This is a genomic window from Streptomyces sp. NPDC087845 (assembly GCF_044742755.1).
Taxonomy (GTDB): domain Bacteria; phylum Actinomycetota; class Actinomycetes; order Streptomycetales; family Streptomycetaceae; genus Streptomyces.
The window spans coordinates 324,787-382,457 of sequence record NZ_JBIUVC010000008.1 but is presented as its reverse complement, the minus strand read 5'-3'; the positions used below and the strand labels follow the sequence as shown (position 1 = coordinate 382,457).

The following is a 57,671-nucleotide window of genomic DNA, read 5'->3' as shown; positions in this document are numbered from 1 at the left end:
CTCCGCCTGCCGGCCCGAGCGGTACAGCGCCAGCATCAGCTGGCTTCGAAGCGTTTCGCGCAGCGGATGCTGGAGCACCAACGCGCGCAGTCCGGCCACGAGTTCGGCTGCCTCACCGAGAGAGAGGCGAAGCTCGAAGAGCTGCTCGGCCGCGTTGAGCCGACGCTCCTCCAGCGCGGTCGCGGCCGCTTCGACGACCGGGCCGCCGGTGCCGGACAGCACCGGGCCCCGCCACAGGGCGAGCGCGGAGCGCAACTCCTCCACCGCGTCGGCGGGGCGGCCCTCACCGGCCGCCCGCTTCGCCTCCCGGGTGTGCCGGTCGAACGCGGCCAGGTCCAGCTGCCGTTCACCGACCGCCGCACGGTAGCCGGGGCCGTCGGTGACCAGGACGCGTGCCCCGTCCGGGATGCGCCGCCGCAGGTCGGCAACGGCCTTGCGCACTTGGTGGGAGGCGGTCGCGGGCGGGTCGTCCGCCCATGCGGCCTCCACGAGCCGGCTGACCGGCAGCACCTTGCCGGGTTCCAGCAGCAGGGTCACGAGCACACGTTCCTGGATCATTCCGCCGAGCCCCAGCCGGGTGTCACCGGACCAGCCCTCCAGCCGACCGAGGATGTTGAAGCGCAGAGGTCTCTCGGCATCCGCTGTCACGTGGCCCCCGCAACCCCCGCTCGATCCCGCTGTCCCGGGATCATATGCGGATACCTGTACGTACGGTACCGGCGGTATCCAGCCGGGAATCGAACGGGAATCACCCGTCGGAGGATGCGTCCCGTTCCCTTCCACCCCGCCCGACGGCGGACAGCGCACCCGCCCTTCCCGTACCACAAGGACCCGGCCCCACCCGGGGGTGCGGCATCGGGGAACCCCGATTGCGCCGACTGACTGAGCACCAGGCCACCCCCTTTTTTGCGACAAGGAGACAGTGATGAATGCTCAGACCCCCTCCGACGGACTCGGCAGCCTGCTGCAGAGTGCGCGCCGACGGGCCGGGCTCACGCAGGAACAGCTCGCCGGACTCTCCACCGTCAGCGTCCGGGCCATCCGCGACCTGGAACAGGGGCGGGTGGAGCACCCGCGCAAGGAGACCCTTCCCCTGCTGGCCGACGCCCTGCGGCTCAGCGGCCCGCGCCGTGCCGCACTCGAACTGGCCGTCACGGGAGCCTCCGTGGGCAGTGCGCTGCGCGATGTGTACGACGCCGAGCTGGCCCCGCCGCCCGTGCCGCTGAGTCCGCTGGCCGGACGGCGCGCCGAACTCCGGGCGCTCACCGAACTGCTCGCCACGGATCACGAGCGGTTGCTGAGCGTGGTGGGTCTGCCGGGGGTGGGCAAGACCCGCCTGGCCCAGGAGGCGGCGCTGCGGCTGTACGCCCGCGACCGCATCCCGGTGCTGTGGGTTCCGCGGGACCGGCCGGCCGCGGGCAACCCGGCCGGCACGGCCGCGCACAGTGCGCAGCGGGCACTGGTGCGGGGCGTCCGGGCACTGGTGGCGCAGGAGGGAGGCGCGGACGAACTGGCCGCCGTCATACGCGACAGGGCCACTCTGATCGTTCTGGACGGTCACGACGTCGCACCGGCCGTCGAACCCGCGCTCCTGGGGCTGCTGCACTCCTGCGAGCGGCTGAAGGTGCTGATCACGGCCCGCGCCCCGCACCCCGCCCCGGGCGGCCGGCTGCTGCCGCTCGCCCCGCTTCCCCTGCCGGCCGCCGCTCCCGCCGCCCCCGGCGACTCGCTGACCGCCGGGCGCCCCGCGGTCGAGCTGATGATGGCGTGTGTCGGCCTGATGCGCCCCGACCTCCTCCCCACCGACGCCGTGATCACCACCGTGGCGCGGATCTGCCGGGCCCTGGACGGACTCCCGCAGGCCATGGAGGCGGCGGCCTCCTGGCTGCTGATGTACTCGCCCCAGCAACTGCTGGAGATCGCCCGGCGCAACCCGCTGAGCCTCGTGGGCGGCACCGCCCTGCCGGCCCCCGGCGCGGGACCCGAGCTGAGCATCCTGCTGACCGCGGCGGTCGACGCGCTGCCCGGCCGTCTCCGCACGGCCGTGGCCGAGCTGGGCGACGTACCGGAACCGTGGACGGTCCAGGACGCCGCGCCGCTGCTCGGACGGGGGCCCGCCGACGCCGCCCGCGACGTCCACGCGCTGCTGGTGCGCGGCCTGCTTCGCCAGGTGCCGGCCGGGCCGGGCACCGGGGAGACGCCCCGGTACGCGGTGCTGCGGCTGATCCGCGCCGTGACCGATGCCGCCCGTACCACGGCCTTCGACGCGACCGCGGTACCGGTCGGCTGACCCCGCCCCCGCACGTTCCAACTGCCGCTCGGCTGCCGCCCGGCACGCCGGTGAACCCCGGTCACCGTCCCTACGCTCGTGGCCGAAGGGATGTCCCGAGCGAGCCAGGACTCGTTCTTCGAAGGTCTTCCAATGATGTGGACGAAGCGAACCATGAAGCCTGCAGAAATGGTGTCCCGCAATCGATCCGGGCCGCTGGACGTCGTCGTCACCGGACTCCCGTCCGACGCGCACACCTGGAATCTCGTTTTCATCCAACTGCTGCTCGAAGACCTCGGACACGAGGTCGTCAATCTGGGCCCCTGTATCGCGGAGGACGAAGTCGTGGAGTCCTGCTGCAAGTACCGGCCCGATCTGCTCGTCGTGAGCAGCGTCAACGGACACGGCTTCCACGACGCCAAGCCCCTCATCGGGGCGGTGCGGGCCCGCTGGGAACTGGCCGGGCTGCCGGTCGTCATCGGCGGCAACCTCGGTGTGACGGGTGGTGAGGGAGCGGAGCGGCAGGCGCGTGAGCTGATGGCGGCCGGATTCGACGCGGTCTTCCAGGAAGGCGTAGCCCTGGCCTCCTTCGAGGAATTCGTCGGCGCGTTGCCCCGCGAGCCCCGAGCGGTGGACCGGTGACCGGGCAGGCGGGTGCGGCGGGTGCGGTGACCGTCCACGGACGCCCCGCCTCCTTCGGCCGGTTCGTGGCCGAGGCGCAGGCACGCGGACAACTGGTCGTTCAGCCCCGCATGGGTTTCTCCGACCCGGCCCGGATGCGCCGCGGGCTCCTCGCCACCAAGGGAGCCTGCGACGCGGTGGCCGGAACCCTCACCATCGACAGCTACACCCGGGTCGCCGACGAACCGTCCGTCGTGCGCGCGCTCGCCGCCCGGACCCCCCTGAACGGATACCCGATCACCTCGTACAGCCCCCACACCTCCCGCTGGGTGCTCGACGGGGTGCACGACGCCGGGTTCCCGGTCCAGGTGCGGCACGGTTCGGCCCGGCCGCAGCGGATCATCGCGGCGCTCGGCCGACTGGGCCTGGATGCCACGGAGGGCGGCCCCGTCTCGTACTGCCTGCCGTACGGACGCACCCCGCTGGTGGACTCCGTACGCAACTGGCAGGAGAGCTGCGAGCGGCTCGCGGAGCTGCGGGCCACCGGTGCCGAACCCCACCTGGAGACCTTCGGCGGCTGCATGCTGGGCCAGCTCTGCCCACCCGGGCTCCTGGTGGCGATCAGCGCACTCGAAGCACTCTTCTTCCACCGGGCCGGGCTGCGCAGCATCTCGCTCAGCTACGCCCAGCAGACCAGCCAGGAGCAGGACACCGAGGCGGTGGCCGCGCTGCGGCGGCTGGCCGCCGAACTGCTGCCGGACACCGACTGGCACATCGTCCTCTACACCTACATGGGCCTCTACCCGCGCACCGCCGAGGGCGCCCGCGACCTGCTCGAACGGTCCGCGGAACTCGCGGTGCGCACCGGGGCGGCCCGGCTGATCGTGAAGACGGCCGACGAGGCGCACCGCATCCCCACCGTCGCGGCGAACGTGGCCGCTCTGCGCACCGCGGCAGCCGCCGCGGACCGGGCCCGCCGCACCTCACCGGCAGTTTCTCCCCAACTGCCGGTCGGTGGCGGGACACCGGCCGACAATGAGGTGTACGCGGAGGCCAGGACCCTGGTCGACGCGGTACTCGGCCTCGACGCCGATCTCGGCCAGGGCCTGCTGAAGGCCTTCGAGCGCGGCTTCCTGGACGTCCCGTACTGCCTGCATCCCGACAACGCGGGCCGCACCCGGAGCCACATCGACTCCGCCGGCCGACTGACCTGGGCCGAGACCGGCGCGATGCCCCTCGCCCGGACCGCCGGGCGGGGCCCGCGGCTCACCGCGGCCGGTCTGTACGAGGCACTCTCGTTCGTCCAGCGCCGGCACGACGGAGCATCCCCGTCCCCCGAACGTCCCGGGCCACCGGCACCGATGGTTCCCCGCCGGCCCGACCGGCGGCACTTCCAGGAGGTAGCACCATGACCGTGACATCCGCCGCGACCGCGGGGGCGTCCGCCCCGTCCTTCCCGTCGTCACCCGACCAGCACCTGGGGCGGGAGGCCACCCGGGCCACGCTGCGGGTGCAGAGCCGGATGCTGGCCGCGACCCGGGAGCACCTGGCCGCACGCGGCTTCCAGGAGCTGCTGCCACCGGTGATCGGCCCGGTGACCGACCCCGGTACCCGCGGATCCAAGCAGGTGGACGTGGACTTCTACGGCCACAAGTACAAGCTGATGACGAGTGCGATCCTCTACAAACAGGCGTCGTTGCTGGCCTTCGACAAGATCTTCTACATCGCCCCCAACGTGCGGCTGGAACCACTGGAGACGGCGGTGACCCACCGGCACCTCGCCGAGTTCCACCAGATCGACGTCGAGATCCGCGACGCCCGCCGCGACGACGCCGTCGCCGTCGCCGAGGAACTGGTGTCCGCGGTGGTGTCCGCCGTGGTCCGGGACATGCCCGCGGACCTCGAACTGCTCGGCCGGGACGCCGATGCCTTCCGCGAGGTGGTCGCCGGTTCCTTCGGCCGCATCAGCCACCGGGAGGCCACGGCCGATCTGAACGGGCTCGGCCACCCGCAGGACCCGGCCGCCGAGATCGACTGGGAGGGCGAGGAGATCCTCTCCGCCAAGTCGAGCCGCCCGTTCTTCGTCGTCGACTACCCCAAGGGATCGCGCGGTTTCTACGACCGCGAGGACCCGGCGGCACCGGGCATCCTGAGCAACTTCGACCTGATCGCCCCGGAGGGGTACGGCGAACTGGCCAGCGGCAGCGAGCGCGAGTACGACTACGCGACCCTGGTCACCCGGATGCGGGAGACGGGCGAGAACCCCGCCAAGTACGGCTGGTACCTCGACCTGGCCCGGCGCGGAGTACCGGCCAGCGCCGGCTTCGGTATCGGTCTGGAACGCTTCACCCGGTACGTCACGGGCCGCAGCGCCGTGTGGGAGGCCAGTGCCTACCCGAAGCTTCCGGGCGTGGTGTCCGCATGAGCGGGCTGAGCGCCGCGGGATTTCCCGAGGAACGGGTGCGCGAGCGCGCCCGGCACGGCGCCGCGGCGGTCTTTCCCTCCCTGGACGGCTACGGCAGCGGGCTCCTCGGCGCCGACCCGGTCGCTCCGCACGCGGACGACCTGCTGGAACGGACCCGGATCGTGCCACCGGTCTTCATGCCGGAAAGGCTGAAGAAGCTCATCGAACTCGCCCGTGAGCCGCTGTACACCGACGTCGAACTCGCCACCTCCGTAGGCGGGTTCAACTCCCGGCTGCCGCTGTACGTCTCGGCCTTCGGGTCCACCCGGGTCGCCAGCCACGACCTCGGCGAGGCGGCGGGACGACAGGCCGGCGGGCTCGGCGTGCCCCTGGTGATCGGGGAGAACGTGGTCCCCGTCAACGGCTACCGGGCGGCCGCGGACACCGATGTCTCCCCGCTGCTCGGCCGGATCGCCGCCTACACGGCGGCCGCCGACGACGAGCACGGCGGGGTGGTCGTCCAGCAGTCCACCGAGGACGCCGACGCCGAGGTCTGGAACCTCGTCTACAGCGACCCCGTGTCCGAACCCCTGCTGGCCACCGGGCGACTGGCCTTCGAACTGAAAGTGGGCCAGGGAGCCAAGCCGGGCCTGGGCGGGCTGACCGTACTGAGCAGGGAAACGGCCGCACGGGTCGCCGAGCAGTACGCCGCCGACGACGTGTTCGGCGCGGACAGCGACGCGGTCCTGCGGATCAGCAGCCCAGGGACGTTCACACAGGAGATCCTGCGCCAGCAGATCCGGCTGATGCGGAACAACTTCCCGCGCGCCCGGGTCTGGGTGAAGCTGCACCCCGGCCGCGACGTGGCCGAAGCCGCCGCCACCGCCTGGGCCGCCGGGGCCGACTCGGTCACCGTGGACGGTGCCGAGGGCGGCACGGCCTGGGCCCCGTCCTGCTTCCTCGGCCAGGTCGGGCTGCCGCTCGGCGAGGCGCTGCGACGGATCGGCCCGAGCGGCCACTGCCTGCTGGCCAGCGGACGGATCTGGGAAGGCACCCGTGCGGTCAAGGCGCTCGCCCTGGGCGCCCGCGCGGTCGGCCTCGGCCGCGCGGCCCTGATCGCCGTCGACGAGGACCGGGAGCACGGACTGCGCCGGACGGCGGAAGCCCTCGCTCTGGAACTGCGCCTGCTGATCAGCGCCGTCGGCAAGTACCACGTCGGCGCCCTGGCACCGGAGGACCTTCTGCTGCCGGCCGAGGCCGCCCGAGCCGGGACCGCCTGACCGGGCGTCGCCGTGACGCGCGGTGTCCGGCCCGCCCGCGGCGACGGCACGGCCCCTGGGCTCCGCCGGCCGGTCGTCCCCGGCAGCGGCAGCGCCCCTCCCCGTGGCCCTGCCGGAGCGTGCAGATCCGATCCACGAGAGGTGCCAGATGCCCGAGCCCCGAGCCGATCAGGTGTTCCCCGCCCTCGCCCCGTGCACGGCCGTGAAAGGCCCCTCGTCCGCCCCGGCCGCAGGCCGCCCGCCCCGCAGAGCCCGTCCGGGAAGGGGCGGGCGGGGTGAGCCGGGATGAGGAGGGGGACCTTCGGGCCCGCTCCGGACGAACTGTTCGCCGCGCAGGCCGGCCGGACACCCGATGCGCCGGCGTTGGTGTTCGAGGAACAACGGGTCACCTACGCCGAGTTGGAGACGTGGGCCAATCGTCTGGCCCGCCATCTGGCGCAGGCGGGCGTGCGGCCGGGCGATCTGGTGGCGGTTCATCTGGAGCGGTCGCCGTACCTGGTCGCGGCTCTGCTCGCCGTACTGAAGTCGGGCGCCGGATACACGGTGCTGGATCCGCAGTTCCCCGCCGAGCGGCTGAACGGCGTGCTGGAGCAGGTCGAGCCGGTGGCGCTGCTCACGCAGACCCACCTGGCCGCTCTCCGCACGGATGCCGTGGTGGTCGATCTGACCCGTGCGGTGGTTGCGGTGAGCGCGATGTCCGGCGCGGCGATCGAGGCGGGCGAAGGGCCCCGCCCGGCGGTGTGCGTGGTGCTCGCGCCGGTCTCGGACGAGGGAGCGACGGGGGTGATGATGTCCCCCCGCGCGAGGGCTGCCGCTCTGTCGGCGGCCGGCTGTCCGGACTTCGGACCGCGGACGGTGTTCCTGCAGTGTTCGCCGGTGTCGGGCGACGCGTTCGAACTGGAGGTGTTCGGGCCGTTGCTGCACGGCGGCACGTGTGTGCTCCAGCCGGGACAGCGCCCGGATCCCCATCAGATCGACGAACTGGTCGAGGCCCACGGGGTCACGTCGTTGCAGATGACGGCGAGCCTGTACCGGCACATGGTGAACGAACACCCGGCGGTGTTCGCCAGGGTCAGGGAGACGATGACCGTGGGGGAGCCGGCGTCGCCGGCGCCTTGCGCCCAGTTGCCGACGGGTCATCGGGCGATGCGTCTGGTGCGCGGATACGGTCTCGTGGAGTCGGCCGGGATCACCGCGGTGTCGGCTGTCCGCCCCCGGGACGCGGCCGCCGGACCGGTTCCGATCGGTACCCCGGTCGCCGGCAAGCGTGCGTATGTGCTCGACGGCGCCCTGGAGCCCGTACCGCCAGGTGCACCCGGGGAGTTGTACGTGGCCGGCCAGGGACTGGCGTACGGCTATCTCAACCGGCCCGCGCTGACCGCCGAGCGGTTCGTGGCCGACCCGTACGGCCCGCCGGGCTGCCGCATGTACCGCACGGGCGATCTCGCGCGCTGGAACGACCTGGGGGCGCTGGAGTATCTGGGCCGGGCGGAGTAGCAGGTCGGGCACGGGACGCCGCTCCGGGGCGAGGCCCCCGCGAGCGACCCGCCGCTGTTCACCGCTCATCCGGTAAAGCCGTTCGATGCAATGGCTCCTGACCACCTCGCCGGGCCGCCGGCAGCAGATCCGCCCCTGCCGCACACCTCCGGGCGGAGCACCGGCAGGCCGCCGAGCCGGCCCCCTCCCGCCCCGCCGGGCTTTCATCGCCGAGCGGGATCCCTCCCGTCCCCGCCGGGCCTTCGCCGCCGATCGCCGGGGCCGTCGCAGGGGCGGCGGCCCCGCCCGCTCCCGGGCCCACCGGCCGGACCGGGACCGTCCGGTCCACCGGCCCGAAGCCGCCCGCAGGCGGTCGCCGTGCGGAACTGCCCGCATCCTGCCGCCGGAGCAGCCGGATCCGGCTCTGCGGGATCCCTAGCCTGAGCAGCGTCCGCACGTCCGGTCAGGCCTCCGCGAGCGGTCCGGCCCCCAGAGGAAGTCAAGGGACATGGTGGATCAATCCGACTGGCGCGTCGGCGTCGCTTCCGCTCCCATACATCACGGCGAGATTCTCCAGGGCGTGTTCCCGCACGACGGCGGACTCACCCGGGGCCTTGTCACCCTTCCCTGCACCGTCCACATGACTCATGCCACGTTCGTGCCCGCCCCCGGCACCGACGTCCGTGTGTCCCCCGCCTGGAAGACCAAGGCCCGGCGAGCCGCCCAGCTGGCCGTCGACTCGGTCGCACCCCCGGGCCACAGGGTGGGCGGGTGCCTCGAACTCAGCGGCGACGTGCCGCTGTGCCGCGGCTTCGGCTCGTCGACCAGCGATGTCCTCGCCGCCATCCGGGCGGTGAAGGACGCCTTCGCCGGCCCGCTGGGGCCGCAGGAGGTGGCCCGGCTCGCCGTAAGGGCCGAGACCGCTTCCGACTCCCTGATGTTCGACGAGAGCGCGGTGCTCTTCGCCCAGCGGGAGGGGGAGGTCATCGAGGACTTCGGCTACCGGCTGCCGCCCGTGCGGGTGCTCGGCTTCGGATCCCGGCCCGAGAACGACAGCCGGGGCGTGGACACACTCGCGTTCCCGCCCGCCCGCTACGACCGCGGTGAGGCCCGGCTCTTCGCCGACCTCCAGGTGATGCTCCGCGAGGCCATCCACACCAAGGACGTGGCACTCATGGGTGCGGTGGCCAGCAGGAGCACCGAGATCAACCAGCGGTACCTGCCCATCACCCGGCTCGACGGGATCCGGCGCATCGTGCGTGAGGCCGGCGCCCTGGGCGTGCAGGCGGCCCACAGCGGAGACATCGCCGGGATCCTCTTCGACCGGGACGACCCCGAGGTCGAGAGCTGCCTCGCACACGCGCAGCGGCTTCTGCACAGTATCGGCATCCACGAGCAGTGGATCTTCACGACGGGTGACTGACATGACTACGACCACGATCGCCGGTGCGGCGAAGGTGCACGCCTCGGTGGTGGAAGCCACCGAACTGCCCCGCATCATCCAAGTGACCGACAACCTCTACGCGGCCGCGTTCAGCCTGATGAAGCTGCTGCCCGCCCGCTTCATCATCGACCGGGCCGAGGCCGCCGGTCTGCTGACCCCCGGCACCCGCATCATCGAGACCTCCTCCGGCACCTTCGGTCTGGGACTGGCCATGGTGTGCCGGCTGCGCGGCTACCCGCTGACCATCGTCGGGGACTCCGCCATCGACCAGGACCTGCGCACCCGGCTGGAGATGCTGGGCGCCACCGTGGAGATCGTCGAGTACACCGGCCTTCCCGGCGGCATCCAGGGCGCCCGGCTCGCCCGGATCGAGGAGCTGCGCCGGGCGCACCCGGGCAGTTTCGTCCCCGGCCAGTACGACAACCCCGACAACCCGGCGGCCTACGAGTCCGTCGCCCGGCTCATCGGGGAGACGGTCGGTTCGGTCGACTGCCTGGTCGGCCCGGTCGGCTCCGGCGGTTCCACCGGAGGACTCGCCGCGGCCCTGCGCCCCGCCGACCCGGCGCTGCACCTCGTGGGCGTCGACACCCACGGGTCCGTCATCTTCGGAACCTCCGAGAGCAAGCGGACACTGCGCGGGCTGGGCAGCAGCATCCACCCGGGCAACGTGCACCACACGGCGTACGACGAGGTGCACTGGGTGACAGCGGCCGAGGCCTTCCACGCGACCCACGAACTCTTCCGCGCCCACAGCCTGTTCATGGGCCCCACCAGTGGCGCGTCCTTCCAGGTGGCGTCCTGGTGGGCGGCGCGCAACCCGCGGAGCAAGGTCGTCATGGTGCTTCCCGACGAGGGCTACCGCTACCAGTCGACCGTCTACAACGCCACGTGGCTGGACGAGCAGGGCATCGTGCCGGCGGCCAGTCCGGCGGGCCCGGTCCTGGTCCACCACCCGCTGGAGGCCCCGCCCGCCTGGGCGCGCCTGGTCTGGGCGCGCCGGAACTTCGACGACGTGATGATGCCGGGAGCGGAAGCGTGAACACCCCCACACTTGTACTGGTCGAGTCCAACACCACGGGTACGGGGCGCCAGTTCGCCCAGCGAGCCCGGGCCCACGGCGTGGATCCGGTGCTGTTCGCCGCGGATCCGGGCCGCTACCCGTACGTCGCCACGGACGCGGTCCGCACGGTGGTCGTGGACACCACCGACCCGCAGGCGCTGGAGGGTGCGGTCCGCGCGCTCGCCTCCGAGGTGCCACTGGCCGGTGTGCTGTCGAGCTCGGAGTACTTCGTGGCGGCCGCCGCCGCGCTGGCCGCCCGCACCGGGCTGCCCGGCCCGTCCGCCGAGGCGGTGGCGGCCTGCAGGGACAAACCGACACAGCGCCGGGTCCTCGCCGGCGCGGGGGTTCCCGTCCCCGGGTTCTCGACGGCCGCCGACGTGTCCCAAGCGGTTGCCGCCGCCCAGTGGCTGGGCCTTCCGGTGGTCGTCAAGCCGGTCCGGGGTTCCGGAAGCCTCGGTGTACGGCTGTGCGCCACGCGGCGGGAGGTCGCCGAGCACGCCGAGGTGCTGCTGGCCGCCACGACCGACGAGCGCGGTGCCGCCGTTCCGTCCCGGATCCTCGTCGAGTCGTTCCTGACCGGCCGGGAGTTCTCCGTCGAGGTGTTCGGCGACCGGGCGGTCGCCGTCGTGGCCAAGCGGATCGGGGCGCCCCCGGTGTTCGTCGAGACCGGTCATGACGTCCCGGCCGCGCTCACCGCGGACGAGGAGGAGGCACTGACGGACAGTGCGCTGCGCGCGGTCGCCGCGCTCGGCCTCGGGTGGGGCGCCGCCCACGTGGAGCTCCGGCTCGACGGCCGGTCCGCCCGGGTGATCGAGGTCAACCCGCGGCTGGCCGGCGGCATGATCCCCGAGCTGGTGCGCCGGGTCACCGGGATCGACCTGGTGGGGGACCAGGTGCGAGCGGCCCTGGGACTGCCGCCCGGGCGACCGGCGCGCCCCGAGGCGGACGCGGCGGCGATCCGATTCCTGATCGCCGGGCGTGGCGGGGTGCTGGCCGACGCGCCCGGGCTGGACGCCGCGCGCGCGGTGGCCGCCCGGTCGCCCGGCGTCGCCGATGCGGCGCTCTACCGCCCACCCGGCGCCCCGGTCGCCCCCGCCGAGGACTTCCGGGGCAGGTTCGGCCATGTGATCACCACCGGAGCCACCCCGGACTCCTGCGCACACGAGGCCGAAACCGCCCGTGACGCCCTGCTGTCCGCCGTGGTCCTCGCCCCCGGGACCGCCCTCCCCGCCGTCCGGGCGGTGGCCGTATGAGCGGCGTGGACACGGGACGGCTGCGGACGGGCCTCCACGACGAGGCGCACCCCATCGTCTACGACCAGTACCTCTCCGGGCCCCCCGCCGATGGTCTGGTCTCCGAGCTGCGGCTGATCAGCGAAGTCGACCGGGCGCACCTGGTGATGCTCGCCGAACGAGGCATCGTCCCCGCCGGCACGGCCGCGGCCCTGCTGAAGACCATCGCGGACCTGCGCGCGGAAGACTTCGACGCGGTACGCGAGCGACCCATGCCCCGCGGGGTGTATCTGGCGTACGAGGGGTGGCTGACCGAGCGGCTCGGCGAGGAGACCGGCGGGGTGCTGCACACCGGCCGCTCCCGCAACGACCTCAACGCCACCACCGTGCGCCTGAGGGCGCGCGCCCCCTACCGCCGGCTGCTGGTCGAGACGGCCGGGCTGGCGCGTGCGCTGCTGGACCGTGCGGAGGCGTACCAGGACGTCGTCATGCCCGCGTACACCCATGGCCAGCCCGCCGTGCCCCTCGGCTACGGCCACTACCTGGCCGCGGTGGCGGGGGCGGTGCTGCGCGGTCTCGGCGGCCTGCTGGAGGCCGGACGTGAGCTGGACGTCAACCCGCTCGGCGCCGGCGCGGTCGGCGGGACGTCCGTGCCGATCGACCCTTCGCGCACGGCCCGGCTCCTCGGCTTCACCACCGTCGCACCCAACTCGGTCGACGCGGTCGCCTCCCGCGACTTCGTGCTGCGGTTGCTCTCGGCCGCATCGGTGCTGGGCATCGCACTCGCCCGTACCGCCAAGGACTTCAGCACCTGGACATCGGAGGAGTACGGGCTGCTGCACGTGGCCGACGACCTCGTCGGATCCAGCTCGATGATGCCGCAGAAACGCAACCCGTTCCTGCTGGAACACATCCAGGGCCGGGCCACGGCAAGCCTGGGCAGCTTCGTCGGAGCCGCCTCGGCGATGGCCACGGCCGGTTACACCAACGCGATCGCCGTCGGCACGGAGGCGGTCCGCCAACTGTGGCCGGGGCTGCGTGCCACCACGGACGCGGTCACCCTCCTCAGGCTCGTGGTCGCGGGCACCGAGCCCGAGCGGAACCGGATGACCGAGCGGTGCGTCGACGGTTTCACGTCGGCGACCTATCTCGCCGAACGCCTCGTCGCGGACGGCATGCCGTTCCGTGCCGCCCACCATCTGGTCGGCGAGACCGTCCTCGCCGCGCTGGACGGAGGCGATCCGCTCGCCCACGCGGCTCGCAGCAACCCCGGCGTCGCCCGCGCCGCCGCCGGTTACGCCGACGACTGGCTGGCGCCCGGGGCCGTGGCCGCGGCCTGCGCCCACGGCGGAGGCCCCGGAACCACGGGCGCCGGGATTGATCTGCTGCGTTCGGAACTCGACACGCTGGAAGCCGCTATGACGGAACATCAGATGCGTTGGGACGGGGCGGCCGAACTGCTGGCCGCCGCGACCGAGAAGCTGGCGGAGGGAGGGGTAGCAGCAGACTGACCCCGGCGCCCTGGGGAGCCATGGGGTGCACAGCGCCCACCGGGTACGCCGGTTCGGCCCGACCCCATGGCCCCGCTGGGCGGCCGTGCGGCCCCGGTGCACCCCGCGGCCCATCAGCGGTGCTGCCTCCCGCCCGCCCCGGCCGGATCGCGTCCTGCCGCACCCGACGCCCCGTCCGGCCCCTTTCGCCGTCAGCCGCCGAGCGCATGCACCTCGCTCAGGACGGCGCGCATCTGCGGTCCCGACTTCTGGGCGTAGTCGCTGCCCGTGTAGCCCCACCAGTCCCAGCAGCCCTGGGGATTGCCGCGCAGGAGGCTGATGTCGGTCTGCGGATAGAGGATCACCAGGTTGTTGGTGTCGGCGTACTCGTTGAGATGGGACTCACGGGCGAACCGGTCGCCCACGAACTTGTTGTCGCTCATGCAGCCGTGCAGGGCGACGACCAGTGTGCAGGCGGCCCCCGCCGCGCAGGAGTCCGGCGTGTAGAGGAAGCTGCTGCTGCCCATGCTGTACCACTGGGCCAGACCGCCGGGCACGTACCGGTTCTGGTCGTGCCGGCTGACCGTGCCCGACTGCGTGGCGGCCGGTGCGTTCACCTGGCCCAGCCAGTGGCCGAGCATCTCGCCCTGCGGGTCGTTGCCGCAGTTGATCAGGAACGGGTAGAAGGTGGTGCCACAGCTCAGCGGGGCGTTCGGAGTGGGCCAGCCGTGCCCTGCCGGATCGGTGTCGTGGTACGCGATCCGGGCCCCGAAGTCCCGGTAGAGCTGGACGCCTTCGTCGCTCACCGATGCCCGGACGAGCGGGTCCTTGGTGCCGTGGTACGTATAGACGGGCTTGCCCGCCAGGTTCGACACGGGGTCGATCCGTCCCTCGGCCGACCAGCGGCGGGCGATCTGCTCGATGCCCTCCGGATCGGTGGAGATCAGCCCCGTACCACAGGCGATCAGGCCGACGACGATGCCGCCCTTGCCGCAGTAGTACGGACCCGCGGCGACGATGCCCGCGCCCTTGAAGGTGCCGGAATAGGCCACCTGGAGCTGCGAGGCCATGAATCCGCCGGAAGAGATTCCGGTGACGTACGTATCGGTGATGTTGAGCCGGGGAAGGCCCGGTTCGCCCGCGTGGGCGGGGGCGGTGAGCCCCAGGGTCGCGGCCAGGGCGGCGGCCAGGGTGACGGCGGCGGCCCGCAGGGAACGGAGTTTCATCGTGCGCTCTCCTTGGCTGGTGTCCGTTCGGGGAACGGGGTCGGAAGTGGGGGGTACGGAGACGGACGGGGCCATGGTTGGCCGCGCACCACCCTGTGGGAAATGGAGGTGTGCCACGTCGTCGACGGGTGAGGAGTGGAGATTCTCTCCGTCGCCCGGTGTGCGCGGCGGCAGCGGTGCGGTAACACTGGCCGGGTGACGACGACGCCAGCGACCACCGGTGCTCTGCTCCGCCTGTTGCGCGAGGAGGCGGACGAGGCGGACTTCCGCGCCGTTGCCGCCGAACCGCAACTCGTCGACGAGGCCCTGGAGATACGTTCCAGGCTCGCGGCCCACCGCCGCCGGGAGGCAGCGCTCGCCGCGCTCTACGAGACCGCCGGCGACCTCGCATCACTGCGCGACCTCGAAGACGTCCTGCAGGCGATCGTCAACCGTGCCCGCACTCTCATCGGCACCGATGTCGCGTACCTGCTGCTCTCCGACCCGGAGGAAGGAGACACGTACGTACGCGTCACCGACGGCATCACGACGGACGGGTTCAAGACCGGCCGGCTCGCCGCCGGCACCGGACTCGGCGGGCTGGTCGCCGCGACCGCCGTGCCGTACCACACCGCCGACTACCCCAACGACGCCCGCTTCGCGCACACTTCGTACGTGGACGGCGTCATCGGGGCGGAGGGGCTGGTGGCCATCCAGGGCGTGCCGCTGAAGTTCGGCGACCAGGTGTACGGGGTACTGTTCGCCGCCAACCGCCGGGTGCGGCCCTTCTCGCCGGACGAGGTCGACCTGCTCATCTCGCTCGCCAACCACGCCGCCCTCGCCATCGAGAACGCCACGCTCTTCGAAGAGGTCCGCAAGACCGCCGCCGTCCACGAGCGGCTCACCGACGTCGCACTCGACGGCGGCGGCCCCACGGGGCTGGCCACGGAACTCGCCGACGTACTGCGCGGCAGCGTCCTCGTCCTAGACGCCCAGGACCGGCCGCTCGCCTCGGCCGGCGACGCGCCGCCCGAACCCGCGGACTTCGTACGGGAGATGGCGCAGGCCCGAGCCCGCCGCGGCTCCGCGTCACGCGGAACCGTCTGTGTCACCCCGATCGCCGCCGCCGACGAACACCTCGGCACGTTGCTGCTGGTACGCGGCGGACTCGACGCCTCCGACATCCACGCCCTGGAACGGGCCGCCCAGGCCGCCGCCCTCATGCTGCTCGGTGAACGCACGGTCGCGGAGGCCGAGCACCGGCTGCGCGGCGAGATCCTCGAAGACCTGCTGGGCGCCCCGCACCGCGACCCCGAAGGGCTGCGCCGACGAGCCGCGCTGGTCGGCCTCGACCTGGAGCGCGACCATGTGGTGCTGGTGGCCCGGGGCGGGAACAACGCCAGGCGGCGCCGCGTCACGGAACTGGCGGGCGGCCACGCCACCCGGCTCGGTGGCATCGCGGGCGAGTACGGAGGCAACACCGTCGTCGTCCTGCCCGCCGCCGAAGACCCGGGCGGCGCTGCCCGTACCCTCGCCGAACTGCTGACCGCCGGGATCGGACACCCCGTCACGGTCGGCGCGGAGCCCGCGGCACCCGGCGCGGCGGCCGTCGTCGAAGCACACCGCGACGCCGCCCGCTGTCTGGACGTACTGGTCGCGCTGGACCGTGCCGGTGAGGGCGCCTGCCGCGACGACCTCGGCATCCACGGCATCCTGCTGGGCCCCGCGGGCCGCGATGAACTGGACCGTTTCGTCCGTCGCACGATCGGCCCGCTGGTGGAGCACGACGAGACGCGCGGCAGCGACCTGGTGCGCACCGCGCTCACCTACTTCGCCTGCGACGGCAACCTGAGCCGTACCGCCACCGCCCTGTACGTCCACGTCAACACGCTCTACCAGCGCATCGACCGGATCTCGGCGCTTCTGGGCCCCCGGTGGCGCCGCGGCGACCACGCACTGCAGGTCCACCTGGCCCTCACCATGCGGCGAACGGCCGGGTGAGGCTCTCACGAGCTCGTGCGAAGGGGCCCACCACCCGAACCGGCTTCACCGCCTGCACGTCCATGTCGCCCCGCGCTTCGAAGGCCCCGCCCCGCACGCACGGCAAGCAGGGCTTCGACAGCGGGCGGGGCGGGCGCTCGGGGGCGGGGGAGCGGTGGGCGAGTCGCTCAGGACTGCGTGTCCGCCTGCGTCATGGAACGGACGGCATCGGCGATGGTGCTCCGGTAGAGGCCCAGCTTCGGCTTGAGCACCTTCGCGCCGGAGCCGAGCGGGAAGTTGAGCGTGGCAGCGTTGGGCATGTGGTCGCCGTCGGCCAGCACGTTCATCTCGTCGATTCCCGGCACGGTCCCGGTGGTCGCGCCGCTCGGGTCGAGGTCGATCACGGCGTAGGCGGTGTGTCCGGCGTGGACCGGGTACGCGGGTGCACCGCCCAGCCCGCCGGGGACCAGCGGCAGGACGTCGTGGCTGTGGTCCGGGGCATGGGAGTTGCCCAGGCTGACCCGCGGGTAGTAGCTCAGGCGGCAGGCGCTCGCGCCGGTGTTGCGCACCTTGATCACGCGCTGAGTGGGTGCCCCCGGCCGGCCGGTCACGTGCACCGAGAGCTTCTCGATGGCGCACGGGTGCTTGTAGGCGTAGCTGTCGGTGTCGTTGTTGCCACCCGCCTCGGCGGTGCGCGTCTTCACGGTGGCCGCCTGCACGGCGTCGCCGGTCGTCACCGACGCCGTGGACCGCGAAGACCCGACGGAAGCAGCCACCGGTGCGGAGCCGTTCGCCGGGCCGGCCTCCTTCGTGCCGGTACCCTCCGCGCCGCACGCCGTGAGTGCGAGAGCGAGTACGGCGGTGGCGGCGGCGCCGAGGACGGTGGTGCGGTTGCGGTTGTGGAACGTACGCATGGAGATTCCCCCAGGAACGAGGTGGGACAGAGACTCAGGTCCTGTGGCGGCACCCGCCCTCGACCTGCTGACCGCCATCATTCTCCGAGCCGGCGCTCACGTCCTGCTGCCGCGCCGCCGACGTCCCGGTGACGTCCGCCAGTGTCCCGGGACGGCTTCCCCGCGCACCCCCGGCGTCCGCGGTCCCCCGGTCACGCGCCGGCGCGTCGCTTTCCGGTCCTGCGCCCCGGGCAGGAATCCGGTCAGGCCCGTCCTGGGGGGTGACGTCGTCCCCGCGAGCGGCGCCAGACCCGGCCGGCTGCGCGGGAAGGGGGCGTCCTGCGCACGCTCGCACCGTTGAACTCCGCTGCCGTCCCGGTTACTTGGCTCCCGCCGGTATGCGACGCCCCAGGAGGGCCGCCACCAGCAGAAGCGTGCTCAGCGCGGCGACGAGCAGCCCCATGCGGTGCAGGGCGCCGTCACCGGGCGGGCCGGCGGTGAGGAGGGCCAGCAACGAGATGGCGTAGTTCGCGCCCAGGGACTGGCACGTGCGGTACAGGCCGGACGCCGCGCCCGCCTGATCCGCCGGAGCCGCGGTGTACATGGAGGACTGGTTGCCCATGTTGTTGAAGCCGTCGGGCAGGCCGAGTACGGCACAGATGAGGATCAGGAACCACAGGGGTGAGGAGCTGGTCGGAAGGACGAGCAGCAGGCCGCCGGCCAGCATCGCGGCGGTGCCGATCAGCAGGGGGACCCTTGGACCCCAGCGCTTCTCCAGGTACGTCGCCACGACGGTGGTCACGATTCCCAGCGCGGTGATGGGAAGCAGGACGAGACCGACCAGCGTCGTGCTCAGGCCCCTGACCTCCTCCAGCCATTGCGGGAGCCCGTAGAAGACGCAGTAGAACGCGGTGTACGTGACAACGGTGCGGACGTACGTGGTGGTCAGGGCACGGTTCGCCAGCAGCCGTCCTCCGGCTACATGGAGGAGTTCATCGTCGGCGACATGCTGCATGACGACATGGCCGACATCGCGGCCAGCCCGGTGCTCGACTTCGCCGCCATCCACCGCGGCCTCCCCGTCACCGTCACCCAGTGACCGTGCCGCCGGCGACGGCGCGTCCCGCCGGGGGCCGGCCCGCCGGGAAGGCGGCCGACCGGGTGACGCGCCCGACCCCGCGGCGGCCGGGCTGTCAACCGCGTGTGGTCTCATTCATCAACACGGGGACGACGCGGGCTGATTTCTGCCGGAGCTCCTGCGAAACGGCCGGGCCGACCGCCACGAGGAGCCTCGTCGGGACGCCGCCCGCCCGCTCCTTTGAACGGGACAGCGGCGCACCGGCGCGCCGCGAGGACCGGGCCAGGATGTACGGGCCGACGGTTCCTGGCGTCAACACGGCGCTACCCGGATTCTCGCGTCCGACGTAAAAAGGTGGAAAGCGGGTAAACCATCGGGGCGCGTACGGCATCCTCCCTGGCGTGATGAGCCTGACGGGGACACCTTTCTTCCTGGCCACGATCGCGCTGGCCGTAGTCACCCTGCTGATTCCCCTATTGCTGTGGGGCCGGGTACGCGGCCCCGCCGTGCTGCGCGGCGCGGCCCGCCTGGTGATGGTCGTCCTCGCGCAGGCGGCGGCCGTGCTGAGCGTCTTCGTGATGGTCAACAACACCAACGGTCTGTACGACAGCTGGGCCGACCTGCTCGGCACCGGACACCACATCGTCGCCGCGCCGGACCTCGGACGCGACGGACTCGGAGATCGCAAGCGCCTGGCGAGCGAGCCGAAGGTCGTCCAGAAGTTCAGCCCGGTGCACGATCCCCGGATCGGCCCGGGCGTCCGCGTCACCCAGCTGCGAGGCCGGGTGTCCGGGGTGCGCGGCGAGGTGTACGTATGGCTGCCGCCGCAGTACGGCCAACCGGCCTTCCGGCACCGGAAGTTCCCCGTGGTCGAGCTCCTCGGCGGCTTCCCCGGATCGGCGCAGGCGTGGTTCAGCAGCCTGCGGGTGCAGTCGCAGCTGGAGGGCGGAATGCGCAGGGGGAAGATCGCCCCGTTCATCCTGGTGGAGCCGCGGACCAACCTGCTGGCGGGCCAGGACACCGGGTGCGCGAACGTGCCGGGTGTCGTGGACGCCGAATCGTGGTTGAGCGTGGACGTCCGGCAGATGGTGACCGACACCTTCCGTGCGCAGAGCCGTGCGAGGGGCTGGGCGGTGGCCGGGTACTCGGCCGGTGCACACTGCGCCGTGAAGATGGCGCTCGCCCACCCCGACCGGTACCGGGCCGCCGTGGGCCTCTCCGGCTACAACGACCCGGCCGCCGAGCGGGTCTCCCTCACGGGCCGGAACCCGGAGCTGCGGCGGGTCAACAACCCGCTGTGGATCCTGCGCCACGCCACCACCCCGCCGCGCGTCGCGCTCTACCTCTCGGGCGGGCGCAACGACGGCTACCGCGACGGCCTGGCGCTGCGGCGGGCGGCGGTATCCCCGACCCGGGTGGCGGTGGCCGAGGTGAGCGGGCCGCACACCACCGGGCTGTGGAAACGCCAGGTGCCGTATGTCTTCCGCTGGCTGACGACAGAAATGTCTCCCCACGCGGGCCGGGCCGCTCCCGCGGAGGGCGTCTGACCGAGGGGGCCCGACCGGATCGGGGTGCCCTGGTACGGCGCGGGGACCGGCTGCGGTGAGCCCGTTGGCGAGCCCGGGCACGACCGGTGCCGCACCAGCCCGGCCGCCCGGTTCGACGACGGCCCCGCGAGTGCGCCGGGGTGCGCCCGAAGAGCTGGGCGCCGGGGACGGTGGGCCGGCCCCGGGACGCGCCCGGCCCGCCGTCCCCGGTGCTGGATCAGGTCGCCGGCAGGGGCACGGTGTCGTAGAGGGGCCAGTGGCCGGACCTCCCGGAAGCCCGGCAGTACCGTGCCCACGTATCCGCACCGCGCGACTGCCGACAGGGGCGTGAGCGTCGGCGGGGCGGTCGGCGCGGGATGCAGGTGCCGCCCGTGCTCCGTAAGCTGGGTTACGGAGCACGGCGGACCGAGCTTCACACCCGTCGGCTGCGCACAGTGGATCCGTGCGGCAATCGCGGCGGCCACCGCTGTGGAAGCCCGCATTGCTGCTCGGCATCACGCGTCACGCCGGGCGCCGGACCAGACGTTCAGTGACGCATCGCCGCCGATGCCCTTGAAGCGCGGAGCCATTCATGACCACACCGAGGGACCTTCTGATTGCCGCCATGGACATGTCGAATAGGCGTCCTGTGGAGCAAGGCAATCTGTCGCTGGCGCTCGCGGGAGCCGAGGTGATCGATCTCCTGGGTGCCGAGGCCATCAGGCTGGATGGCGATCGGATCGTCCCGGGCCACCCGCCGGCCATGGCTGATCGCCTGTTGGACGAGGCCGTGGCGTCGCTCGTCCGAGAAGCACCGTACGAGACGCTCGACGACTGGCTCTGGCGCAGAGGCCGCGGCCTGGCCGCTGCCTATCTGGACGCTCTTGAGGCGGAAGGGCAGCTCACTCGGCAACGGCACTCCCGTTGGATACCGTCCCTGACCAGCCAGATGGTGTTGGCGGATTCACCCGATCGCCGCGAGGCGGCTGACCGCTGGGCGTCCGATGAGCCCGTCCTCGCCGCCCTTGCGGCGGCCGTCGGGATACGCGACAGGCCGACCGGCGACTTCCCGGGCGTGGCCGACGACGCGGTGGAGACGGTGCTCGCCGCCGTTGACGACGCGCTGAGGGACCTGGAGTTCCAGCGGCAACGGCGAGCCATCGACGAGGCGGCCTTCGACAACATCTGGCGAGGCGGATGACGCAGGCCGGGCAGTGCCGCCGACCGGGCGGCGACGGGCGCCCGGAAGGAGTGAACGGGCGCCCGGAAGGATGGACGCCGCACACCGGCTCTCGGCAACGGCCAGGAAGCCTTGTCGAATACGTACAGATCCGGCAGGGGCGGGCGGAAAGCCCGTCGGAGGCTGCCGACCCGAGGGCCTCGGCGGGTCGGTCGGTACTGCGAGGTCCCGGCGTCCTGCGGCTGCGACACGTATCGGCGCGGGCAGCCGTGACACGTACCGGCTTCGAGAGCGAAGAGGCCGATCCGACCCCGAACGGCCGAACCGGGGCCGACCCGGCCAGTAGCCCCCCACAACGACCCCGAGTACGCCTCCGAGACAGGTCATGACGAACGCTGATTCCAGAACAGACGCCGCATCCTCCGGTGCCACGCCCGCGGTCAGGCTGACGCTCCTGACACTGACCGCGATGGTCGTCGGCTCGATGGTGGGCGCCGGGGTGTTCTCCCTGCCGCGTCGCTTCGCGCAGGAGACCGGGGTCGCCGGGGCGCTCATCGCATGGGCGGTCGCCGGCGTCGGCATGCTGATGCTCGCCTTCGTCTTCCAGACGCTCGCGGTGCGGCGCCCCGACCTGGACGCCGGTGTGTACGCGTACGCCAAGGCGGGGTTCGGCGAATACCTCGGCTTCTTCTCGGCCTTCGGCTACTGGGCCAGTGCCTGCGTCGGCAATGTCACCTACTGGGTTCTGATCATGTCGACGATCGGGGCGATCGCGCCCGCCCTCGGTGACGGGGACACAGCCCTCGCCGTGGTCCTGTCGTCCGTCGGCCTGTGGGCGTTCTTCCTGCTGGTCCGGCGAGGCGTGAAGGAGGCGGCGGCGATCAACAGGATCGTGACCGTGGCCAAGATCGTCCCGATTCTCGTCTTCGTGCTCCTCGCCCTGTTCTTCTTCAAGCCGTCCGTGTTCGCGGACAACTTCGGCGGCGCCGACTACGCGGGCTCGCTGTTCAACCAGGTGCGCGGCACGATGCTCGCCACGGTGTTCGTCTTTCTCGGCGTCGAGGGCGCGAGCGTGTACTCGCGGCACGCCAGGCGCCGAGAGGACGTCGGACGGGCCACCGTCCTGGGCTTCCTCAGTGTGTTCGCGATCTTCGCCTCGGTGACAATCGTGTCGTACGGGCTCATGCCGATGAGTGAGATCGCGGAACTTCGCCAGCCCTCGATGGCGGGCGTCCTGGAGGCGGCGGTCGGCACCTGGGGCGAGGTCTTCGTCAGCGCCGGCCTCATCGTCTCCGTCCTCGGCGCCTATCTCGCCTGGACCCTGATGGCCGCCGAGGTGCTGTTCGTCGCGGCCAAGGACGACGACATGCCCCGCTTCCTCGGGCGCACCAGCGGTGACGACGTGCCGGTCCCGGCCCTGCTGATGACCACGGCGCTCAGCCAGGTCGTCCTGATCGTCACAGCCTTCTCCGACGACGCGTTCAACTTCGCCCTCGACCTGACGAGCGCTCTGAGCCTCATCCCCTTCCTTCTGGCCGCCGCCTTCGCCGTGAAGATCGCTCTCGGGTCGCAGCGGGAGAAGGCGGTGGGACGCGGTACACGCCGGGAACTGGCCATCGCCGTCCTCGCCACCCTTTACACGGCATTCCTCCTTTACGCCGCCGGCCTGAAGTTCGTCCTGGTCTCCTTCGTCCTCTACGCGCCCGCCACCTTCCTCTTCGTCAAGGCCAGGCGCGAGCAGAACCGGCGTCTGTTCTCCCCGGCCGAGGGAGCCATCTGCGCCGTATCGGTTGTCGGCGCCGTCGTGGGCATCGTCGCCCTGGCCGCCGGCTGGATCGAGCTCTGAACCGGCCGACCGGTCCTCCTCCGCGTGCCGCATCCTCCGGAAAGGTTCACCATGACGAGCCACACCATCGCCACGCCGAAGCCGGCCTTCGGCGTTCATTCCGAGGTCGGACGGCTTCACAAGGTCCTGGTCTGCTCACCCGGGCTCGCGCACCGGCGTCTCACCCCGACCAACTCCGACGACCTGCTCTTCGACGACGTGATGTGGGTGGAGAACGCACAGCGCGACCATGCCGACTTCGTCGGCAAACTGACCCGGCGCGGCGTCGAGGTCGTCGAACTGCACAACCTGCTCGCCGAGACCATGGCGATCCCCGAAGCGAGAACGTGGCTGCTGGACCGGAAGATCACCGCCAACGAGGTCGGTCTGGGCCTCATCGACGACACGCGTGCCTTCCTGGAGTCGACCGCACCCCGCGACCTCGCCGAGTACCTCATCGGGGGCCTGTCCACGGCCGATCTGCCCGACGAGTTCCGCTCCGGGTATGTCGTCCTCGCCCGTGAGGCGACCGGGGCGCGCGAGTATCTGATGCCGCCGCTGCCGAACACGCTCTACACCCGGGACACCACCTGCTGGCTGTACGGCGGCGTGACCATGAACCCGCTGTACTGGCCCGCCAGGCACGGCGAGACCCTGCTGATGAAGGCGATCTACCTGTTCCACCCCGACTTCAGGGAAAGCACGGTGTGGTGGGGCGACCCCGAACAGGACTGGGGCCAGGCCACGTTCGAGGGCGGCGACATCATGCCCGTGGGCAACGGTGTCGTTCTCATGGGCATGAGCGAGCGCACCTCCCGCCAGGCGATCACCCAGGTGGCCGCCTCTCTCTTCGAGCACGGCGCGGCCCGGCACGTCATCGTCGCCGGCATGCCCAAGCTGCGCGCGGCCATGCACCTCGACACCGTCTTCACCTTCGCCGACCGCGACATCGTCACCCTGTACCCGCGCATCATGGACGCGGTCCACACCTTCTCCCTGCGTCCGGGCGACAAGGCCCCCGGCATCGAGATCACCGACGAGGGCACCACACCGTTCGTCGAGGTCGTGGCCGGGGGCCTCGGTCTGCCGCGGCTCCATGTGATCGAGACCGGTGGCGACGTCTACGCCTCCGAGCGCCAGCAGTGGGACAGCGGAAACAACGCCGTGGCCCTGGAGCCCGGCGTCGTCTTCACCTACGACCGCAACACCCAGACCAACACGCTTCTGCGCAAGGCAGGCATCGAGGTGATCACCATCGTCGGCGCGGAACTCGGCCGCGGACGCGGCGGAGGCCACTGCATGACCTGCCCGCTCGTCCGTGACGCGGTCGACTTCTGACGCCCGGGGCGACCACCCGCGGGATGTGCGTCTGCTGTCCCCGGCGCCGGGTCGCCGGCCGGCTTCCTTACGCGATCGCGCACTTCGGCACGGACGGTGCGGAGCAGCCGCCCGCCCGGACCGCTGGTGCCGCCCCGTGCGGACCCGCCCGGCAAACGGTGTTCGGCGGCGGGGCCGTACCCATGGTGTCAGCGTGGTGCGGACGCGTACACGTCTCTCACATTGCCCCTCGGCTTCGGGCGGCTCCGGCCGCACGGGCCCGCCGCGAACGCGTGGAGCAGATTCTCCGTGGCACGGGTGACGAAGGCGCCTGTACGGGCGTCCATGCCGTGGTTGCGTCCGTTCTCCCGGGTCCCCGCCATCAGGGCCTCGACCCACCGCATCGTCCCGGAGGCGAAGACGCCGGCTCCGCTCGGCACGGCGTAGTAGGCGGAATCGGCATGGCTGGGCCTGCCCTCGCACACGAGAGGGGAATGGGCGATGATCTCGATCGGCGCCGGGGAGGGCATGCCCGGAGTGACCCGGTCGTACTCCACCCCGACCAGATGGTCGAAGGAGTCTCCCTGCTTCACTCCCGTCCCCTCGAAGAGCCAGTGGTCGCCGCGGTGGACGACATACGGGGCGTCCACGGGATAGCCCTCGTAGAGGACACCGGTCAGGGAGGACTCGGGGGAGGCGCCGGGCGGCCGGCGGAAGTCGTTGGTCGGCATGTCCGGGTGGTCGGCAAGGTACGGGTCGTTCTGGTAATCGGTCTTGTAGCAGACGACAGTGCGGTCGGCACCGGTGGCGTCCGGCTCCAGCCTGACCCTGCGGAAGCAGGCGTTGGCGCCGAGAAAGGCCACGTTCGTGCCCGCGTCGCGCGCCCGGGTGATGTACGCCCGCTGCTGTGGCGTCCAGTACTCGTCATGTCCCAGTGAGAGTGCTCCGGCAGCGTTGTGGAGAATGCCGGGATCACGATGGATGTCCACGCCCGTGGTGTAGGCGAGCGGGATACCCAGCCTCTCCGCCAGGACCACCGCCGCGCGTTCGTAGACCATGAACTTCTCGGCACCGTTGCTGTCATAGGGACGGTTGAAGCTGACAGCGAGCGACCGCGTGCCGTACGCGCCGTTCTCACCCTGGTAGAGGCTGTAGCCGCCCCACTTGTTGTACGCCTGCCAGGTCGCCACGGCGTGCATCAGCACGACCTTGCCCGCCGCGCTCGGCGAGCGGACGATCAGTGGCACATAGCGCTGGTGGCCGTCCTCGGAGTCCAGCCGGAGCAGATACGCGCCCTCCGGCCAGCCGCCGGTGCGGACAAGGAGGCTGCGTCGCCAGTCCGCCCGTACGGTACGGGTGACCTGGAGCAGCCGGGGACGGGCCTGGACCGACCCGGCCACTCGGTGTGAACGCCAGACCGCTCGCGCCTGCGCTCCGCCGTACCAGCCGACGCGGTAGGCCGAGACCCGGAACCCCGGGGCGGCGGTGGAGACGTACAGGCCGAACTCCTCGCCCGGCAAAACGCTCACCTTGTCGGTATAGCCCTCGATGGCCTCCGGTGGTCCCACCGAACGGATGCGCCAGTCGGGGTCCCCCGCCCGGGCACTCTCCCCACTTTCGGCGCGGCGGTCGGTGCCAGGCGTGGCGGATCCGGTGCCGGACCGCCCGGTCGCTGCGGAGTGGCAACCGGTCACTGCGGCGCCGCCGGCCAGCGCACCGCCTGTTGCGGCGGCGAGGAAGAGCCTGCGGTCCAGCCGGCCGGGAGTCCCGGTGTCCTGCCTGTCACCATGCTTCATGTCGCCCGCCGAACCCGTCCCGCAGTGCTGTCACCGGCCATCTTCACCCGCCATCTGCTCGGCGACGACCGGGGTGGGGCCGAACCGGGGACGGGCCGCGTCGGGCACGGCCGTCCGGGGCTGATCTCCTCGCGCCCGCCACCCTGCCGTCGCCCCCGCGCAGGCTCCCGGCAGATCCCGCACCGCCCCGTCAGGCAGGCGCCGATGGCGGACATCCGGATGCGGTTCAGTACGGCAATGGCCACCCGAGGGGCGTCCTCCACCCGTCAAAAGAGGCGCGAGCCCCGCTGCGGCGCGAAGGGCGATCCCCGGGGCCCAACCGCCGACGCGATGCCACGGCAGGGGCATCGGGGCGGCGGTGGGGAAGGGCGAAGGCAGCGACCCGGACCGGCGCGGCGACGCCCCGTGAGCGTGCGGTCCGCTGCGTCATGGGCGTTGCCTCCGGGGCGCCGAGGGGGCCGGTCATGGCCCTGTGGTGCGAGTGACGCCGAACGGGGGTGCCGGGGTTGATCGTTGGAGCGAGCTCACGGGCCGGCTCCCGCAACTTCCACGCGGACGCCCTTCAGGGCCACAGGCACCGGCCGAACGCTCCGCTCGTCGTCATCGGCCCGGCCGTGAACCGGCCGTTCGCCGCTCCTCGGCACAGATGCCGAGGAGCGGCGGGGCGCATGCGGACATGGATTCAGGTATGCGGTGCGGGGGCGCGGACTTGGAGAGCACCGGGCGACCGGCCTCCGCGGCGTCAGGCCAGGGACGGGGCGAGCGCGGGATCGATGGCGTGCTGGAGAGGCTGGTCCGCCACATAGCGGCGGAGCTCGTCGAGCACAAGCTGTCCGAGGCGGTGGCGTTCGGCCCCGAGAGCTCCGCCGAGATGGGGCGTCAGAACGACGTTGGGAAGGGTGAAGAGCGGTGAATCATGGACCGGAGGCTCCGGGTGTGTCACATCGAGCACGGCGGTGAGGTCGGGTCTGGCGCGCAGGACCGCCGCCGCGGCGTCCTCGTCGACGAGCGCCCCACGCGCGGTGTTGATCAGTGTGGCGCCCGGCCCCAGGGAGTTCAGCAGCCTTGCTCCGATCACGCCGCGGGTCTCGGGCAGGAGCGGGGCATGGAGACTGACGACATGACAGGTGGCGAAGAGCTCCTCGATACCGACGAGCCGGACGCCCGTCCGCCGGGCGGTGTCCGCGGAGGCGACGGGGTCCGTGGCGAGGATCTCGATGTCGAAGCGGCTGAGGTGGGCCGCGACGAGGCGGCCGATGTGCCCGAGCCCCATCAAGCCCACGCGTGACCGGTAGGCGCCCGGGACCTTGGGGTTCCGGGGGTAGCGACGGCTGCTCGCCACGTCCCGGGCGATGCGGTGCACCTGCTTCAACCCGAGGAGGACCTGGGCGAGGGTGAACTCTGCCACCGGGACGGCGTTGGCGGCCGCCGCGGAGACGATCGGAATACCGCGTGCCCAGAAAGCGGGTGTGGTCAGGTGCCGCACGGAGCCCGCCGCGACGAGGACGGCCTGCAAGCGAGGGGCGTGCGAAAGGAAGGCGGCATCGAGGACGGGTGCTCCCCAGCCCGTGAGCAGGACGTCGATCCGCCGCAGAACCTCGGGGTCCTCGTCGAGCTGCTGCCGTGTCAGGGGCGGACCCTGCCAGTGCACGAGCCGGTCGATTTCGGCGAGAACCTCGCGAGGATAGACGTCTGACCTGCGTTCTTCCTCCATGACCAGCAGTGCTGTCGGTCTGGTTGCCGGCTCGTTCATGTACGTCGCACTCCTCAGCTCTTTCGCTCACGGGCCGTCGGTGGACCGACCCGCGGCCCCTGATCGGGCGTGTGGGGAAATGTCTGACTGGATGTCAGACATTGACGTGGCTTGTTCAGTACCTTGGTCGGCGCACTTGAAGCACGATACATCGGAGGACTGTAGAAGCCCTTGGGTTGAGTGCAGTTGCCTTGTCCTTGCCGCCCCGGCGGCCGTCAGGATCGTGCACGATCACCGCGAAGTGGGGTGATTGGTGCCTCAGGCGACTGATCTACGCTTCCAGCAGGCGATATCTCGGGTGGGGTGCTTCCCTTGTGGGGGCGCCGTACCGCAGGGAAGGTATGCGTAGGCGCGTCTGCCGTGACTGCTGCAAGGCATCGCAAGATTTTTGTATTCATCGGACTATTGACCGCGGATTCGGCCCCCGTTAGCGTCCCCAGCAAGCGCTTTCCAGGCCAGCTGTGATGCGGCGAAACAGGAGTTGTCATGCAGAGATCGCGATGGATCGGTGCGGGTTTCCTCGCGTCAGCACTGGTCCTCACCAGCTGTACATCCGGGCCTGCGGGAGTGGACGCCAAGCAGAACTCCAAGGCACCGCTGGAACTGTGGACCAGGACGACACCGGGCGGACCGGGAGAGCAGGGCACACTCAAGCTCGCTGCCGCCTTCGAGAAGGCCACGGGTTACAAGGTCGAGGTCACGGCCATCTTCGACGACTTCGAGACCAAACTGCAGCAGCGGGCCGCGCAGAAGAACCTCCCCGACATCGTCATGAACGATGTGACACAGCTCGGTGCCATGCACAGCCAAGGTCTGCTCCGGGAGATCGACCTCGACAAGATCAAGAGCAGCAAGCAGGCCATCGGCCAGGGGCTGGACTCCGGCAAGAGCGTGGACGGCAAGCAGTTCGGCCTGCCGTACTCGGCGCAGGCGTCCGCGCTGCTCATCCGCAAGGACTGGCGGGAGAAGCTGAAGCTGCAAGTCCCGCAGAACTGGGACGACTTCGCCGCGATGGCCGAAGCCTTCACCACCAAGGACCCCGACGGCGACGGCAAGAAGAACACCTTCGGCCTCGCCGCCCCCCTCTCCACCAAGCGCGGATACGCCTCCTGGTACTTCTCCAACTTCCTCTGGGCCGCGGGCGGGGACTTCATCACCGAGACCGGGAAGGGTACGTACAAGCCCGCGATGACCACGAAGGAATCGGTCGAGGCCGTGCAGTGGTTCCGTGACCTCGGCTGCAAGGACAAGGCCATCCAGCCCGGCGCCGTGACCATGGAGACCCCGCCCACGAACGAGACGTTCGAGGCGGGCCGGACCGGCATGTACGTCGTGGGCCCGTACCTGCTGCCCCGCTTCGACGAGACTCTCGGCAAGGACAAGTACGAGGTCGTGCCGATGCCCAAGGGTCCGAAGGACGCCACCGTGCTTGCCGAGGGTCTCTCCATCTACCTGATGGCGGGCTCCGAGAACCGGGTGGGCCAGGACGCCTTCGCCGACTTCGCCATCTCCGCCGAGGGCCAGAAGACCGGGATGCAGGGCGACACCGGCTTCACCGTGCAACTGCCCGTCAACAAGACGGTGGACATCTCCGAGGTCCGCCCCGACCCCCGCTGGGCGACATACGCCAAGGCGTACCAGACCTCCGGACGTTACGCGCCGTCCATCCCGAACTGGACCCCGGTACGGCAGACCACCGCGGATACCGTCAACGCGCTGATGGCCGACTGCGGCCTGAACGTCGAGACCAAGCTGGGCGAGCTCGACAAGCAGCTCGCCGACATCCTCAAGGAACAGGGAATCGCCGCGTCATGAGTCTCGACCAGGCGAATCCGGCCGCCCCCGCGGCGGCCGGCCCCGGCGCCCGGACAACGGGCCGCCCGCCCGGCGCGACCGCCGCCGACCGCCGCGGCCGCAACCGCCGGGCGGGCCGATGGTGGACGCCTTGGCTGTTTCTGGCCCCGGCGCTGCTCCTCTTCCTGTACTTCAAGTTCATCCCCATGGCCAATGCGCTGACCATGTCCTTCCAGGACGTCCAGCCGTATCTCGGGAACAAGTGGGTCGGCACCGAGAACTACTCCACGGTTCTCCAATCCGACGGCTTCCGCGAGGCCGCGTGGCACACCGTCGTCCTCGCCGCCGGGCAGACAGCCGGCTCGATGGCTCTCGGCCTCGTACTCGCGCTGCTGATGGAAGGACAGGGCCGCCGACTGGGATTCGTGCGTTCCGCGGCGTTCCTGCCGGTCGTGGTGCCCATCGCGGTCGTCGCCGAACTCTGGCGGATCATGTACCACCCGACCGAGGACGGCATGCTCAACTCCATCCTCGGCCTGGTGGGGCTCGGCCCCTCCGGATTCATCAACGACCCCGACACGTCGATGGCCTCCATCATGCTCACCGGCATCTGGCGGGGCGCCCCCTACGACATGATGATCTTCCTCGCCGGGCTCACGAGTGTGGACCGCGGTCTGTACGAGGCCGCGAAGGTCGACGGTGCCTCCAGGCTGCAGCGGGTGTGGCATGTGACGGTGCCCGGACTGCGGTCCGTGTTCTCGATCCTGTTCATCCTCGCCGCGATCCGCGGACTGCGCGTGTTCACCGAGGTGTTCCTGCTCACCAACGGTGGGCCCGACGGCTCCACCGAGGTCGTGATGACCCTGATCTACAAGCTCGGGCTGGAGCAGAACCGACTCGGCGTCGGCGCGGCGGGAGCCGTCCTGCTGTTTGTCGCGACGCTGATCCTGACCATCGTCGTCCACCTGTTGCGACGGAGGGAGAGCAAATGAATGCCCCGAACGAGACCGCGCTGGGCCTGACCGAGAGCAGGAGCCCGGGCGGGCGGATCCTGAAGGCCGTCACCTACCTGCTGGTCCTGACCGTCTTCGCCGGGCCCCTGCTGGCCCTGCTGGTCAGCGCCTTCGGCCATGTCAAGGACCCGACACAGCTGAGCATCATCCCCTCGGGCGCCACTCTGGACAACTTCAGGATCGCCTTCGACCGGGGCGTGCTCGCGTACCTGCTGAACTCGTTCTTCGTGGTCGGCTTCGGACTGCTCCTCCAGGTGGCCGTCTCCGTCCTGGCCGGATACGCGCTGGCCAGGAAGGTCTTCCCCGGGATGACGCTGGTGCTCGTCGCCATCCTGGCCACGCTGATGCTGCCCGAGGAGATCCTGGCCCTCCCGCTGTCCCTGATCCTCGCCGACCTGCCGGTCGTCCACTTCAACCTCATCGGCACCCTGGCCGGAATGATCGTCCCGTTGGGCGCCTGGGGATTCTCCATCCTGGTGATGACCGAGTTCATGAAGGACGTACCCCGGGAACTCGAAGAGGCCGCTCGTATCGACGGCGCCGGCGACCTGCGCATCTTCGCCCAGATCATCCTGCCGATGTGCAAGCCCGCGCTCGGGGTCATCGGAGTCTTCGGCTTCACCATGATCTGGGACCAGTACCTGCTGCCTCTCCTCGTCTCCACCGACTCCTCCTCCTACACGCTCCCGCTGGCGCTCCGCACCCTGCGGATCGACCCCGCCGTCACCCCCGGAGTGGTGATGGCCGCCTCCCTGCTGGCCCTGCTGCCCTCCGTGATCGTCTTCCTGTTCTTCCAGCGTTCCTTCGTCCACGGTCTGTCCTCCGGCGCGCTGAAGGGCTGACCCGGCAAGCCGTCCGCCCCGCGCCGCGCGGCGAAGCCGCCACCGGTGCCCGGGAGTTCACCGGGTGCGGCGTCGCCGCACCGCGGACCCCGGCCCGGCGGCGGGGCCGCACCGCGACACGCCCGCCCACCCCCACGAGCCGTGCCCGGCCCGAGGGTCGATGCGTCCCGCCGACACCGCCGGCCCGGCACGTGTCGCGCGCCGCGGCCGGCCGCAGGAGGACGTTCCTCGACCGGTCCGCACCCGCCGACGCCCGCCATGCCTCGAACCACCCCGCACGACCAGCCCTCCGGTCGCGCCGATCGGAGCGCCGAACAACGCACCGAATGCGCCACCGGATGCCGACGACAAGGAGCGATTCCCCATGACTTCGAGCGCTGACACACCCGCGGCGTACCCGTCCGCGGCCGCCAAGTCCCAGGCCGCCGCGGCGGCCCCGGAGACGACCTGGTTCACCACCGACCGGTTCGGCATGTTCGTCCACTGGGGGCTGTACTCCCTCGCCGCACGGCACGAGTGGGTCAAGAACCGGGAGAAGCTGACCGACGAGCAGTACCAGGTCTACTTCGACCACTTCGACCCCGACCGCTACGACCCGGTCCAGTGGGCCAGGACGGCCAGGGCGGCGGGCATGCGGTACGTCGTCCTGACCACCAAGCACCACGACGGCTTCTGCCTGTGGGACAGCGCCCTCACCGACTACAAGGTCACCAACACCCCGTACGGCCGCGACCTCGTCGGGCCCTTCGTCGAGGCGTGCCGCGCCGAAGGGCTCAAGGTCGGCCTCTACTACTCCCTCATCGACTGGCACCACCCGTCCTTCCCCGTGGACGGCACCCATCCCCAGCGCGACGACGAGGAGTTCAAGGCCGCGGCCGCCGACCGCGACATCCGCGACTACCAGCGCTATCTGCACGGCCAGGTCCGCGAACTGCTCACCTCCTTCGGACGCGTCGACTACCTGTTCTTCGACTTCTCGTACGCGGGCCGCAGCTGGTGGGGCGGCAAGGGCCCGGACGACTGGGATTCCCCCAAGCTGCTGGAGACGGTCCGCGAACTCCAGCCGCACGTCCTCGTCAACGACCGGACCGGCCTTCCCGGCGACTTCATCACCCCCGAGCAGTACCAGCCCTCCGGTCCCATGACCAAGGACGGGCTGCCCGTGCTGTGGGAGGCGTGCCAGACGCTCAACGGGAGCTGGGGCTACGACCGCGACAACCTGGACCACAAGAGCGCCGACCTGCTGATCCGCATGCTCGTCGACGGGGTGTCCAAGGGCGGCAACCTGCTGCTCAACGTCGGCCCGACCGGCCGCGGCGACCTCGAACCGCGCGCCGTCGCCGTCCTCGGGGAGATCGGCCGGTGGATGGACCTGCACGAGCGGTCGGTCCGCGGCTGCGGCCCGTCGCCGTACACCGCGCCCGCCGAATGCCGGTACACCCAGCGCGGCGACCGGCTCTACGTCCACCTGCTCGCCTGGCCGCTGCGCCATCTGCATCTGCCGGGACTCGCCGGCCGGGTGCGCTACGCCCAGTTGCTGAACGACGCCTCGGAGATCGTCCAGGTCCACATCGATCCGGACCGGCCCGCGCAGAACACCGAAATGGGCGGGCAGCCCGCCGGAACGCTCACGCTCGAAATCCCCGTCCAGCGCCCCGACACCCCCGTGCCCGTCATCGAGCTCTTCCTGGACACTCCGGCCGACCGGGCCGACGGCTGAGACGGGCCAGGCCCCCTCGATCCACCACCACACTCACGGAGGCATCATGCAACGCCGCACGTTCCTCATGGGCACCGCGGCAGGGGCGGCGCTGGCCGTCGCCCCCACCGGCGGTCTGCTGACCGCGAGCGCGAAGACGGCCCCGGCCGCCGTCGGTTCGCTGGACGAGCTCCAGGCCGCGATCGACCGGGCCCGACCGGGTGACCGCATCGTCGTGGCCGACGGCAGATACACCGTCCCCTCGGACCGGCCCCTTACCATCCGGAACAAGCAGGGCACCGAGCGCGCGCCCATCACCGTCGTCGCCCGGTCCCGTGGCGGCGTCGTCCTCGACGGCGAGCTGAGCTTCGTCCTCGACGCGTCCAGCCACATCACCCTCAGCGGTTTCTCCTTCCGCCAGAGCAGCACCCTGGACATCCCCCCGAACTGCTCGCACATCAGGCTGACCCGCAACGACTTCCAGCTCGCCGACATCGAGGGCGTGCACTGGGTGATGGTGCGTGCGGACGACAGCGAGGTCGATCACAACCACTTCCACGGCAAGAGCACGCTCGGCATCTACCTCGGCATCGAGGGTGCGGGCACGGAGGAGATGGCCCAGCGCGTCCACGTGCACCGCAACTATTTCTCCGACCACAGTTTCGCCGGGTCCAACGGCGGCGAGCCGATCCGGCTCGGCGTCAGCCCCCGGGCGCTGTCCAGCGCCCATGCGGTCGTGGAGTACAACCTGTTCGAGCGCGCCAACGGCGACCCGGAGGCCATTTCCGTCAAGAGCTCGGACAACACCATCCGGTACAACACCATCCGCGACAGCTTCGGCGGGATCGTCCTGCGGCACGGCAACCGCAACCGCGTGGAGGGCAACCACCTCATCGCCGGCACGGAGGGCGTGCGGATCTACGGCAACGACCATGTGATCGTCAACAACCACCTCGCCGGTCTGTCCGGGCGGGCCATGGTGATCGGCAGCGGTTCGGAACGCGACCACCTGCCCGGCGAGACACCCGAAGCGCGCCGCGGCAACGACGCGCCCGACCGGGTCCTCATCGCGTACAACACCCTGGTGAACAACAACGGCACACTCTCCGGCGAGAGCCAGCGGCCCCACGAGCCGCGCGATGTGACCGTCGCGGACAACCTGTTCGTCGGTGACTCGGGCGAGCTGGTCGCGATGGCGAACACCGTACGGTTCACCTGGTCCGGCAACATCCTGTGGGGCGCCGCCGCCGACGGCAACATCCCGGCCGGCGGCTACACCCGTATCGACCCGAAGCTGGTGATCGGCCCGGACGGCGTCGCCCGGCTGGCGGCGGACAGTCCGGCGATCGACGCGGGCACGCTCAGGCGGCCGCCCGTCACCCACGACATCGACGGCCAGCCGCGCGGGCGGGCCCGGGACGTGGGCGCGGACGAGTACGCGAACAGGCCACCCCGGCGCCGGCCGCTGAACCCTGCCGACGTCGGCCCCTACGCTCGCTGAGCACGCCCACGAGAGGGACAGCCGGACGGGTTCACCCCCCGGCTGTCCCCACCACGGGCCACCGGTACGTCCAGCCGCGGGGGCTGCACGGATCCGGCCCGGTACGTCCTTGTCGCAACAGGAGGCCATCATGCAACGACGCACGTTCCTCAGGAGCACCGCGGTGGCAGCGCTTGCCGCCGTGCCCCTCACCACCACGCTGTCGGGCAGCGCCTCGGCGGCCGACACACCGGTCGGTTCCCTGGCCGAACTCCAAAGCGCGATCAACGCTGCCGCACCCGGTGACCGGATCGTTCTGGCCGACGGTACCTATACCGTTCCCTCGGGAGGCGCGATCAACGTCTCCGGCAAGAACGGCACCGGCGCGGCACCGATCACCATCGTCTCGAAGACCCGCGGCGGTGCCGTGCTGCGCGGCGAACGCAGCTTTGTCTTCAACAATTCGAGCAACATCACCGTCAGCGGCTTCGCCTTCCGGCAGAGCGCCACGATGGAGATCCCGGCGAACTGCTCGACGATCCGGCTGACCCGCAACGACTTCCAGTTCGCGGACATCGACGGCCTCTACTGGGTCGTCGTGCGGGCGAACGACTCGAAGATCGACCGGAACCATTTCCACGACAAGACCACCGCCGGCATCTTCATCGTCGTCGACGGCCCCGGCTCGACCGACATGGCCCAGAACCTCCACATCTTCAGGAACCACTTCTCCGACCACAGCTTCACCGGTGCCAACGGCGGTGAGCCGATCCGGCTCGGCGTCAGCGGCCGGGCGCTGTCCAGCGCCCACGCGGTCGTGGAGTACAACCTCTTCGAGCGCTGCGACGGCGATCCCGAGGCCATCTCGGTGAAGTCCTCCGACAACACGATCCGTTACAACACCATCCGCAACAGCCGCGGTGGGATCGTGCTGCGCCACGGCAACCACTCCACGGTGGAGGGCAATTACCTGATCGGCGGCACCGACGGGGTGCGCATGTACGGCAACGACCACCTGATCGTCAACAACTACCTCAACGGACTGTCGGGCCGGGCCATGGTGGTCGGCAGCGGCACCACCCGCGACCACAACTCCGGTGAGACGCCGGACGAAAGGCGGGGCAACGACGCGTGCGACCGCGCGGTGATCGTGCACAACACCCTGCTCGGCAACTCCAGCACGCTCTCGGGCGAGACCCGGGAGTACGAGCCACGGGACGCCGTCATCGCCGACAACCTGTTCGTCGGTGACTCCGGCAGCCTCGTCGCGATGGGGACGACCACCGGCTTCACCTGGCAGAGCAACATGGTGTGGGGTGCGGCGTCCAACGGCAACATCCCTTCCGGCGGTTGCACCCGGGCCGACCCCCGGCTCAGCCAGGGATCCGACGGGGTGTCGCGACTGTCGGCGGGAAGCCCGGCGATCGGCGCGGCCACGCTGGGCAGCCCGGCCGTGGACGACGACATCGACGGCGACTCGCGCGGCAGCACGCGCGACATCGGCGCTGACGAGTACTCGACGCTGCCCGCCCTCCGCCACCCGCTCACGACCGCGGACGTGGGGCCGAACGCAGCGTGAGCGGCCACCGGTGAGACGGTCCGCCCGACCGCTCCGGGCGGACTGCCCGGCCGTCCCTCCGCGCGGACTGTCCGTCCTCCAGGAGGGGCGCCGGGGCCTCCTGCCGGGCCCCCGCCGGCCGGAGGCCCGCCCGCGGCCGGCCGGCTGTCGCCGAACGGGCCCGAGAAGGGCCGCATACGGGCCGCCGCGAGGCGGCCGAAGGAAAGGGATGTCGTGACCGTGAGGAGAAGGGACGCCATGCGGCGTACCGCGTTCCGAACCGCTCGCCGACCGGGCCGGGTGGCACCGTGACGAGGCTGGGTCTGTGCTCCGTCACCTTCCGGCGGCTGCCCGCCGCCGAGGTCGCACGCCGCGCCGCGGACGCGGGCCTGGAAGTGATCGAGTGGGGAGCGGACGTGCACGCGCCTCCCGAGGAGCCCGGCACGGTCCGAGCGGCCCGTGAGGCTTCCGACAGGTACGGGCTCGCCTGCTGCTCGTACGGCTCGTACTTCCGTGCCACCCCGGACGATTCGGCCGAATTCCCGGCGGTCGCCCGTGCCGCGGTCCTCCTCGGTGCGCCGCGGGTGCGGGTCTGGGCGGGCGGCACCGGATCGCGGGATGCCACGCCGCACGAGCGGCGCGGGACCGCGACCCGCCTGCGGGAGGCGGCCCGGATCGCCGCGGACCACGGGTTGGAGCTCGCACTGGAGTTCCATTCGAAGACTCTCACCGACTCCGTCGCCTCGACCCTCCGGCTGCTGGACGAAGTGGGCGCCGACAACCTCCGCACCTACTGGCAGCCGCCGCTCGACACCCCCGACGAGGAGGCGCTGGCAGGGCTTGCCGAGCTCGGCGACCGGGTTGCCGCGGTGCACGTCTTCTCATGGTGGCCGGGCAACCGCCGACTGCCGCTGGCAGACCGTGAGGACCTGTGGGCCGGGGTCTTCGACCTGCTGAACCGGCGCCGCGCCCGGCTCGACGCGCTCGTGGAGTTCGTGCCCGGCGACGATCCGGCGGTGCTGGCGCGCGAGGCCGCGACGCTGCGCCGCGCGGCGGCTCACCGGCCGGGCCCCCCGGCGTAGCCGACCGCTCGGAGCGGGTCCGACGGGAGCACCGCGTGACGGCCACCGCGCGGAGGCTGCCACGATCAACCAGGTGCGCGCTCGCCCGAACCCGCGAGGTACCGACGTCTTTCAGCGGGGGCGGACGGCATGCGCGCCCCCGGTTCCCACCCGACCCAGAACGGTAGACATGCACATCAAAGAAGAAGACACACTCCTGTTCATCGGTGACTCCATCACCGACGCGGGCCGCGACCGCACGGATCCCGCGTCGCTCGGCAGCGGATACGTCCACGAGATCGCGCGGACGCTGCGCGGCCGGACGGGCACCGGAGCCGGTCCTGCCGTCATCAACAAGGGTCTCAACGGCAATCGCGTGTACGACCTCGAATCCCGCTGGACCACCGATGTCATCGACCACCGGCCCACCGTGGTCACGGTCAAGATCGGCATCAACGACACCTGGCGGCGCTACGATTGCGGACTCATCAGCCCGGTCGACGAGTTCGAGGCATGCCTCGACCGCCTCCTCGCGGATACCGCGCGGACCCTGGCCGCACGGCTGGTCGTCATCACCCCCTTCCTCCTCCCGGTCACCCCCGGCCAGGAGGACTGGTACGAGGACCTGTCGCCCCGTACCGACGCCGTCCTTCGCGCCGCGCTGGCCAACGGAGCCCAGGTGGTCCGCGCGGACCTCACCCTGCTCCGTGCCGCAGAGGAGAAGGGGGCGGCCGAACTGGCCCCGGACGGGGTCCATCCGAGTCCCTACGGGCACAGACTGATCGCCGACGCCTGGCTCGCCGCGATCGACTCCGGCACCTCGGGCCTGCGACCGTAGGCCGGTTGGAGAGGCGGCCGGTCCGCGCGGCGGGCGCCCCGGACCGTCGCGGTCCGCGACCGGGCCGCAACGTGTGCGGGGGAGCGGGCCACCGCCTCCTCACCGTCTCCGGGCAAAGGCTGTTGGCCGGCGCTCGCCGCGCCGGGACGGTGCGCGTGTCCAGCGGCGGGGAAGGCCGCCCGTCCGCTTCCGCGGACAACGCACTGCGCGAACGCGGCGCCGCCGCACGGGAGTTGCCCGGCCGCATCGTCAGCGGTCGGGCCGTCGGAGCGCGGGCCGACGACCCCCGTTGTGTCCGAATTGCAGCGTGTGTCCACTGAACCGGGGCGATGCGCCCGGGGCGGGCCGCGGTGGAGTGTGCGTCCTGGCTCCTCGCGTGCCGGGGGCATCGCACCGTCCCCGGCCGGCATGATGCGTTAAACCCTGAAGGGCCGCACTGCCTCCGCGGCCAGCCTCGGCCTCGGCCCTGCGCAGGCTCCGTGCTTGGTGCGTGAACCGTCAGGAACCCGCTCAGGCGGTGAGTTTGACCAACGCGACGCCGCTGTACGCCGGCACCCCGCCACGGGTGACGACCGCGCGGACCGTCACCCATCCGGCAGCACCGCCGTCGTTCGGTGCGAGCCACACGCTGCCGTCGCCGGCCGGCGCATCGAGATCCGCGGCGAACCGGTGGTGGGCGCCGCGGGGGGAGCGGCGCAGGTTGTGGGTTCGCACGGCCCGTCCGTAGGGTGACCCGATGGGCTTTTTCGACAAACTGACCGGCACCAAACGCGCCAGCAGCGGTGTCGCACCGCGTTCCGCCGAGGAAGTCCGGGCGGCTCTGCTCGGGATCAACGGCCCGGACGTGCCGTACGTTGTGCGCAACGGCACTTCTTCCGAGGGCGCCGACCTGGTGGCGGAGTGGCGGGTCCGGGAGCCTGCCTGGCGCACCTTCTTCGTCCGTACCCAGCTGAGCCGGACCCTCAAGACCCGGATGCGCCTGGTCCCGGCGAATCACGAGGTCCGTGCCCTCGACGAGCAGTGGGAGGTCACGTGGGTCGGTGACACGCCCAGGCTGGCACGGTCGCGCGAGTACGCCCGCGGGCAGGTGACCACCGTCTCCCGGCAGTGGAAGGTCGAACGCGGGGCCGACGGCCGCCTGCACAGGACGGAGGTGTTCCGCTGCGACCCCGCGGAGATGAAGACACCCCTGCAGGACGCGGTCCTCGGCGCGGGATGGACCTGGCGCGCAGTGGTGTTCAAGCTGTGACCGGCCTGCGAGTCCTGACGCGGGCGAAGGACTCCTCAGCGGCCGGGCGCTGCCCGATGGGCTTCGGGGCCGGATGAGGATCGCGGCGGGACGGAGTGCGGCCCGGCTGGGGGCACCGGCGTGCCCGGTGCCCCCAACCGGCCGCTGCCGCAGCCGCAGTTCCGGATCCGCGCGCACGAGGGGGACCGGCGTTTCGCCCTCGCCTCCGCAGCACAACACGGCACAGCGCAGCGGACGGTGGACGGGCCGTCGCCGGGGCGGGGGACGGCTTCCGGGGCGGAGCCGCCCCGTCGACGTGCCTCAGGGCTGTCCCGTAATCCCTGGCGGGCGTGCGACGACGGCTACGGCGCCTCGCCGCGTTGTCGGAACGCCCGAATACATCCAGTATTCGGGTGTCCCTCCGCCTTGCGATGCACCGCATCTGACGCCGCACGCCGATCCACCAGGGATTACGGGACAGCCCTTCGGTGGCGGGCAGATCGGTCCGACCAGGTGTGGGTCAACGGCTCACGCAGACCTCATTCCCCTACGCGCGGGTCCACCGGTGTGAAGACGCCGAGCCTGGCCTCGATTGCCTGGGCCGCGGCCAGGCACAGATCCTCCCGGAACGCGCGTCCGACGATCTGCACTCCGGACGGCAGCCCGTCGACCACTCCGGTCGGTACGGCCACGCCGGGCACGCCCACGAAGCTGGTCACGGTGCACAGACGCATCGCCGAGCCGACCCGGTCCCGCCCGGCTCTGTCCCGCGACTCCAGCCCCGGCTCGACGGGTGGCTCGGTGAAGACCGGGCCGAGCAGCAGCGGGTACTCGTCGAGGAATTCGGCCCAGGAGCGGCGGATGTTCATCCAGGTGCCCATCAGTTTCATGAACTCGTCGGCGCTCGCGGGCGGGGTCTGCTCCATCGACATCGCGATAAAGCGGTCCCCGCCCTCTCCGAGCAGCTTCCGCACCACCGGCCAGGTCGTGGCGAACTCGGTCACGGTGATCCGGCCGTACGCATCGAGTGCCTCGTCCAGCCTCGGCACGTCCTCTGCCTCCCGCACGTCGTACCCCGCGTCACGCAGGGCCCCGGCCGCGGTTTCGACAGCCGCGCGAATCGTGGGGTGAACGCCGTGCCCGCCCGGGTCCGGCACGACCGCGACCTTCACCGGGCCGGGAAGCGGTTCACCGTACGCGGGCACCGGTACGGCCCGCGGGTCACGTGGATCGACCCCTGCCAACACCTCGTACGCCAACCGCAGGTCGCCCACACTCCGTGCCAGCGGACCGTCGGTCACCAGCATCTGCGACGCGGGCCCGGGGTCGTCCGGGCCGAGGACGCGGTGATCCGCGGGGAAGCGTCCGCTGGTCGGCTTCAGCCCGGCCACGCCGCAGAACTGGGCCGGGACGCGCACCGATCCACCGGAGTCGTTGCCGAGTCCGAGCGCTGCCATGCCCGTGGCGACGGCCACCCCGTCGCCCCCGCTGGTGCCGCCCGGGGTCCGGCTGCGGTCCCACGGGTTGACGGTGTCCCCGAACAGCTCGCTCCGCGTGTGCATCCCCGCAAGGATCAGGGTCGGTAGGTTGCTGTGCCCGATCGGGATCGCCCCGGCCGCGCGCAGCCGTGCCACCGGGGGCGCGTCGGCCGGGGCCACCAGATCGCGGAAGCGCGGCGTACCGAACGTGGTCGGCACGCCTTCGACGGCGGTGCTCTCCTTTACCGTGAACGGAACGCCCGCCAGCGGCCCCAACGCCTCACCGGCGGCCCGCCGGCGGTCCGTCCGTGCCGCGGCGGCGCGTGCGCGCTCCGCCAGGAGTTGCGTGATCGCGTTCACTTGCGGATTGACCTCGGCAATGCGCTCCAGGTGGCTGTCGACCAGTTCGGCCGCCGAGACCTCGGCATTGCGCACCGCCTCCGCCTGCGCGGCGGCAGACATCTTCCACAGGGCATCCTGCATGCGCTCGTATCCCTTTCCATCCGTGTTCCACGTACCGATGCACTTGCATCGGTACTGTAACCCGGGATCCGATACGCGCGCATCGAATAAAGTGCTCTACGAAAGAACACCGCGAAACCAGGGAGGCGACCGGGTATGCCCAGGCAGGTCGATCACACGGACCGGCGTTGCCGGATTGCGGAGGCCGTCTGCCGCCTCGCCGACGAACGCGGACTGGAGGGCGTGACCCTCCGCGACGTCGCCGCCTGTGCACAGGTGTCGATGGGCGCTGTGCAGCGGTGCTTCCGGACCAAGGAGGAGATGCTCGTTTTCGCTCTCGGGCACATCGGTGAGCGAATTGGCGAGCGGGTACGGGCTCGCCTCGTCAGGAGTCCGGCACAGTCGGCCGGCACCGCCCTGGGCCACGCCGTCACCGAGCTCTCGCTGCTCCGGGAAGAGCACCGTGCCGAGGCAAGGGTCTGGCTCGCGTTCATCGCGCAGGCGGCTGTCAGTGAGCCGCTCGCCGGGATGCTGAGGGCGAACTACGCCTCCCTGCAGGAGGCGTTCACCCGTCTCATCACGGAAGCCGGTGACGGCTCCGACCGCGCGGCTTCCCTCGATCCGCAGCGTGAGGCCCGCACTCTGCTCGCCCTCGCGGACGGCCTCACCGCGCACGTCCTCATCGGGCATCTCACCCGGCAGGAGGCGCAGGACGTCCTCCATGCGCACCTGGCCGGCCTCTGGGGGCAACCGGTTCCGCTTCCTCGCGCCGACTGAGCGCCCCGGGCCGTCCGGGCGCACTCCGGCGTACCGTCCGTCGTCCGGATCGGCTTCGGCCACGCCACGAAACAGCTCGCCCATGGCATCGAGGTGTGACTGGCCGGCCGGTGGGCGTGCCGGGGGATCTCCTCCGTGCCGGACAGCGTCACCTTCCGGGCCCGCGGCGCCGGCATTCGGACGCGTGACGAGAACGGCAGGACCGTTACCCCGGCCACGCTCGACTGCTGCCGGGCGTCGCAGAGGGGCGTCGCACAGCGGCGTGCCCGCGTCGCGTCGGTCACCAGGGTGTTCGGGAACGATTTTCGGACGCCGGTCGATACCCGGCTCGGCCCCGATGCGGCGGCCACGGAACGGGGGTGTCCGTTCCGTTCGACGGAGCAGGAGCAACTGTCCGTGCCAGTGGGCCGATTGCCGTCGCACGGCCGTCCAGCCACCCGGCCCGGTCCGCGGATTAAATGACATGCGAACGGCCTCCGGCGCTGTCAGGCTGCGCCGGTGAACCGTGAACAGATCTCCGGCCTTGCCCATGTGGACCACCCGATCAGGTCCCCACTGGACGACGCATCGGTACGGCAACTACTGGAACGCGGCCTGCCGCGTGGCGACGAACGGGTACTGGACCTGGGGTGCGGTGGTGGGGAATGGCTTCTGCGTGCCCTCGCCGCGTACCCGAACCTGCTCGCCGAGGGCGTCGACCTCTCCGAGGACGCCCTGGGGCAGGCCCGGGAGGCGGCGAGCCGCCGCGGCGTCCAGGACCGGCTTGTGCTGCACCATCAGGAGGCCGCGGAATTCCGTTCCCCACACCTGTTCGACGTGGTGATCAGCGTCGGGGCCACCCATGCCTTCGGCGGACTGCTGCCCACCCTCGCGGCGGCGCGCGAGCACCTGGCCCCGGGCGGACGCGTTCTGATCGGCGAAGGCTTCTGGGAGCGTCCGCCGTCGCCGGAGGCCGTCGAGATGCTCGGGGACTTCACCGACCTGGCCGCCACCGTGGACCGCGTCGTCGCCGACGGATGGACTCCGGTCCACGGGCATGTCAGCACGCGACGCGAGCTGGACGACTACGAGTGGGCCTGCTGGGGGTCGCTCGCCTCCTGGGCTCTGGACCACCCCGAGGACCCGGACAGCGCCCACGTGCTCGATACGGCCACCATCCGCCGCACGGAATGGCTGCGCGTCTACCGGGACACCTGGGGCTTCGTCGGTCTGGTCCTGCGCCGGACCTCCGACTGACCCCGGACGAGCCCCGTACGGGACCCGGGGCCGCCCGGACGGCGGACCGCGGAAAAAGTCCGGACGGCCGACCGCGGAGGGAGTGACGAGCCCCGGACCCGCTCGGACGGAGTGGGGGCACGTCCGGGCCGGAGTACTTTCGGCCTCATGGCGTGCATTCCCGACGAGTTGGCCGAACATCGCGTAGACCAATTAGGTGACTGAGGCATCTAGTGGAGGGAGATCGGTAGAACCCCCTCCATTCTGTTTGCGAGGCCCGGCATGGCAGACACCGAGACCGTCTCCTTTCCGCAGGACCGTACCTGCCCCTACCACCCTCCGACGGAGTACCGGCCCCAGAACGACGGCCAACCCCCGCTGTCTCCCGTGTCTCCCGCCAGACTCTTCGACGGCCGCCGGGTCTGGCTGGTGACCGGGCACGCCGAGGCGCGTGCGCTGCTGGTCGACCGGCGGTTGTCGTCCGCTCGGGAGAACCCCGAGTTCCCGGTGATCGCCGAGCGGCTGGCGTTGAGCGCCAGGCGGCGGGTCGGACTGATCGGCACCGACGATCCCGAGCACAACGCGCAGCGGCGGATGCTGATCCCCAGTTTCTCCGTGAAGCGGATCGCCGCACTGCGGCCGAGGATCCAGCAGACCGTGGACCGGCTGCTGGACACCATGATCGAACAGGGGCCGCCCACCGATCTGGTGAGCGCCTTCGCGCTCCCGGTTCCCTCCATGGTGATCTGTGCGCTCCTCGGCGTTCCGTACGCCGACCACGACTTCTTCGAGTCCCAGTCGCGCAAGTTGCTGCGCGGCCCCCGGGCCGCCGATGTCGAAGAAGCGCGCAACGCGCTCGACGAGTACTTCCGGGTGCTGATCGAGCGCAAACGGTCCGACCCGGGCGAGGGGCTGCTCGACGAGCTCATCGCCCAGCAGCTCGAATCCGGGGCCGTGGACCGTGACGAACTGGTCCAGCTGTCCGAGATCCTCCTCATCGCCGGCCACGAGACGACCGCGAACATGATCTCGCTCGGGACGTTCGCCCTCCTTCAACACCCGGACCAGCTGGACCGGTTGCGCGGCTCCGAGGAGCTGATGCCCACCGCGGTCGAGGAGTTGCTGCGCTACCTGTCGATCGTCGACAGCCTGGCACGGCTGGCGACGGAGGACATCGAGGTGGGCGGGGTGACCATCCGAGCGGGTGAGGGCGTCGTGCTGTCCACCTCGGTGATCAACCGGGACGAGGCCGCGTACCCGACGCCGGACGAGCTGGACCTCGGCCGGCGGTCGCGCCACCACGTGGCCTTCGGCTTCGGCATCCATCAGTGCCTCGGCCAGAACCTCGCGCGGGCCGAGATCGAGATCGCGCTGCGCACCCTCTTCGACCGGCTGCCGGGGCTGCGGCTGGCGGCACCGGCCGAAGAGATCCCGTTCAAGCCCGGCGACACGCTCCAGGGCATGCTCGAACTGCCCGTGGCGTGGTGACCGGAACCCTCCAGGAAAGGATGCCGCGTTGATGCGGATCAGTATCGACAGGGATGTGTGCATCGGGGCCGGCCAGTGCGTGCTGACCGCCCCCGAGGTCTTCACCCAGGACGACGACGGCTTCAGCGAACTGCTGCCGGGCCACGAGGAGGGCGCCACTGACACGATGGTCAAGGAGGCCGTCCGGGTCTGCCCGGTGCAGGCGATCACGCTGGCATAGCGGCTCTCGGGTCGCACCACCCCTGCAGTTCGGCGTCGACTGTGCGCCGGGCCGGAACGTCCGGCCCGGCGCACAGGCCCGGCCCGGCAGGAACTTCCCGCCCGGAGACAATGGCACCCCGCCCGGTGACAACGGCGCCCCGGCCCGGCGGACGAGGCGTCCTCCGGGGTGGACACGGCGGCGGCTCCGTCTCACACCTTTCCGTACGGGCCCGAAGGAACAAGCCTCTCCGTCCTCGACCCGGTATACGTGGGAACGGCGCGGGGCGGTCGCACGGGCCGGTGCGGTGCGAGAGGCACCCTGTGAACGCCGGTGCGGGCTACTCGAACCGTGCGGTGTCGCCCGCCCCGCGGCGCACGATCTCCGGATCGCCGCCGGAGAAGTCGATGACCGTGGTCGGCTCGGTGCCGCAGTCGCCCGAGTCGACCACGGCATCCACCACATGGTCGAGCCGTTCCTTGATCTCCCAGCCCTGGGTCAGCGGCTCGTCCTCGTCGGGCAGGAGCAAGGTGCTGGAGAGCAGCGGCTCACCGAGGTCGGCGAGCAGAGCCTGAGCGACGACATGGTCGGGGATCCGCACGCCGACCGTTTTCTTCTTCGGGTGCAGCAGCTGACGCGGCACCTCCTTCGTCGCCGGGAGGATGAAGGTGTAGCTGCCGGGCGTCGCTGCCTTGATCGCGCGGAACACATCGTTGTCGATGTGCACGAACTGACCCAGCTGCGCGAAGTTCTGGCACACAAGGGTGAAGTGGTGACGGTCGTCCAGGTTCCGGATCGACCGGATCCGGTTGATGCCGTCACGGCTGCCCAGCTGGCACCCCAGCGCGTAACAGGAGTCGGTCGGGTACGCGACGAGCGCGCCGGACCGGATGCTGTCGGCCACGGTGTGGATGGTGCGCTGCTGAGGGTTTTCGGGGTGCACGTCGAAATACTTCGCCATCCGCCGAGTCTAAGGGCTGTCCCGTAGTCCCTGGTGGATCGGCGTGCGGCGTCGGATGCGGTGCATCGCAAGGCGGAGGGACGCCCGAATGCTGGATGCATTCGGGCGTTCCGGCAACGCGGCGAGGTGCCGTAGCCGTCGTCGCACGCCCGCCAGGGACTACGGGACAGCCCTTAGGCGATCAACGACATCGCACCCGGAGCGGCGGGGACCGGTCCGGCCGCGGCTCACTCCTTGACCGCGCCCGCGTTGGCGTCGCTCACGAAGTAGCGCTGGAAGCAGAAGAACAGCGCGGCCACCGGAATGGTGGACAGCAGAGCCGCCGCGAGCTTCAGCGGATACTGCGTTCCGCCGCCCAGTCCGCCCGAGACGAAGCGGGCCAGGCCCGTGGTGAGGGTCTCGTACCGGCCGGACTGCGTGCTGACGAGGAAGTGCGTGAACTCGTTCCACGACCCCTGGAACGAGAGGACCGTCAGCGTGATCAACGCCGGTCTGGCCATCGGCAGGACGACGGACCAGAAGATCCGGAACACTCCCGCCCCGTCGACCCGCGCGGCCTCCTCGACCTCGCGGGGCACCGACTCGAAGAACTGCTTCATGATGAAGATGCCCGCCGCGTCCACCAGCAACGGGAGGATCATGCCGGTGTACGTGTCGAAGAGCCCGAAGGTGTTCAGCACCAGGAACTTCGGGATGAGCAGGGCCACACCGGGCACCGCCATCACCGCGAGCACAAAGCCGAACAGCACCGAGCGGCCCCGGAAGCGCAGCCGCGCCAGCGCGTATCCGGCCATGGAGTCGAACAGCACCCGGCCCGCCGTCACCAGCACCGCCACCAGCGCCGAATTGCCCAGCCAGCGGAGGAAGGGCACCCCGTCGGCGGCCTGGCTCAGGCCGAGCAGCCGCTGGTATGCGGCCGTGGTCGGCGCGGTGGGCAGCAGGGCCAGCGGATGCGCGGCGGCGTCCGGATCCGTCTTGAAGCCCGTCACTAACTGGAGGACGAACGGGAGCAGATAGAGCAGCCCCAGCCCCAGCAACGCGGCATACCCCAGCAGCCGCCACGGCAGGCGGAAACGGCTCAGGACGGGACGTCCCCGGTCGTGCGGGGCGCGACGGCCCGTGGAACGCCGAGCCCGTTCGCGTACGGCCGTGCCAGTGGCGGTCATCGGTTCCTCCCGGTGCGTACGTCACGCTCCCGCAGCGCCCAGCGCTGGAACGAGGTCAGGACGAGGATCAGGGCGAGCAGGATGAAGGCGATCGCCGCGCCCTGCCCGAAGTCCGCGTTGTCGAAGCCCGCGGAGTACGACAGGAAGGCGGGCGTGAGCGTCGTGTTGCCCGGAGCGCCCTGGCCCATCACATACACCTGGTCGAAGACCTGCCAGGTGGAGATCAGCCCGAGCGTCAGTACCAGGAACAGCACGGGACGCAGCGCGGGCAGCGTCACATGCCACAGCATCTGGCGGCGGTCGACCCCTTCCATGGCTGCCGACTCCTCCAGCTCCCGCGGGATGTTCTGAAGCGCCGCGAGGAAGATCAGCATGAAACTGCCGGAGGTGGTCCACACGGCGAGGAGGATGAGCGTGCACATCGCGACCGAGGGACCCGAGAGCCACTCGAACCACGACAGCCCCAGCGTGGAGTGTTCGGCCAGCAACCCGGTGGGCCGATCGGGATCGACGATTCCCAGCCCGCCCAGGACCAGGGAGAGCACCCCGCGGGGATCGGCGAACCAGTTCGGTCCCTTGACCCCGATCCAGGACAGCAGGGAGTTGACGGCTCCGCTGCCCTGGAAGAGGAAGAGGAAGACCGTGGAGACGGCGATGGAGCTGGTGACCGACGGGAAGAAGAACGTCGTACGGAGCGCGCCGCGCCCCCGCAGGAGTCTCTGGTTGACGATCAGGGCCAGACCCAGTGCCAGCCCGGTCTGGAGGGGAACGGTCAGCAGGACGTAGTAGGCGTTGTTGCGCAGGGACGTCGCGAAGAGCGTGCGGTCGAGGCCGTCCTGCGTCAGGAGCGCCCGGTAGTTGTCCAGGCCGACGAAATCGGCCTGGCCGGAGAACGGATTGGACTGCCCGTCCCAGTGCAGCAGGCTCACCCACAGCGCCATCAGGATGGGAAGCACCATGAACAGGCCGAGGACGAGCACCATGGGGCTGACGAACAGCCAGCCCCAGGCGCCCTCCCCGCGAAGGCCCGCGCGCCGGGCGCGGGCCTTCGCGGGCGTGCCGGTTTCGCCGGGTGCGCTGTCAGGTGCGCCGGGCGAGCCGGTCGATCGGGTTCCGCTCGCGCGGATCGTGCGGATGGGCATGGGGGCTCAGTTGCCCTTCGCGATCGCCTGTTCGCCGTTGCGCTGAAGGTCGGCGAGGATCTTCTTCGGGTCGGCGGTGCGCAGTGACTGCAGATCGGTGTTGAACTGGCTCAGGACCTTGTCGAAGCCGGCGATCGTCACCGGGCCCTGCGCATAGGTGCTGCCGTCCACCCAGGCCTTGGCGGCCGGCACCTTCTCGGCGTACGTCTTGAGCGCGCTCGTCCGCGACGGCATGACACCGAAAGCGTCGGCGAAGGCGAGCTGCTGCTTGGCAGACGTCAAGTACTTCACGAGGTCGACGCCCGCCTCGCGGTGCGCGCTGTCGGCGGCGACGCCCCAGCAGTTGCTGAAGGCGAGGGTGCCCTTCCCGGCCGGTCCTTCGGGCAGTGGTGCGACGGCGTACTTCACATCGGGGTAGTCGAGCTTCATGCCGCCCTCGAGCCAGTTGCCCTCGATGGTCATGGCGGCCTTGCCCTTGCCGAGCGCCTCACCGCCCCAGCTGGTGTCCACCTGCTTGGCGAACTTCATCGAGCCGGACTTGAGCAGGGACTGGACGAAGCCGAGCCCCTTGGCGTTCTCCGGGGTGCCGGCGGTCATCTTCTTCTGGTCCGGGTCGGTGAGCCAGCCGCCCGCCTGCTTCATGAAGACGCCGAGCCGCTGGTACTCGTCGCTGGTGACCAGACCGGTGACGCCGTTGCGGGTGAGCTTGTCCGCGACGGTCCTCAGCTCCTCCCAGCTCTTGGGGTAGTCCTTCTCCGTCAGCCCGGCCTTCTTCCACAGGTCGGTGTTGATGGCGAGAGCGAGGGTCGAGGTGTCCTTCGGCAGGCAGACCAGCTTCCCGTCGTACGAGAACGAGGTGCGCAGCTGCGCGGAGAAGTCGCCGGCGTCGGATATCCGGTCCCCGTACGGGTAGAGCGAGCCGCCCTTCGCGTAGTTCGCGAACTGGTCGGAGTTGACGTAGAAGACGTCCGGCGGCTTGTGCCCGGCGAAGGACTGGGCAAGCTGCTGGTTCATGTCCTTGGCGATCTCGACCGAGACCGAGTTGCCCGACTTCTTCGCGTACGCGGCGGCGGCGGCCTTGACCGCCCGGGTCTCGGCGTCCCCCGAGGTGGCGATCAGTACCGTCAGTTTCTGCTTGGCGGCCTTGTCCTGCTCCGGCTCCTTGTCGCTGCCGAAGCTGGACGAGCAGCCGGTGGCGGCCAGGAGCGCCGCGCAGGTGGCGAGGGCTGCGACGGCCGTACGGGTTGCCATGAATTCCTCCAGGGGGATAGGACTTGCGGCTCGGTTGCCCGGAAGGGGCGTGGGGTGAATCGCCGGCCCGCGGACGGGCCGGCGGCCCGTGAACGGGCGTGGGGGTGGTTCGGGGGCCCTACGCGGATGTGCTGTCGCGCACGACGAGGGACGGTTCGAGCAGGACGCGCTCGGGTGGGGCGCCGGGTCCCGACATACGGGCCAGCAGAAGCCGGACGCACTCGCGGCCGACGGCCTCCAGCGGCTGGGCGACGGTGGACAGTCCGGGGGACAGGAGCGCCGCCGTGGGGGAGTCGTCGAAGCCGACGACCGCGATGTCCGCGCCCGGCACGGCTCGTCGCTCCCGCAGGGCCTGGTAGCAGCCGAGCGCGAGCATGTCGCTCGCGGCGATCACGGCCGTGGCACCTCCGTCGAGCAACGGACCGGCAGCGGCCTGCGCCGAGGCGATGTCGTCGACGCTCCGCGCCCGCCTGCCGCGCACCGGAAGGCCGTGCCGCCCCATGGCGCGCTGCCATCCCGTTGCGCGGTCGTCGCCGACCCCGGAGCCGCGCGGCCAGCCGAGGAACGCGATCCTGCGATGCCCCAGACCCACCAGATGCTCGACCGCGGCGTCCGTGCCCGAGGCGCCGTCGACATCCACCCAGTCGCCGATCTGCCGGCCGGACCACATCCGGCCGAAGCCCACGAACGGCACACCGCGCTTCTCCAGCCAGGCCTGGCGCTGGTCGCCGCGTTCGGTGCCGCTCAGCACGAAACCGTCCACGTTGTGCAGGTCGAGGAGCTCCTCGTACCCGTCGAGGCCGGCGCTGCCCGGAGGTGAGGCGAAGAGCAGGATCCGGTAGCCGGCCTCGTCGGCGGTCTGGGACAGGGCGTGCAGAAACCGGTCCATGACCGGTGCCGAGGTGCCGGGGGCGGTGGGCCGGATGCCGTACCCGATGAGCTTGCTGGAGCGGGTGCGCAGGGTCTGCGCCGCTCGGTGCGGGCGGTAGCCCAGCTCGTCGATGGTGCGCAGGACCCGGTCCAGGGTCTCCGGACGCAGCAGTTCGGGCGAATTGAGTGCGTTCGACACCGTCTGCGGAGAGACTCCGGCCCGCCGTGCGACCGTGGCCAGGGTTACCGAAGCGGCCTTGGGCGCGGGGCTGTTGGGGGAGCGGGGCATGAGCGTCTCCGGAACCGGTTGTGCGAACGGGTGAGTTCATTGGAGCGTTCCAAAAGCGTTGTCAACGCCCTGAGGTCGTCGTTAGGGTTCTTGGAACGCTCCAATGCCTGAGAGGTTCTGCTCTTTTGGACACCACTGTCAAGACCCACGACATAACAAACTCCGAGACGGGGGCCGGTCCGTCGGTCGAAGGCCTCCAGCCGTTCCTGCACGACGCATGTGTGACGCTGTACGCCCCGAGCTTCGCCATCTCGCACGCGGACGGCCAGATCGACGGCGACGCCGACGGCTTCTACCACGGCGACAGCAGGGCACTGTCCCGGCTGACCGTCGCGGCGGACGGAATCGTGCTCGCCCCGGTGCGCGGAGCCCTTGAGGGAGCGGACCGAGCGGCCTTCCGCAGTGTGCTGCGCGGGCTGGGCGAGGAGACGCCCGACCCGGCCGTCACCCTGCACCGGCGTCGCCGCGTCACACCCGGACACCTGGAGGAGACCCTCGAAGTCGGCAACGCCGGGCGCCGGCACGTCCGGGTCCGGCTGATCGTCACCGCCGGGACGGACCTCGCCCCGATCGAGCGCGTCAAGTCCGGACACGCGCGGAGCCCGGTCACCGCCACCGCCGCCGGGGGCGGACTCGACTGGTCACGGGACGGCATCGCCGTGCGCCTCACGAGCTCCCCGCAGCCCGCCGCGGTCGACCCGGCCACCGGACGGCTGGAGTACGAGGTCGAACTCGGCCCCGGCTCGTCATGGACCGCCGTACTGCACTGCGAGGCGGCACACCAGGACGGCGACCAGTTCCCCGCGCCCCCGGCCGGCAGCCTGCCCTGGAGCACGCCGCGACTGCGCAGCGCCGACCGGCGCTTCGACCACTGGCTGAGCCAGTCGGCCGCGGACCTCGACCGGCTGCGGCTGACCGACCCGGAGAACCCCGCCGACCAGTTCCTTGCCGCCGGGGCCCCCTGGTTCCTCACCCTCTTCGGCCGCGACTCCCTGTGGGCGGCCCGGATGCTGCTGCCGCTGGGCACCGGTCTCGCCGCCGGTACGCTGCGCACCCTGGCCCGCAGGCAGGGCACGAAGTCCGACCAGGACACCGAGGAGCAGCCGGGCAAGATCCTGCACGAAGTGCGCCGCGCCACCCAGAACTTCAACGAGAACTTCTCCCTGCCGCCCTGCTACTACGGCACGGTCGACGCCACGCCCCTCTGGATCACCCTGCTGCACGACTCCTGGCGCTGGGGCCTCGCACCCGACCAGGTCGAACAGCTCCTGCCGCACGCGGAGTCCGCCCTCGCCTGGATGCGCGACCACGGCGACGCGGGCGGGGACGGCTTTCTGAAGTACATCGACCACACCGGCCGGGGCCTGGCCAACCAGGGCTGGAAGGACTCGGGCGACTCCATCCGCTATCGCGACGGACGCCTCGCCACATCCCCGATCGCACTCTGCGAGGTCCAGGCGTACGCCTACGAGGCGGCGCGGGGCGGCGCGGCCCTGCTGCGCGCCTTCGGCCGGCCCGGCGCCGACCGGTGGGAGGAGTGGGCCGAACGGCTGCGTGACCGTTTCCGCAGCCACTTCTGGGTGGAGGACGAGCGGGGACCGTACCCGGCCGTGGCGCTCGACGGGGAGAAGAGGCCGGTGGACTCGGTCACTTCGGGCTTCGGACACCTGCTGGGAACGGGCCTGCTCAACCAGGAGGAGAGCGCCCTGCTGGCCGCCAGGCTCAGCGCGCCCGACCTCGACTCGGGCCATGGTCTGCGGACCCTGAGCAGCGACTCCGTGGCCTACAACCCGTACGGCTACCACATCGGCTCCATCTGGCCGCACGACACGGCCATCGCCGTGCACGGCCTGGTCAGGGCCGGTTTCCCGGAGGCGGCCGCGTCCCTGTCCGAGGGGCTGCTGACCGCGTCGGCGGCCTTCGACGCGCGGCTTCCCGAACTGTTCGCCGGTCACGGAGCGGCGACCGACGCCCGGCCCGCGCCCTATCCCGCGTCCTGCCGCCCCCAGGCATGGGCAGCGGCCTCGTCCGTCATGGTCCTCCAGTCGGTGCTGGGTCTCTCCGCCGATGTCCCCGGTGGAACGCTCACGGTCGCGCCCGGGTTCGCGGAGGCCTACCGCCCGCTGAAGGTCGAGGGGCTCGACATCGCGGGCGGACGACTGGACATCTCCGTCGACGCCGACGGAACGGCGCATGTGGAGGCGCCGAAGGGCCTGGTGGTGAGGAGGCAGCACATGACGCCCCGCTGACGCGGTCCGACGCGCCCGGTCCGAGGCACGACCCCGCGGTGCGGGGCGAGGTCCTGCCTCGGACCGGACGGCCCGCGGATCCGGTGCCGCGCTGCCACCTCGGCGCGCGCCGCCCTCGCGCACTGCTCACGCCTGCGAGCACGCCGACTCGCGTGCCCGGCGCAGGGCCTGACGGACCGACCAGACGACTGATACGAGCGGTACGGCCACCACCGCGCCCAGCACCCCCGCCGCGATGGCGCCGCCGATCACCGCGAGTGCGACCACGACCGGGTGCAGGCGGACCGCCCAGCTCATCACGATCGGGTGCAGGAGGTGTCCCTCGATCTGGCCGATCACCACGATCAGCGCGATGACGACGACCGCCACGACCGGGCCCTTCGAGGCCAGAGCCACCACGGCGGCGACCGAGAGGGCGATCGGCGAGCCGACCAGCGGAATGAAGGCGGCGAAGAATTCCAGCAGCGCCAGGGGAAGCGCCAGCGGCACTCCGAGGACGAACAGGGCCAGTCCCACGAGTACGGCGTTGGTCGCCGCCACCAGGATGATGCCGTGGGTGTACCCGGTGAACGTCCGCCACGCCGCCCGGCCTGCGATCACCACACCGGCCCGGGCCGTCTCCGGAAGCTGGTCGCAGAACCAGTCCCACTGCCGACCGCCCGAGTGGATGAAGAAGACCGAGCAGAACAACGCGAGAGCGAAGACCGTCACCAACTCCACCAGCCGGCCCAGACCACTGACGGCTGTGCTGATGAGAGCGGAGCGATGGCCGGACAGGAACTGTCCGACACGGGACTGGAGGTCGTCGAGCGTTCCCCGGTTCAGCCGGAACGGCGGCCCCTCCAACCAGTGCTCGATCCTGCCGAGTCCGTCGCTGAACTCCCGCTCCAGTCCGGCGCGCTCCCCGGCGACCGCCTCGCCGACGAGGCTCAGCACGCCGAGGACGAGGACGATGCTGCCGAGCAGTGCCATGGCGACGGCGAGCGGTCGCGGCATCCGGCGAGCCAGGAGGTCGGCGACCGGGCGCAGCACCGCGGTGACGACCAGGCCGAGGAAAACGGCTGCCGCCACCTCGTGGAACCGCCCCAGCACCGAGAAGACCGCGTACACGACGGCTCCCACGACGAGGATTCGCCAGGCGTAGGCGGCGGCCGTCCTGAGCGCGGCGTTCACGCGCGGCTCGACCCGAGGGCCGGGCGTCGCGTACCGCGCACCCGTGTTCCGGGCTGCGGGGCGGGGCACGCCGCGCAGCGCCCGGCGTGACGCGGCGCGGATCCGGTGCCGTCGTCCTCCGGACGGTACGCCGGGGTCCGTGTTGTCGGGCTGTGGATGCGATGGCCTGGGCATTCCCTGCTGGTACCAGGAGGGGCCGCGTCGTTCCGGGGCGGCACGGCGACATGCGCGGGATGTCACCCCACGGGCGGAGTCACGGGTCACTCGACGCTCCGGGACGTGCCCCCGCGGATGCGGCGCGGGACGTGCCGGAAATCCGGTGGGGGGCACGCCCGCCGGCGCCGTTTCGCCCGGCGCGGTCCGCACCGCCCTCCGGCAAGCCCCAACGGATTCGGCCGCAGGGTCGCGGACGACGCCGGAGCCGAGCACACGGGATTCCTCCGGCAGATCCCGGGGGCTTGGGCACCACACCGGACGGAAAACCGAGCCGCGGGAAGCGGTGCTCCCGATCACGCTCCCGCCCACGGCAACGGCCGGGAACACCACCGGCGCGGACCACGTCGTCGACGGCGGCACGGTCAAGACGCTCCGACGAGGAACCCTTCGACATGAACCCCCGAGAACGGATCGTCCTCGAACGCCGCGTGCGTGCAGGTGGGGCCCATGTCCTCCTGCCCGCGTGCCCTCGGGCTGCCCGACCATGCCGTCCGGTCCGGACGCGCCGTCCGAAATCCGCCGGACGAACCTGGCCGGACGCCGCAGACTCGTCCATGGATCGATAACCCCCGGAAGGAATGCCCGATGATCCTCTGCACGTCCACGGACGCCCCGCCGGGTGGACTGCCGCACGTCGGCGAGAAGTGCGCGAACCCCCTGACGATCATCCGGCCCTTCCACCGGGTGAGTGGCGCGGACGGTTCCCCGGCCGGCCGCGCCGGAGGGATGGGGCGCACGCGGCGGCCGCTGCTCCACGAAGGCGCCTCCCAAGACGGCATCCGGGGCGTCGGCCGGGCAGCCGCCCGGCCTCCCACCGACCGCGTACTGAGGAACCAGACCCGTGACCGACACCACGCCACACCCGACCGGAACCCCGACCGGAACCCCGACCGGCCGGGTCGACACCACCGACTGGACCGCACTCGCCGACGAAGTCGACGCGCACGGCAGCGCGCTGACGGGACAGCTGCTCACTCCCGACCAGTGCCGCGCGATCGCCGTTCTGTACGACGAGACCGAACGCTTCCGCGCCACCGTCGACATGGCCCGCCACCGCTTCGGCTCCGGCCAGTACCGCTATTTCACCCATGATCTGCCCGAAACGGTCCGGGAGTTGAGGGCAGCGTTCTACCCGCACCTGCTGCCGATCGCCCGCGACTGGGCCGCCCGGCTGGGGCGGCCCGCTCCGTGGCCGGACGGGCTGGAGGAGTGGCTCGGCATGTGCCACGAGGCCGGGCAGTCCAAGTCCGCCCAGATCCTGCTGCGTTACGGTACCGGAGACTGGAACGCCCTGCACCGGGACGTCTTCGGCGACATGCTCTTCCCGCTCCAGGTCGTCATCGGACTCGATACGCCGGGTACCGACTACACAGGTGGTGAGTTCCTCATGACCGAGCAGCGCCCCCGCGCCCAGTCCCGGGGAACGGCCACCACCCTCCTCCGGGGACACGGGCTGGTCTTCACCACCCGTGACCGCCCCGTGGCCTCCAGGCGCGGCTGGTCGACCGCGCCCATGCGGCACGGTGTCAGCACCGTCCGTTCCGGTCGGCGCCGCACCCTCGGCCTCGTCTTCCACGACGCCGCATGAACGGCAGCAGCGGGGCCGGACACCGGCCGTGCGCGGTGTGCCTGCCGGACACGTACGCCCCCTGGAAGGAGAAGCGGAAGCAGAGCCCGGGGGACACCCCCATGAGCCCGGCCGAAGACGCCCGGAGCCCGGTCGAAGGCGCCGCGCGCAGCGGCTCGCCCAGGCTCCGCACCCCCGTCGTCGACAACCCCGGGCCCGTTGCTCACACCGAAGCGGAACTGGCCGCGCTCATCGGACTGCTGACCGCGCCGCGCTCGCGCATCCGGTCCGTCGCCGTCGGGCACGGGCGCGACGCCGACTCCCGTACCGCCGCGCAGGCGTTCGTGCGCGCATGGGGCTCCCTGCACCGGGACGTGCTCGCCGTCGTCGACTGGCCCGAGGACGCCGCCTCGTGGCTCCGCCCCGCCCGGCGGCTGACCGCCCAGGCCCCGGACGCGTGGGTGCTGGCCGCCGCGCCGCTCGGAACGGCCCAGCTCGTCCGGCGGCTGCGCCACTCCACCGACTGGGATCCGGCCCGCACCTTCGGTTTCGCCTCGCTCTCGGCCCCGCGGCTCGTCGAACTCGCCGGTGCCGACACGGTCCACGGCCTGCGCGGCGCCTTCGCCGACGGTGGTACCTGGGACCTGCGCCGCGGTTGGACCACTCGCTACGCGCCGGTGGACGTGACGTCCGCACAGCGCTCCGGGGTGCCCGGGTAGGTTCCCGGCACGTCGGTGCGGAAGGCGGCCAGTGCGGCGCACGGCAGGGGAGCGAGGGGGCTGGTGGCGTGGGCGTCGGGGACCGTGCAGGCGCGCACATAGGCGGCCACCACGGCCTTCACCCGAGCCATCGGGCCCCGAGGGGTGTCGTCCCGGGCCCCCATCAGAGCGCACTCTTCGCGTGCCGGACGGCGGCTTCGGCCAGCCCGGTGATCAGGGGGTGGGGCCGGGTGCCGTCACCCGGCAGTTCGGGCTGGAAGAGGGTGGCCAGAAAGAAAGGATGCGCCGGGAGTTCGGCGATACGGACGCCGCCCGCATCGTCGGCGCCTTGATTCCCGGCCACCGGATCGCGGGCCGGGCACTACCGGTGCGGCACTACGGCAGCGTGGACGTATTCCTGGAGGCGTTCGGCAGGGCCCAGCAGGGTGACGTGCTGGTCATCGACAACGGCGGCCGGTCGGACGAGGCATGCATCGGTGACCTGGCGGTACTTGAGGCCGAGGCGGCGGGCGTGGCAGCCCTGGTGGTGTGGGGGCTGCACCGGGACACGCCGGAACTGGTGGAGATCGGCCTTCCCGTGTTCAGCTACGGCAACCACCCGCTCGGCCCGGTCCGGTTGGACGAGCGGGAGCCCGAGGCCCTGACCACGGCACACTTCGGCCCGCACCTGGTGAGCGGGGAGGACCTCGTCCTCGGCGACGAGGACGGCGTGCTGTTCGTCCCGGCCGAACGCGCCGAGGAAGTGCTGACGACCGCGCACGCGATCCGGCAGACCGAGCGCGAGCAGGCCCGCAGGATCAGGGCGGGTGAGACACTGCGCGACCAGACGTCCTTCGACGACTACCTGGCACGGCGCTCGGCCGATCCCTCGTACACCTTCCGGCAGCACCTGCGGCGGACCGGCGGGGCCATCGAGGAGTAGTCCGCGCCCGGCGGGTTCACCGGCGGCCGGCCCGTTCTCCGGGTGTCGTCCAGGACGTGGCGGGGGGGGGGGCCCCCCCCCCCGCCCCCCCCCCGGGCCACCCGGGGGGGGGGCGGGGGCCCCCCCCGGGGGACCAGGGGGGGGGCACCCACAACGGGGGCAGCCCGAGGGGGTCCCCCAGCGCG

47 protein-coding genes (1 of these 47 running past the window's edge) are annotated in these 57,671 nt (G+C 71.4%); 32 read left to right on the top strand and 15 right to left on the bottom strand.

Translation table 11 applies throughout. The features are described from left to right. Positions 1–648 carry the beginning of a BTAD domain-containing putative transcriptional regulator gene (locus tag ACIOMQ_RS22615; protein WP_402190021.1) on the bottom strand. The gene continues 2,382 nt to the left of window position 1, outside the view, so only the first 648 of its 3,030 coding nucleotides appear in the window; the start codon lies at positions 646–648; its stop codon lies beyond the left edge, outside the window. A gap of 277 nt (positions 649–925) precedes the next feature. Between ACIOMQ_RS22615 and ACIOMQ_RS22610 the strand changes: the two genes are divergently transcribed. The 10 genes from ACIOMQ_RS22610 (at position 926) to argH (ending at position 13,297) form a co-directional block, all read left to right on the top strand. Further along, positions 926–2,290 carry a helix-turn-helix domain-containing protein gene (locus ACIOMQ_RS22610; protein ID WP_362206520.1) on the top strand — a complete coding sequence of 455 codons (1,365 nt, stop codon included), beginning with the start codon at positions 926–928 and terminating at the stop codon, positions 2,288–2,290. A 153-nt stretch (positions 2,291–2,443) separates the two neighbouring features. Further along, entirely contained in the window at positions 2,444–2,911 is a 468-nt protein-coding gene (locus ACIOMQ_RS22605) for a cobalamin B12-binding domain-containing protein (protein WP_362206519.1), read from the top strand. After that, positions 2,908–4,302, top strand: coding sequence for a methylaspartate mutase (locus tag ACIOMQ_RS22600; RefSeq protein ID WP_401265358.1), 1,395 nt, complete (start codon positions 2,908–2,910; stop codon positions 4,300–4,302). Before ACIOMQ_RS22605 ends, ACIOMQ_RS22600 begins: the two co-directional genes overlap by 4 nt. Beyond that, on the top strand, positions 4,299–5,315 hold the full coding sequence (locus ACIOMQ_RS22595; RefSeq protein ID WP_362206517.1) for an asparagine synthetase A: 1,017 nt from the start codon (positions 4,299–4,301) through the stop codon (positions 5,313–5,315). Before ACIOMQ_RS22600 ends, ACIOMQ_RS22595 begins: the two co-directional genes overlap by 4 nt. Next, positions 5,312–6,574 (top strand): glutamate synthase-related protein, encoded by a 1,263-nt coding sequence (locus ACIOMQ_RS22590; protein WP_401754336.1) that lies wholly within the window; start codon positions 5,312–5,314, stop codon positions 6,572–6,574. Before ACIOMQ_RS22595 ends, ACIOMQ_RS22590 begins: the two co-directional genes overlap by 4 nt. Before the next feature lie 285 nt (positions 6,575–6,859). Beyond that, positions 6,860–8,071: an AMP-binding protein gene (locus tag ACIOMQ_RS22585; protein WP_402190019.1), complete on the top strand. Its 1,212-nt coding sequence runs from the start codon at positions 6,860–6,862 to the stop codon at positions 8,069–8,071. Positions 8,072–8,558: 487 nt separating this feature from the next. Beyond that, positions 8,559–9,473, top strand: coding sequence for a kinase (locus ACIOMQ_RS22580; RefSeq protein ID WP_362206514.1), 915 nt, complete (start codon positions 8,559–8,561; stop codon positions 9,471–9,473). Position 9,474: 1 nt separating this feature from the next. Next, positions 9,475–10,533, top strand: coding sequence for a PLP-dependent cysteine synthase family protein (locus ACIOMQ_RS22575; RefSeq protein ID WP_401265350.1), 1,059 nt, complete (start codon positions 9,475–9,477; stop codon positions 10,531–10,533). Beyond that, the gene (locus ACIOMQ_RS22570; protein WP_401754344.1) at positions 10,530–11,807 is read left to right on the top strand and encodes an ATP-grasp domain-containing protein; all 1,278 of its coding nucleotides are present in this window, start codon (positions 10,530–10,532) and stop codon (positions 11,805–11,807) included. The genes ACIOMQ_RS22575 and ACIOMQ_RS22570 overlap by 4 nt, the downstream gene beginning before the upstream one ends. Continuing rightward, positions 11,804–13,297, top strand: a complete 1,494-nt coding sequence (gene argH / locus ACIOMQ_RS22565; RefSeq protein ID WP_362206511.1) for an argininosuccinate lyase — start codon at positions 11,804–11,806, stop codon at positions 13,295–13,297. Before ACIOMQ_RS22570 ends, argH begins: the two co-directional genes overlap by 4 nt. Positions 13,298–13,488: 191 nt before the next feature. On the opposite strand, the gene ACIOMQ_RS22560 is transcribed toward argH, so the two are convergent. Further along, positions 13,489–14,502, bottom strand: a complete 1,014-nt coding sequence (locus ACIOMQ_RS22560; protein ID WP_362206510.1) for a PHB depolymerase family esterase — start codon at positions 14,500–14,502, stop codon at positions 13,489–13,491. A gap of 195 nt (positions 14,503–14,697) precedes the next feature. Between ACIOMQ_RS22560 and ACIOMQ_RS22555 the strand changes: the two genes are divergently transcribed. Further along, on the top strand, positions 14,698–16,482 hold the full coding sequence (locus ACIOMQ_RS22555; RefSeq protein WP_362206509.1) for a GAF domain-containing protein: 1,785 nt from the start codon (positions 14,698–14,700) through the stop codon (positions 16,480–16,482). Positions 16,483–16,649: 167 nt separating this feature from the next. On the opposite strand, the gene ACIOMQ_RS22550 is transcribed toward ACIOMQ_RS22555, so the two are convergent. After that, the gene (locus ACIOMQ_RS22550; RefSeq protein ID WP_402190016.1) at positions 16,650–17,375 is read right to left on the bottom strand and encodes a DUF4232 domain-containing protein; all 726 of its coding nucleotides are present in this window, start codon (positions 17,373–17,375) and stop codon (positions 16,650–16,652) included. A gap of 358 nt (positions 17,376–17,733) precedes the next feature. Further along, positions 17,734–18,369: an MFS transporter gene (locus ACIOMQ_RS22545; RefSeq protein ID WP_402190014.1), complete on the bottom strand. Its 636-nt coding sequence runs from the start codon at positions 18,367–18,369 to the stop codon at positions 17,734–17,736. A 467-nt stretch (positions 18,370–18,836) separates the two neighbouring features. Here ACIOMQ_RS22545 and ACIOMQ_RS22540 point away from each other — a divergent pair, with 467 nt between their 5' ends. The 4 genes from ACIOMQ_RS22540 to ACIOMQ_RS22525 all read left to right on the top strand — a co-directional run bounded on the left by ACIOMQ_RS22540 (position 18,837) and on the right by ACIOMQ_RS22525 (position 24,301). Beyond that, a complete protein-coding gene (locus tag ACIOMQ_RS22540) occupies positions 18,837–19,979 on the top strand; it encodes an alpha/beta hydrolase-fold protein (protein WP_362206566.1) in 1,143 nt (380 codons plus the stop codon). Between the two features lie 571 nt (positions 19,980–20,550). Further along, positions 20,551–21,159, top strand: coding sequence for a GPP34 family phosphoprotein (locus ACIOMQ_RS22535; RefSeq protein ID WP_401940098.1), 609 nt, complete (start codon positions 20,551–20,553; stop codon positions 21,157–21,159). Between the two features lie 364 nt (positions 21,160–21,523). Then, positions 21,524–22,984 carry a basic amino acid/polyamine antiporter gene (locus ACIOMQ_RS22530; protein WP_401754355.1) on the top strand — a complete coding sequence of 487 codons (1,461 nt, stop codon included), beginning with the start codon at positions 21,524–21,526 and terminating at the stop codon, positions 22,982–22,984. Positions 22,985–23,035: 51 nt separating this feature from the next. Beyond that, on the top strand, positions 23,036–24,301 hold the full coding sequence (locus ACIOMQ_RS22525; RefSeq protein ID WP_401754358.1) for an arginine deiminase: 1,266 nt from the start codon (positions 23,036–23,038) through the stop codon (positions 24,299–24,301). Positions 24,302–24,489: 188 nt separating this feature from the next. On the opposite strand, the gene ACIOMQ_RS22520 is transcribed toward ACIOMQ_RS22525, so the two are convergent. Further along, positions 24,490–26,076 carry a N,N-dimethylformamidase beta subunit family domain-containing protein gene (locus ACIOMQ_RS22520; protein WP_402190010.1) on the bottom strand — a complete coding sequence of 529 codons (1,587 nt, stop codon included), beginning with the start codon at positions 26,074–26,076 and terminating at the stop codon, positions 24,490–24,492. 742 nt (positions 26,077–26,818) lie between these two features. Then, positions 26,819–27,829 (bottom strand): hydroxyacid dehydrogenase, encoded by a 1,011-nt coding sequence (locus ACIOMQ_RS22515; RefSeq protein WP_362206502.1) that lies wholly within the window; start codon positions 27,827–27,829, stop codon positions 26,819–26,821. Between the two features lie 567 nt (positions 27,830–28,396). On the opposite strand from ACIOMQ_RS22515, the gene ACIOMQ_RS22510 reads away from it, so the two are divergent. The 8 genes from ACIOMQ_RS22510 (at position 28,397) to ACIOMQ_RS22475 (ending at position 38,114) form a co-directional block, all read left to right on the top strand. After that, on the top strand, positions 28,397–29,644 hold the full coding sequence (locus ACIOMQ_RS22510; protein WP_402190007.1) for an ABC transporter substrate-binding protein: 1,248 nt from the start codon (positions 28,397–28,399) through the stop codon (positions 29,642–29,644). Then, the gene (locus ACIOMQ_RS22505) at positions 29,641–30,615 is read left to right on the top strand and encodes a sugar ABC transporter permease (RefSeq protein ID WP_362206500.1); all 975 of its coding nucleotides are present in this window, start codon (positions 29,641–29,643) and stop codon (positions 30,613–30,615) included. Before ACIOMQ_RS22510 ends, ACIOMQ_RS22505 begins: the two co-directional genes overlap by 4 nt. Next, positions 30,612–31,478: a carbohydrate ABC transporter permease gene (locus ACIOMQ_RS22500; RefSeq protein WP_401754367.1), complete on the top strand. Its 867-nt coding sequence runs from the start codon at positions 30,612–30,614 to the stop codon at positions 31,476–31,478. Before ACIOMQ_RS22505 ends, ACIOMQ_RS22500 begins: the two co-directional genes overlap by 4 nt. A 364-nt stretch (positions 31,479–31,842) precedes the next feature. Further along, positions 31,843–33,198 (top strand): alpha-L-fucosidase, encoded by a 1,356-nt coding sequence (locus ACIOMQ_RS22495; RefSeq protein WP_402190004.1) that lies wholly within the window; start codon positions 31,843–31,845, stop codon positions 33,196–33,198. A 46-nt stretch (positions 33,199–33,244) separates the two neighbouring features. After that, on the top strand, positions 33,245–34,678 hold the full coding sequence (locus ACIOMQ_RS22490) for a chondroitinase-B domain-containing protein (RefSeq protein WP_402190001.1): 1,434 nt from the start codon (positions 33,245–33,247) through the stop codon (positions 34,676–34,678). 130 nt (positions 34,679–34,808) lie between these two features. Then, a complete protein-coding gene (locus ACIOMQ_RS22485) occupies positions 34,809–36,236 on the top strand; it encodes a polysaccharide lyase 6 family protein (RefSeq protein WP_362206496.1) in 1,428 nt (475 codons plus the stop codon). Between the two features lie 287 nt (positions 36,237–36,523). After that, entirely contained in the window at positions 36,524–37,297 is a 774-nt protein-coding gene (locus ACIOMQ_RS22480) for a TIM barrel protein (protein ID WP_362206495.1), read from the top strand. A 169-nt stretch (positions 37,298–37,466) separates the two neighbouring features. Next, a complete protein-coding gene (locus tag ACIOMQ_RS22475; protein WP_401265322.1) occupies positions 37,467–38,114 on the top strand; it encodes an SGNH/GDSL hydrolase family protein in 648 nt (215 codons plus the stop codon). A gap of 510 nt (positions 38,115–38,624) precedes the next feature. On the opposite strand, the gene ACIOMQ_RS22470 is transcribed toward ACIOMQ_RS22475, so the two are convergent. Further along, on the bottom strand, positions 38,625–38,828 hold the full coding sequence (locus ACIOMQ_RS22470) for a hypothetical protein (RefSeq protein WP_362206493.1): 204 nt from the start codon (positions 38,826–38,828) through the stop codon (positions 38,625–38,627). Between the two features lie 22 nt (positions 38,829–38,850). Between ACIOMQ_RS22470 and ACIOMQ_RS22465 the strand changes: the two genes are divergently transcribed. Further along, positions 38,851–39,363 carry a hypothetical protein gene (locus ACIOMQ_RS22465; protein WP_401265318.1) on the top strand — a complete coding sequence of 171 codons (513 nt, stop codon included), beginning with the start codon at positions 38,851–38,853 and terminating at the stop codon, positions 39,361–39,363. A gap of 518 nt (positions 39,364–39,881) precedes the next feature. Here the strand turns inward: ACIOMQ_RS22465 and ACIOMQ_RS22460 are convergent. Beyond that, positions 39,882–41,303, bottom strand: a complete 1,422-nt coding sequence (locus tag ACIOMQ_RS22460) for an amidase (protein ID WP_362206491.1) — start codon at positions 41,301–41,303, stop codon at positions 39,882–39,884. Positions 41,304–41,438: 135 nt separating this feature from the next. Between ACIOMQ_RS22460 and ACIOMQ_RS22455 the strand changes: the two genes are divergently transcribed. The 4 genes from ACIOMQ_RS22455 (at position 41,439) to ACIOMQ_RS22440 (ending at position 44,982) form a co-directional block, all read left to right on the top strand. Continuing rightward, the gene (locus tag ACIOMQ_RS22455; RefSeq protein WP_402189997.1) at positions 41,439–42,059 is read left to right on the top strand and encodes a TetR/AcrR family transcriptional regulator; all 621 of its coding nucleotides are present in this window, start codon (positions 41,439–41,441) and stop codon (positions 42,057–42,059) included. A 498-nt stretch (positions 42,060–42,557) separates the two neighbouring features. Further along, positions 42,558–43,295 carry an SAM-dependent methyltransferase gene (locus ACIOMQ_RS22450; protein WP_402189994.1) on the top strand — a complete coding sequence of 246 codons (738 nt, stop codon included), beginning with the start codon at positions 42,558–42,560 and terminating at the stop codon, positions 43,293–43,295. A gap of 261 nt (positions 43,296–43,556) precedes the next feature. Further along, positions 43,557–44,762 (top strand): cytochrome P450, encoded by a 1,206-nt coding sequence (locus tag ACIOMQ_RS22445; protein ID WP_362206488.1) that lies wholly within the window; start codon positions 43,557–43,559, stop codon positions 44,760–44,762. A 31-nt stretch (positions 44,763–44,793) separates the two neighbouring features. Next, positions 44,794–44,982, top strand: a complete 189-nt coding sequence (locus tag ACIOMQ_RS22440) for a ferredoxin (RefSeq protein ID WP_362206487.1) — start codon at positions 44,794–44,796, stop codon at positions 44,980–44,982. Between the two features lie 319 nt (positions 44,983–45,301). On the opposite strand, the gene ACIOMQ_RS22435 is transcribed toward ACIOMQ_RS22440, so the two are convergent. From ACIOMQ_RS22435 to ACIOMQ_RS22415, 5 genes are all read right to left on the bottom strand, one after another. Next, a complete protein-coding gene (locus ACIOMQ_RS22435; protein WP_362206486.1) occupies positions 45,302–45,922 on the bottom strand; it encodes an L-threonylcarbamoyladenylate synthase in 621 nt (206 codons plus the stop codon). Positions 45,923–46,149: 227 nt separating this feature from the next. Beyond that, on the bottom strand, positions 46,150–47,088 hold the full coding sequence (locus ACIOMQ_RS22430) for a carbohydrate ABC transporter permease (protein WP_402189991.1): 939 nt from the start codon (positions 47,086–47,088) through the stop codon (positions 46,150–46,152). Further along, on the bottom strand, positions 47,085–48,230 hold the full coding sequence (locus ACIOMQ_RS22425; protein ID WP_362206484.1) for a sugar ABC transporter permease: 1,146 nt from the start codon (positions 48,228–48,230) through the stop codon (positions 47,085–47,087). Before ACIOMQ_RS22425 ends, ACIOMQ_RS22430 begins: the two co-directional genes overlap by 4 nt. 6 nt (positions 48,231–48,236) lie before the next feature. Then, a complete protein-coding gene (locus ACIOMQ_RS22420; RefSeq protein ID WP_362206483.1) occupies positions 48,237–49,481 on the bottom strand; it encodes an extracellular solute-binding protein in 1,245 nt (414 codons plus the stop codon). Between the two features lie 118 nt (positions 49,482–49,599). Continuing rightward, on the bottom strand, positions 49,600–50,640 hold the full coding sequence (locus ACIOMQ_RS22415) for a LacI family DNA-binding transcriptional regulator (RefSeq protein WP_362206482.1): 1,041 nt from the start codon (positions 50,638–50,640) through the stop codon (positions 49,600–49,602). Positions 50,641–50,765: 125 nt separating this feature from the next. On the opposite strand from ACIOMQ_RS22415, the gene ACIOMQ_RS22410 reads away from it, so the two are divergent. Next, positions 50,766–52,889, top strand: coding sequence for a glycogen debranching N-terminal domain-containing protein (locus ACIOMQ_RS22410; RefSeq protein ID WP_362206481.1), 2,124 nt, complete (start codon positions 50,766–50,768; stop codon positions 52,887–52,889). 126 nt (positions 52,890–53,015) lie between these two features. On the opposite strand, the gene ACIOMQ_RS22405 is transcribed toward ACIOMQ_RS22410, so the two are convergent. Beyond that, positions 53,016–54,131, bottom strand: coding sequence for an AI-2E family transporter (locus ACIOMQ_RS22405; protein WP_402189989.1), 1,116 nt, complete (start codon positions 54,129–54,131; stop codon positions 53,016–53,018). 988 nt (positions 54,132–55,119) lie between these two features. Between ACIOMQ_RS22405 and ACIOMQ_RS22400 the strand changes: the two genes are divergently transcribed. Further along, positions 55,120–55,866, top strand: a complete 747-nt coding sequence (locus ACIOMQ_RS22400; RefSeq protein ID WP_402189986.1) for a 2OG-Fe(II) oxygenase — start codon at positions 55,120–55,122, stop codon at positions 55,864–55,866. Then, positions 55,863–56,564: a hypothetical protein gene (locus tag ACIOMQ_RS22395; protein WP_402189984.1), complete on the top strand. Its 702-nt coding sequence runs from the start codon at positions 55,863–55,865 to the stop codon at positions 56,562–56,564. The genes ACIOMQ_RS22400 and ACIOMQ_RS22395 overlap by 4 nt, the downstream gene beginning before the upstream one ends. Here ACIOMQ_RS22395 and ACIOMQ_RS22390 read toward each other — a convergent pair. Then, the gene (locus tag ACIOMQ_RS22390) at positions 56,513–56,728 is read right to left on the bottom strand and encodes a hypothetical protein (RefSeq protein ID WP_402189982.1); all 216 of its coding nucleotides are present in this window, start codon (positions 56,726–56,728) and stop codon (positions 56,513–56,515) included. The genes ACIOMQ_RS22395 and ACIOMQ_RS22390 overlap by 52 nt on opposite strands. A 116-nt stretch (positions 56,729–56,844) precedes the next feature. On the opposite strand from ACIOMQ_RS22390, the gene ACIOMQ_RS22385 reads away from it, so the two are divergent. Then, positions 56,845–57,486 carry an RraA family protein gene (locus ACIOMQ_RS22385; protein ID WP_401265298.1) on the top strand — a complete coding sequence of 214 codons (642 nt, stop codon included), beginning with the start codon at positions 56,845–56,847 and terminating at the stop codon, positions 57,484–57,486. The last annotated feature ends 185 nt before the right edge of the window (positions 57,487–57,671 follow it).

Coding starts and splice junctions, on each gene's coding strand:
- ACIOMQ_RS22610 (WP_362206520.1), top strand. CDS start 926: ATGAATGCTCAGACCCCCTCCGACGGACTCGGCAGCCTGCTGCAGAGT.
- ACIOMQ_RS22605 (WP_362206519.1), top strand. CDS start 2,444: ATGAAGCCTGCAGAAATGGTGTCCCGCAATCGATCCGGGCCGCTGGAC.
- ACIOMQ_RS22595 (WP_362206517.1), top strand. CDS start 4,299: ATGACCGTGACATCCGCCGCGACCGCGGGGGCGTCCGCCCCGTCCTTC.
- ACIOMQ_RS22590 (WP_401754336.1), top strand. CDS start 5,312: ATGAGCGGGCTGAGCGCCGCGGGATTTCCCGAGGAACGGGTGCGCGAG.
- ACIOMQ_RS22585 (WP_402190019.1), top strand. CDS start 6,860: ATGAGGAGGGGGACCTTCGGGCCCGCTCCGGACGAACTGTTCGCCGCG.
- ACIOMQ_RS22580 (WP_362206514.1), top strand. CDS start 8,559: ATGGTGGATCAATCCGACTGGCGCGTCGGCGTCGCTTCCGCTCCCATA.
- ACIOMQ_RS22575 (WP_401265350.1), top strand. CDS start 9,475: ATGACTACGACCACGATCGCCGGTGCGGCGAAGGTGCACGCCTCGGTG.
- argH (WP_362206511.1), top strand. CDS start 11,804: ATGAGCGGCGTGGACACGGGACGGCTGCGGACGGGCCTCCACGACGAG.
- ACIOMQ_RS22560 (WP_362206510.1), bottom strand. CDS start 14,502: ATGAAACTCCGTTCCCTGCGGGCCGCCGCCGTCACCCTGGCCGCCGCC.
- ACIOMQ_RS22550 (WP_402190016.1), bottom strand. CDS start 17,375: ATGCGTACGTTCCACAACCGCAACCGCACCACCGTCCTCGGCGCCGCC.
- ACIOMQ_RS22545 (WP_402190014.1), bottom strand. CDS start 18,369: ATGCAGCATGTCGCCGACGATGAACTCCTCCATGTAGCCGGAGGACGG.
- ACIOMQ_RS22540 (WP_362206566.1), top strand. CDS start 18,837: ATGAGCCTGACGGGGACACCTTTCTTCCTGGCCACGATCGCGCTGGCC.
- ACIOMQ_RS22535 (WP_401940098.1), top strand. CDS start 20,551: ATGACCACACCGAGGGACCTTCTGATTGCCGCCATGGACATGTCGAAT.
- ACIOMQ_RS22530 (WP_401754355.1), top strand. CDS start 21,524: ATGACGAACGCTGATTCCAGAACAGACGCCGCATCCTCCGGTGCCACG.
- ACIOMQ_RS22525 (WP_401754358.1), top strand. CDS start 23,036: ATGACGAGCCACACCATCGCCACGCCGAAGCCGGCCTTCGGCGTTCAT.
- ACIOMQ_RS22520 (WP_402190010.1), bottom strand. CDS start 26,076: ATGAAGCATGGTGACAGGCAGGACACCGGGACTCCCGGCCGGCTGGAC.
- ACIOMQ_RS22515 (WP_362206502.1), bottom strand. CDS start 27,829: ATGAACGAGCCGGCAACCAGACCGACAGCACTGCTGGTCATGGAGGAA.
- ACIOMQ_RS22505 (WP_362206500.1), top strand. CDS start 29,641: ATGAGTCTCGACCAGGCGAATCCGGCCGCCCCCGCGGCGGCCGGCCCC.
- ACIOMQ_RS22500 (WP_401754367.1), top strand. CDS start 30,612: ATGAATGCCCCGAACGAGACCGCGCTGGGCCTGACCGAGAGCAGGAGC.
- ACIOMQ_RS22495 (WP_402190004.1), top strand. CDS start 31,843: ATGACTTCGAGCGCTGACACACCCGCGGCGTACCCGTCCGCGGCCGCC.
- ACIOMQ_RS22490 (WP_402190001.1), top strand. CDS start 33,245: ATGCAACGCCGCACGTTCCTCATGGGCACCGCGGCAGGGGCGGCGCTG.
- ACIOMQ_RS22485 (WP_362206496.1), top strand. CDS start 34,809: ATGCAACGACGCACGTTCCTCAGGAGCACCGCGGTGGCAGCGCTTGCC.
- ACIOMQ_RS22475 (WP_401265322.1), top strand. CDS start 37,467: ATGCACATCAAAGAAGAAGACACACTCCTGTTCATCGGTGACTCCATC.
- ACIOMQ_RS22465 (WP_401265318.1), top strand. CDS start 38,851: ATGGGCTTTTTCGACAAACTGACCGGCACCAAACGCGCCAGCAGCGGT.
- ACIOMQ_RS22460 (WP_362206491.1), bottom strand. CDS start 41,303: ATGCAGGATGCCCTGTGGAAGATGTCTGCCGCCGCGCAGGCGGAGGCG.
- ACIOMQ_RS22455 (WP_402189997.1), top strand. CDS start 41,439: ATGCCCAGGCAGGTCGATCACACGGACCGGCGTTGCCGGATTGCGGAG.
- ACIOMQ_RS22445 (WP_362206488.1), top strand. CDS start 43,557: ATGGCAGACACCGAGACCGTCTCCTTTCCGCAGGACCGTACCTGCCCC.
- ACIOMQ_RS22440 (WP_362206487.1), top strand. CDS start 44,794: ATGCGGATCAGTATCGACAGGGATGTGTGCATCGGGGCCGGCCAGTGC.
- ACIOMQ_RS22435 (WP_362206486.1), bottom strand. CDS start 45,922: ATGGCGAAGTATTTCGACGTGCACCCCGAAAACCCTCAGCAGCGCACC.
- ACIOMQ_RS22430 (WP_402189991.1), bottom strand. CDS start 47,088: ATGACCGCCACTGGCACGGCCGTACGCGAACGGGCTCGGCGTTCCACG.
- ACIOMQ_RS22425 (WP_362206484.1), bottom strand. CDS start 48,230: ATGCCCATCCGCACGATCCGCGCGAGCGGAACCCGATCGACCGGCTCG.
- ACIOMQ_RS22420 (WP_362206483.1), bottom strand. CDS start 49,481: ATGGCAACCCGTACGGCCGTCGCAGCCCTCGCCACCTGCGCGGCGCTC.
- ACIOMQ_RS22415 (WP_362206482.1), bottom strand. CDS start 50,640: ATGCCCCGCTCCCCCAACAGCCCCGCGCCCAAGGCCGCTTCGGTAACC.
- ACIOMQ_RS22395 (WP_402189984.1), top strand. CDS start 55,863: ATGAACGGCAGCAGCGGGGCCGGACACCGGCCGTGCGCGGTGTGCCTG.
- ACIOMQ_RS22390 (WP_402189982.1), bottom strand. CDS start 56,728: ATGGGGGCCCGGGACGACACCCCTCGGGGCCCGATGGCTCGGGTGAAG.
- ACIOMQ_RS22385 (WP_401265298.1), top strand. CDS start 56,845: ATGCGCCGGGAGTTCGGCGATACGGACGCCGCCCGCATCGTCGGCGCC.